This window comes from Vibrio sp. 1F263 (assembly GCF_041439035.1).
Lineage (GTDB): Bacteria > Pseudomonadota > Gammaproteobacteria > Enterobacterales > Vibrionaceae > Vibrio > Vibrio tasmaniensis_A.
In genome coordinates, this window is record NZ_JBGONI010000015.1 from 1 (window position 1) to 47,471 (window position 47,471).

A 47,471-nucleotide genomic window follows, 5' to 3' on the forward strand; every position below is an offset into this window, starting at 1 on the left:
ATTTGAAGTAGTCATAATTCGTCCTCAATGTGTAAACACATTTCAGGACGGGACAAAAATAAAAAAAAGGCCAACTCTTTCGAGTTGGCCCTTTCCAAACGTTTGGTGGAGCTGGCGGGAGTTGAACCCGCGTCCAAAAATCATTCATCATTGGTACTACATGCTTAGTCGATCTTTAATTTCACCAGCAACCTGCGAACCGACACGCTAGTTAAAGGCTAACCTGAATTGTTATTCGCGCTTTTCCTCTCAGGTGGGAGAATCCGCGCTAGCTAGTTTGGGTTTGATCTCTTATTGGTCCCCGTCTTACGAGCGGAAGCTAGGGTAAGAGAGCTCTGAGCAGGTTATTAAGCTGCTAGTGCGTAGTTTTCGTCGTTTGCGACTATTTTTTTGCGGCTTTTAACGTGGCCAACCGCCCCACGGCATGCACCTCAGACTTCAAAATTCCTGTCGAATCCTAAATCAGCCCCAAGTGTTATTTGCATAGTACCAGAAAAGCTTTGCCTGTCTAGCACTGTGCGTTTAAGTGCTTAAAATTAACGCAAATTACTCTTCATAATTCGTGCTTTATCTCTCGCCCAATCTTTTTCTTTCATATCAGTACGTTTATCGTGCAGCTTTTTACCTTTCGCTACGCCAACTTTAATCTTCGCCCAAGAGCGAGACCAGTAAAGCGCGGTTGCGACAAGTGTCATGCCTTCACGGTTAATACGACCGATAAGGTTATCGAGTTCTTTTCTCGACATTAGTAGTTTACGGATGCGTGTTGGGTTCGCCACGATATGAGTACTCGCTTGAGTTAGCGGAGTGATCGTCATACCACTGATGAATGCTTCGCCGTCTCGGATGTAGACGTAGCTTTCTGCGATATTGGTTTTGCCTTCACGTAGGGATTTTACTTCCCAGCCTTGTAGCTCAAGCCCCGCTTCTATCTCATCATCGATGAAATATTCGTGGCGAGCTTTCTTATTAAGCGCAATGGTATTACTACCGGCTTTTGATTTTGATTTATTCTTTGCCATAATGGCCTCATTATACGGATTGCACCCTAGTTGGGGAATCCTTTTTATTTGCGCTCTGGCCCAATACAATTAAAATTGCAGTTTGTGTTAATGTAACGCTGTCTTTAACAGGAGTCTATATGCCAAAGGTTACTCGTTCAGCATTAGTGTCGTTTAGTGCCGACCAGATGTTCAGCTTGGTCAATGATGTTGCTCGTTATCACGAGTTTTTGCCAGGGTGTTCTGGTTCACGTGTGATCGAATCTTCAGATTCAACTATGGTGGCTTCGGTTGATGTCTCTAAAGCGGGTATCAGTAAAACATTTACCACATCTAACCGCTTAGCGGATGGCACTGAGATCTTGATGGAGCTGGTGGACGGCCCGTTCAAAAAGCTGCAGGGTGGTTGGTATTTTACTCCGCTCGATGAGCAAGCGTGTAAGGTTGAGCTTAAGTTAGAGTTTGAATTCTCTAGCCGAATGATTGAAATGGCATTTGGTAAGGTTTTCAATGAGCTGACGAGTAATATGGTCAGTGCTTTTACTCAACGCGCGAAACAGGTCTACTAAGCCATGACTATTGAATCGGATATGATCCACGTAGAGGTTGTGTTTGCACTTCCGCATGAACAGCGTGTGTTTACTTTAGTAGTAAACAAGCACGCGACCGTTGAAGAGATCATTGCGCAGTCTGGCGTTTTGGAATTATACCCAGAGATCGACTTAGCAAAAAACAAGGTTGGTGTGTTCAGCCGCAACGTTAAGCTAGATGCGACGGTTCGCGATAAAGATCGTATCGAAATCTACCGAGCACTGTTAGCCGATCCAAAAGAGATTCGCCGTAAGCGTGCTGAACAAGCAAAAGCGGCCGCTGCTAAATCGTAATGCCAAACAAGTTTGACTAAGAAGAGAGCTCGCTATGTTGGCGAGCTTTTTTGTGCCTGTTGGTTAGACAATACAGCCAATTTGTTAGCAGATATTAAAAAGCCTGCTCATGTGAGCAGGCTTTTGCGATTCATACCTTGTCGACTGATAGCTTTATCGGCTGAGAGCTTTGTTGACTGGAAAGCTAGCGAAGGCTTTCGAAGAACTCATCACTGGCTTCAAAGTCACCATTGATCGTCACTAGAGTACCAGTGGCATCAAAGTTCACGACAAGGTTTTTCTGAATAGGGTCGTTATGGCCTTTTTGGTGGTGGTAAATGTAGTACCACGTATCTGGGTAGCCATTTTCGATAAGCATAGGTGAGCCCATAACGTAACGAACTTGTGTTTTTGTCATGCCAAACTTGAGCTGATCGACAGCTTCTTGTTCAACATAGTTACCCTGATTGATGTCAATTCGATAAACCAACTTCTCTAGTAGAGAGCAACCGGTCAACATTGTTAGTGCAAGTGGAACTGCAACTAACCACTTTTTAATTCGCATAGTTTGAGATCTTTCTTCGCTAAAATACTGCCTGATAATAAACAAGCTCCAGCAAGAAGTAAAAAGCTCCTTGCGCTTTGAGCTTGTTATGACTAGCAATTTTGAATTAAGTTGCAAAATTGCCAAGAATTTTCGGTAAATTATCAGAAAGTTGCCGAATATGTAACCTATGCTGCGATTAATAACTCTTTTGCGTTGGCTAGTGTCGATTCGGTAATCTGGCTGCCACCAAGCAGTCGAGCAAGCTCTGAAACGCGTTGTTGTTCATCAAGCGTGTGCATTTGAGTCTCGGTTTTACCTGATTTCGTGTTCTTCGCTACGAACAGCTGTTGGTGACCGCAACCGGCAACTTGAGGTAAGTGCGTCACACACATCACTTGCGTAGATTCGCCCAGTTTTCGAAGCATTTTTCCGACAACCGCAGCGGTTGGTCCACTGATACCCACATCGACTTCATCGAAAATCAGGCTTGGTGTATCCACTTTTTGCGCTGTGATCACCTGAATCGCTAGTGATATTCGTGATAACTCACCACCAGAGGCTACTTTAGCAATGGGCTGCATTGGTTGGCCAGGGTTGGTCGAAACAATGAAGGTCACGTTATCCATACCCAATGGAGAAGGGTGTGTGTTGGTGTTGTTCACTTCAATGGCAAACTGCGCTTTTTCCATACTCAGTTCGTGCATGCTTTGCGTGATCAGCTTGTTGAGCTCTTTTGCGTAACGAGTTCGAGATTTATGAAGCTTCTCTGATTTAGCCACGAACGACTGGTATTGGTTTTCTACTTCGTTTGCTAATTCTTCCAACTTTTCATCAGAGCAATCAAGCGCTTCAACTTGTTGTAATAAGTCTTGATGATGCTTATAGAGCTCTTCTGGCAACACGTGATGTTTACGAGACATCGACATTACTTTTGAGAAGCGCTCTTCAACGTAAGCCATACGACCTGGATCGACATCAATGCCATCTAGGTATGTTCTTAACTCGTTATTGGTTTCTTCTATCTGAATAATGGCTTCAGACAATAAGTTTGGTAACTCAGCCAATCTTTCATCTAGCTCAGCTAACTGAATCAGGGAGTTATTGGCCGATTGCAGAATACCAAGCGCATTAACTTCTTCGCCTTCATAAATAAGCTCGATAGCTTGTTGGCAGGTTGTGGCCAGTTCTCCGCTATTGGAGAGGCGCTTATGCTCTTGTTCGAGGTCTTCATATTCTTCCTCCCCAATAGACAGCTCATTTAACTCTTTGATTTGGTATTCAAGAAGTTGTTTTTGAGCTTGGTTTTGCTGGCTATTTTCACGTAACTCTTTTAAGTGGTTATCGGCTTGTCGCCAGGCTTGGTAAGCATTACGTGTCGATTTCAATAGGTTCAAGTGACCTGCGTATTGATCAAGCATGGCCATTTGGTAATCGCTTTTCATCAACTGATGGTGCGCGTGTTGACCATGAATGTTGATCAACAGCTGTCCAAGCGATTTTAATTGTGAAAGAGGCACGGGACTGCCGTTGATGAATGCGCGAGAACGACCTTCTTTAGAGATGGTTCTGCGTAGGATGCATTCACCGCCATCAAGCAGTTCATTGTCTTCTAACCAGCGGGTAGCATGCAGATTGTTCTCAAGTAAAAAAGCGGCACTGACTTCGGTTTTTTCTTCACCTTGTCGAACCATTCCTGCATCAGATCTTCCTCCAAGACACAAGCCTAAAGCGTCGATAGCGATAGATTTACCCGCACCAGTTTCTCCGGTGATTGTTGTCATGCCTTTAGAGAGTTCTAGCTGTAAAGACTTAACAATAGCGAAATTATTAACACTTAGATGAGCCAGCATTTTTATTTACCTGTATAACTGAACAACACTGTATATAAGCTCAGTATATACTGTTTCTTTATACAGTAAAGTCAGCAGGTGAAAATTTTTTGCGACAGATCTCAGAATTGAGGTTGTTCGTAGATCACTGAAACCGCTATAGATTCCCAATTCGATCGTTCCTCCCTCTTGATAATGACGGTATAAGCAAATTGACGAGAAGCGAGAGCCGACGGGCTTTCTATGGGCAATAAAAAAGGCTGACGAATGTCGTCAGCCTTTCAAATTTTCGGTTACCACTGGCGCTTTTATTCTTTTAGAACAACTTACTCGACCAGCCTAGTTTGTTACGCAGAACATGGTAGTAGTTGTAGTCTTTAGGGTGGATCAGCTTGAGCACATTCGGACTTTGGTAAATGTGGATCTCATCGCCAGGAGAAACTGGTAGCGAGATTTGGCCATCGCAGCTGACTTCCTGTGTACCGCGGTTATCTGGCGATACGATCAGCTTGATACGACGCTTTCCATCCACCACAAGTGGTCGGCTTGAAAGGGTGTGCGGGAACATCGGTACTAATGAAATTGCATTTAAGCTTGATGACAGGATAGGACCACCACCAGAAAGCGAATAGGCGGTTGAACCTGTCGGTGTTGATACGATCAAGCCATCAGAACGCTGTGAGAAGGCGAAGCTGTCATCGATATACACTTCGAACTCGATCATATGTGCGACTTGACCGGGGTGAAGTACTGCTTCGTTGAGTGCGGCGTTGTGGCTTTTTATTTGGCCATGACGATGAATTTCAGTTTCAAGTAAAAAGCGCTCTTCTTCCATGAATTCACCTTTGAGTACATCAGTAAGCGCACTCTGGAAGTTTTCAGGATTAAGATCGGTAAGGAAACCTAGGTTACCTCGGTTTACGCCAATCACTGAAATATCGAAACGTGACAAAATTCTAGCGGCACCGAGCATATTTCCGTCACCACCCACCACAATGGCGAGATCGGCGCGTTTACCTAATTCAATTAGGCTAGAAAAATGTTCTTGTGGGATATCGTCTAAAATTGTAGCGAGTCTGTCATCCACAAACACTTGATAACCCTCAGTACTTAACCACTGATAGAGCTCTCTATGAGTCTGAATTGCTTGCTGATCTCGAGGTTTACCAATAATGGCGATGACTTCAAATGGCTTTTTCATAACGTTTCCAAACGAATTAGGCTTGAATCAAAATTCTTCATCCCCATAATAAAGGCAAGTTGAACGTCTATGCGAGTGTTTTATATCAATTTGGGGTGCAAACACACCTGTCACTTGCATTGAAAACGAATTCTGGAGAGATCATGAGCAACGAAGAAAACAAAGTAACGGAAGAAGAGCTAGATCAAATCATTGCTGAAGCTGAGAAAGTTGAAGAAGCTGAGCTAAATGAAGAGTCTGTTGATGAGCAAGAAGCAAAAATCGCTCAACTAGAAGCTGCACTACTTTCTAGCGAATCTAAAGTGAAAGAGCAGCAAGATTCTGTTCTTCGCGCAAAAGCTGAAGTTGAAAACATGCGTCGCCGTAGCGAGCAAGAAATTGATAAGGCGCGTAAATTCGCTTTGAACAAGTTTGCTGAAGGTCTACTTCCTGTCATCGACAACCTAGAGCGTGCAATGCAAGCGGCAGATGCTGAAAACGAAGTGGTTAAGCCACTGTTTGAAGGTGTTGAGCTAACGCACAAAACGTTTGTAGACACAGTTGCTAAGTTTGGTCTTAAAGAGATCAACCCTGAAGGTGAAGTGTTCAACCCTGAATTCCACCAAGCGATGTCTATCCAAGAAAGTCCAGATCACGAATCAAACACGGTTATGTTCGTAATGCAAAAAGGTTACGAGTTAAACGGTCGTGTGGTTCGCCCTGCGATGGTTATGGTTGCTAAGTAATGACGTGTTACGCTGCCAAGTGATTCAGTCGCGCATTGACTGAGTAAGTCGCGGCGACAAAATAAATCACTGGTTTACGTTAAATGAAAAGAGAGGCATATGCCTCTCTTTTTTTGTGCCTATAACTTGAGAGCCCACGTAAATAGTCATCAAAACCGCATTAAGAATGTTGTTCTTTTTATATTACCCAGAACAATGATTTAGAGTTTTATATTATGAAACTGGTTGTTAATTAGGAAATGTTTTGATGTCACACTTGTAATGTTTTTGTAAATAAATGCTTTTAATTGTTATCTTTGTATGTAAAATTCACTGCGATATAGCGATTTCAGTCGCATATATAACTATAAAAGTACAAATTTCAAACACAACAAACTGGAGAAGAACGATGGACAAATCGCTCTCAAGTAAGATTTTTGTAGGCTTGTTTGCCGGCCTACTTATTGGTACTGCTATTCAGTACCTATTCAACGGTATTGCAGTATTTGATACTTACCTGCTAGGTCTAGCAGAAGGTGTCGGTGGTATGTTTGTCTCTTTGATCAAACTATTGGTTGTTCCACTGGTATACGTATCTATCGTTTGCGGAATTGTTGAATTGAAAGACATCCGTTCTTTCGGTCGCCTAGGTGGTAAAACTTTTGCTCTTTACATTATCAACACCATCATCGCGATTTCTGCAGCCCTAACTGTTGGCCTTATTTTCCAACCGGGTGCTGGTGCAGATTTAGCCGGAACGATCTCTGAGACAGTTCAACTAACAACAACTGAAACTCCAGATATCTTCTCTCTTGTTGTGAACATCGTTCCTAGCAACCCAGTTCAGGCGTTTGCAAGCGGCGACATGCTACAGATCATCTTCATGGCAATTTTGACTGGTCTTGCTATTCAGGCTCTTGATTCACGTGGCGGTCCAGCGATCAAAACGTTCAAGATGGCTAACGAAATCATGATGAAGCTTATCGGCCTAGTAATGAGCTTGGCGCCATTTGGTGTATTCGCTCTGATGATTCAACTAGGTGCGACACTGAACGCTGAGACACTTATGTCTGTAGCTGGCTATGTAGCGCTTGTTGTTGCGATGCTAGTGTTCTGGATTTTCTTCTTCTACCCAATGATGGTTGGTATCGCGACAGGTATTACGCCTAAGCAATTCCTACGTGCAACTCGTGAGCAAATCCTTTTCTCACTATCGACGGCAAGTTCGAATGCGACTATCCCAGTAACAATGCGCACTCTAACTGAAAAGCTTGGTGTATCAAGATCTGTGGCAGGCTTCGGTGTACCACTGGGTGCGACAATGAACATGTCTGGTGTTTCTATCTACATCGCACTAGCGACAATGTTCGTAGCAAACGCATTCGGTCAACCAATCAACACGGCTGACATCTTTACTCTGGGTCTAACTATCTTGCTACTGTCTATCGGTGCTGGTGGTGTTCCTGGTGGTGGTGTTGTAATGGTCGGTGTTCTATTGCACCAACTAGGTTTACCACCAGAAGGTCTAGCTATCATTGCTGCGGTAGACCGTATCAACGATATGTTCTGTACTTCTTCTAACGTAGTAGGTGATACAGCGGTTAACACTATCGTTGCTAAGTCTGAAGGCGAAATCGGCGTTGAAACAAACGAAGAAGCTGAGCTAAAGAAAGCAGAAGCGTAATCAGAGATTTTCCTCTATAGATGAAATCTAAGTGGAAAGCCTGAATAGACAAACGGAGCCTAAGTGGCTCCGTTTTTTATTGGGTGATAAACCCAGTTACTAGGCTTATGTGAAGGTAATGATATGTATTCGTGTCTAACCATTCCTTTTATCAAAATAAATGTGAAAAAATCCAGTATCCCCCTTGAAAAGGATTCGTGAGCCCTTATCTATGGTGCATACGAAAGCAAATTACATTTGCACTTAAATTTGTGTATTAGGGTTGAATCCCTGATTACTACCCCCCACATAGTGGGTATAGCAAAAAACTAAATAGAATTTATTCGGAGAAAGCCTGATGGGTCGAATCATTGGTATTGATTTAGGTACTACTAACTCTTGTGTTGCTGTTCTTGACGGTGACAAACCACGCGTATTAGAAAATGCTGAAGGCGAACGCACAACAGCATCGGTAATCGCATACACTGAAGGCGAGACGCTAGTTGGTCAACCTGCGAAACGTCAAGCTGTTACTAACCCTCAAAACACGCTATACGCGATTAAGCGTCTAATCGGCCGTCGTTTTGAAGATGAAGAAGTTCAACGCGATATCGAAATCATGCCTTTTAACATTGTTAAAGCTGATAACGGTGACGCATGGGTTGAAGCGCAAGGCCAAAAAATGGCTGCTCCTCAAGTATCTGCTGAAGTTCTTAAGAAAATGAAGAAAACAGCTGAAGACTTCCTAGGCGAAGAAGTAACTGGCGCAGTAGTAACTGTTCCTGCTTACTTCAACGACGCTCAACGTCAAGCAACGAAAGATGCTGGCCGTATCGCTGGTCTAGATGTTAAACGTATCATCAACGAACCTACTGCTGCTGCTCTGGCTTACGGCCTAGACAAGCAAGGTGGTGACCGCACTATCGCTGTATACGACCTTGGTGGTGGTACATTCGATATCTCTATCATCGAAATCGATGAAGTAGAAGGCGAGAAGACTTTCGAAGTTCTTTCAACTAACGGTGATACTCACCTTGGTGGTGAAGATTTCGATAACCGCATGATCAACTACCTAGTAGATGAGTTCAAGAAAGAGCAAGGTATCGATCTTAAAGCTGATCCACTAGCAATGCAGCGTGTTAAAGAAGCAGCAGAAAAAGCGAAAATCGAGCTTTCTTCTACTACTCAAACTGACGTAAACCTACCTTACGTTACTGCAGATGCGACTGGTCCTAAGCACATGAACATCAAAGTGACTCGCGCGAAGCTTGAGTCTCTAGTTGAAGACCTAGTTCAACGTTCTCTTGAGCCACTAAAAGTTGCTCTAGCAGATGCTGACCTATCTGTAGGCGAAATCACTGACGTTATCCTAGTTGGTGGTCAGACTCGTATGCCTATGGTTCAAGCTAAAGTAACTGAATTCTTCGGTAAAGAGCCACGTAAAGACGTGAACCCTGACGAAGCTGTTGCAATGGGTGCTGCTGTTCAAGGTGGTGTACTAGCTGGTGAAGTTAAAGACGTTCTTCTTCTAGACGTTACTCCTCTATCTTTCGGTATCGAAACGATGGGCGGCGTAATGACTAAGCTTATCGAGAAAAACACAACTATCCCTACTAAAGCGGATCAAGTGTTCTCTACAGCTGAAGACAACCAAAGCGCAGTAACTATCCACGTTCTTCAAGGTGAGCGTAAGCAAGCGACTTACAACAAGTCTCTTGGTCAGTTCAACCTAGAAGGTATCCAACCAGCACCACGTGGCATGCCACAAGTTGAAGTAACATTCGACCTAGATGCTGATGGTATCCTGAACGTATCTGCTAAAGATAAAGCGACAGGTAAAGAGCAGAAGATCACTATCCAAGCATCAGGCGGTTTGTCTGAGGAAGAGATCGAAGCAATGGTTCAAGAAGCAGAAGCTAACAAAGAAGCTGACAAGAAGTTCGAAGAGCTAGTAACTGCACGTAACCAAGCTGACCAAATGATTCACGGCACTAAGAAGCAAGTAGAAGAAGCTGGTGAAGCTCTACCTGCAGACGAGAAAGCTAAAATCGAAGCAGCTATCGAAGCTCTAGAATCAGTTAAGTCTGGTGACGACAAAGAAGCTATCGACGCTAAAGTTCAAGAACTTATGCAAGCAGCTCAAAAGCTAATGGAAATTGCTCAACAGAAAGCTCAAGCTGAACAAGCTGGTGCTGACGCTGGTGAACAACCTAAGCAAGACGACGATGTGGTAGACGCTGAGTTCGAAGAAGTAAAAGAAGACAAAAAATAATTTCGTCGCAGAGTAGCCTGATTTCGTTGTCGGAAGTGCTCACCTACTAGCGTAGGCTCCGCGCTTCCTCCTAGAACTCAAGCTACTTGCTTAGAAATTCATTGTCTCAAAGACTTATTATTGCGGGCGTCAGAGGTAACTCTCACGCCCGTAAATTTGTATTTAGACTTGTCGATCTAGATAATAGCTTTATTCGGCGTTTCAGCCGACAGAACTTTTATCTAGATTGATACACAGACTGCTGAAGTGATCATTCGGTAGTAGCAATTATTTTGGTGACCTAGAACATGTCAAAACGTGATTTTTACGAAGTATTAGGCGTAAGCCGCGATGCATCAGAGCGCGATATTAAAAAAGCGTACAAACGCTTAGCGATGAAATTCCACCCGGACCGTAATCAGGGTGATGAAAGCGCAGCAGACAAATTTAAAGAAGTAAAAGTAGCGTACGAGATCCTAACCGATGCTCAAAAGAAAGCAGCTTACGACCAATACGGCCACGCAGCTTTTGAACAAGGTGGCATGGGTGGCGGCGGTTACGGCGGCGGTGGCCAAGGTGACTTCGGCGATATCTTCGGTGACGTATTTGGCGATATCTTCGGCGGCGGTCGTCGTGGCGGCGGTCAAGCGCGTGCTCAACGTGGTTCTGATTTGCGTTACAACATGGAGCTTTCTCTAGAAGAAGCCGTTCGTGGTGTATCTAAAGAGATTGAAGTACCAACACTTGTTGAATGTGACATTTGTGATGGTAGCGGCGCGAAAGCGGGTTCTTCTGCACAAACGTGTGGTACTTGTCATGGCCACGGCCAGGTACAAATGCGCCAAGGTTTCTTTGCGGTTCAACAGACTTGTCCTACTTGTAACGGTAAAGGCAAGATCATCAAAGACCCATGTAACTCATGTCATGGTCAAGGTCGCAAACAGAAGACGAAAACGCTTAACGTTAAGATCCCAGCAGGTGTTGATACTGGTGATCGCATTCGTCTATCTGGCGAAGGCGAAGCAGGAGAGCACGGCGCTCCAGCTGGCGACTTGTACGTACAAGTACACGTAAAAGAGCACAACATCTTTGAGCGTGACGGCAACAACCTTTACTGTGAAGTGCCAGTTAGCTTCACAATGGCAGCGCTAGGCGGTGAAGTTGAAGTTCCTACATTAGATGGCCGTGTAAACCTTAAAGTACCTGAAGAGACACAAACGGGCCGTATGTTCCGTATGCGTGGCAAAGGTGTGAAAGGCGTTCGTGGCGGCGGTGTGGGTGACCTAATCGTTAAGCTAGTGGTTGAAACACCGGTTAAGCTAAGCTCTCGTCAAAAAGAACTACTGCGTGAATTTGAAGAAACATGTTGTGGTGAAGCTGCAAGCAAGCACAAGCCAAAATCTGAAGGTTTCTTCAGCGGCGTGAAAAACTTCTTTGATGACCTAACTAAGTAATCAACTGATTAGATAAATAGGTTATTGACACGTTAAGTTGTTGATCTTTAAATTATTGATACTTCAATTTAATGATAAAAGTAGAAAAGCCTGCTCATGTAGCAGGCTTTTTTGTGTCTATAGATTTGTGTTTTTTGATTGGTATAAAAGAAGCTCATAGCAAAAATAATCGAAATTTTTCAGATCACCCCCTAGAGGCTTTAGTGTCTCCTCTTGTTACTTCCAACACGCTTGAGGCTCTGAAACACCTGAGTGATGTAACTCCAGAATATCAGTCGGTGAGTCTAAGCAGTCATCATTTGTCTGTGGTGCGTGTGGTTCTGCTTGAATGGAGTATGAGGTACTGCTAGCCGAAATTGTTAGTGTGTACCTGCTTGTATCGGTATCGCAAAACGAGCAGGTTCCTCCAGAAACTATGTTTCCAGCAGCCGTGGCATAATTTCCGGCGTAAGCACTCTCAAGTTCAAGTTGAATTTTTGCCATATCTCCTATCGCTGTCATTCGATGCGATTTTAAAACATGGTTTGTGTAGCTTGGATAAGCTATTGCACTGAGTACTCCTACAATGGCAACAGCGATCAATACTTCGATCAGTGTCATTCCTTTCATACTTAAATTGTTGTTGTTACATCTTTTTATTCGAATCTTCACGAGTAGTTTCCTTTCATAACCCTGTCCATTTTTCTCGGGTGGTAGCATCGGTGCAAGATTAAATATGCTTACGCACCTGATTACATAGGAATTTGGGAAATGACTCGCGGGTTTACTTTATTAGAGCTGTTAATAACGGTGTCGATACTGTCGATATTGGTAGCGACGGCTGCTCCGAGTTTTAGTTCAGTCACCCAAACAGTCAAGATACAGCGCGTTGCTGGGGAGTTGAATGGTTTCTTAGTACAGGCAAAGTCTGAGTCTGTGAAAAGAAATCAAAAACTCTGGGTACATTTCTCGACGGCTAAAAATGAAGAGCAATCTACGGGGGAGTGGACAGTATGGTTGAAGCCTACGGAAGATCTGTCTGGTGATACATTGCTGATGTTGTCGGGAGAACCGTTTCGAGATTTATCGTTTTCTCATAACTATACAGGCTCAAAAATCAGCTTTGAAAGTGTAAGAGGAAGGCCTGCCAGAGGTACGATTTACTTGGCTCCTAAAAGTGCTTCAACCGACCGGCTTTTGATTAAACTATCTAGCCCTCCGGGGCGAATTAAAGTGTGCGGCGAATCAGGCGATCAGTATGGTTACTATGCTTGCTAAGGCCCGCAGTAGAAGCTTGCGAAAGCAAAAGGGCGCATCTCTCATTGAACTGATGGTCACCTCCGTTATTGGTGTATTCGCGATTGCTATTATCGGCAGCGTATTTATGACGGGGCACAGAATAGCCAAAGATAAAGGCATTGAGCTATTGCTGCTGCAAAACCTTACGAGCACGATGCAGGTAATGAAAGAAGATATTCAACGAGCAGGCTACGATGGTTCAAATGGTGAATCCCTGAAGCTATTAGATGCCGTTAATACGATTCATGTTAGCGGTGGTGTTGAGGTGGGGTTCGTCTATTTGAAAGAGGGATCAACTGACGGAAAAAATTACAGGAATATCGTGTATAAAAAGGAGGGGACTCGATTGAAAGTTTGTGAAAAGGGCGTTCTTACTCTAGGGAACATTTTAGCTCATGATCAAGTTACCTCATGCTACTCACTTTTCGACGATAGCATTATTTCCGTCGACGATTTATCAATATCCTCACAAGTGTTGAGCAAAAATGGGGTGAGCACTACGCTCACTGATTTGAATATTGTTGCGTCAATTCCGAGTGCTGGGATCTCTAAAGGCGTCGCTATAACCGTTAAGCAAAGGAATTGGCAATGACCTCGGTAAAGCAGCAAGCTGGAGTAGCTACGTTGTTAATCACATCTGTTTTAGTGTTGAGTGCTTTAATTGTTACTTTGGGCACCTATCGCAGTGTTTTTCATCAAATTAAGGTCGCGCAGAATGAAGTTCAAGTTCGCAAAGCTCATTGGAACGCCGAGGCTGGGTTGGAGTGTGGTTTTACCTATATAGCTGAAAATGATCTCACGGCTATTCCCAATGATTTAATGAATCACTGTCAGCAGTCGAAAGTCCTTACGTTGAAATCAGATAACCTAGCACCGAATATATTGGTGTCGAGTGCTCACTATTTATCTCTGAACAAAGAGATAAGTTTTGATAGTTCGTCGGGGCTAGGGGCGATGCAAACCAATTCGAGTTTGGAGTTTATTTCTGATCACAATATCGATATTACCCCAGACATTAGTCTTACTGCGGTCGGTGGTATTAACGAATGTGTGTCTGTTCGGTTCTTAGATAGTGTGATCTATAAAAACCAAGGCGGCGGGCGTTTAAAGACAATCACACCTACGGGCGGTCTCCCTCCTTTTCCTACCTTTGAGTCTTGCCAACCGACAACCGATATTAACCGCAATGCAACCATTGATTCAGTTGGGTCATTGCCTTCAAATGCTTTTCAATCAGATTTCAAATTTGACCCAGCCATCGATACTTTCTCTAATTACTTTGGGGTATCTAAAACGCCAGAAAATATTGACCAGATTAAGCGTGATTATCATGTGATTGACCTCATTGACAGGACTGTATCTCCCCCCAAGCACATTGATTTAGTCAATGGGAAGTATCAAGGTAATAAGTGTAGCCAAGCGATTAATCATGCCTTCACTAGTGGCAAAGATAAGGTGTGGGTGATCGGTGATTGCGTGGTCTATCACCCACCAATTAATGTGGTAGAACCTATCCCCGGTGTTATTACTCCACGTTCGTTAGTGATTCAAGATGGCATCATTGCGAACGGTAATGCAAGTGTGTTTGATGGTTCTTTTTATCACCTAAATGATATGAGCATATACGACGAGCCAGCCTCCCCTGATGTTGATACGGACCTATTGAGCGGCTTATGGGCCAAAGTTCCAAATACGATACCTATCGCCGGCTTAGTGCAGAGCAATTCGGTTTATATTGGATTTGCTTCTTTTTTCCCCAAGGGAGGGATGTTCTTTGATTCAGTTGGCGGGTTATCGACAATTCAAGGTTCGATTAACTTAGATTACACAGGCGAATACAACCCCCATAGTGTTCCTTTGAAAGCCAAATGGAAAAAGGGATCATGGAATGACTTATAAACATTCAGGTTTTAGCTTGATAGAGGTCCTGATCTCTTTTCTATTGATCGGTATCGCTTCGCTAGGGTTGGTTAAGCTACAGGTCTATGCAGAACAAAAATCGGATTACGCGCTGCACAGTGTAGAAGCGCTTCACTTTGCTGAAAGGCAGATGGAGTATTATCGAACTCGTGTATCGGATGTGGGGGGAGCTGTAGGGTTAATCCTTTTTACGGATCTCAATCAAGCGGACTACTGTCGCAATGCGACAAGTTCGGATCCTTTATCTGGTTTGTCGGGCTCTGGGTATACGATGAGCTGTGAGGTGACAAATGCCAGTGGTGCCTTGTCTCACGCTTTGAAAAACATTACGGTGACTGTTGCATGGCAAGATCGCATGAACCGTGCGCAAAGCATTCGCCTCGAAACTATGCTCTCCAAATACAGTGAATTTGATTGATCTATTAAGCAAACGTTTACTGCATGCCAAGCCCTACGCTTCTCCTTTACTGATAGTTTTCACTCCTCGGACATTGTTTACGTGCCAGTTAAAACTCTGTATATGGAATGGTGTTTTTTGTGTTTTTATATTGTTGCTGTTGTACAGTATTTTTGCAAAATATGTCTCCATTTATGGAAAATGATGTGGAACCTTGTGCTTTTTAACAGCGACTTTAATAGAATATGTGCTGTACCAATAGGCCATGGTCAAAACTTATATTAGGCCTAAACAAACAACATCACATATGGAGTTACCATGAGTAACCAAGCCGCAAAAAAAGCACCATCGACTGAGAAGATCAGTGGTATGGACCGCTTTCTAAACTTCATTGAACGCGCCGGCAACAAAATTCCAGATCCAGCAATTTTGTTCTTCTGGGCTCTAGTTATTGTATGGGTAGCATCTGCACTTTTGTCGAACCTTTCATTCGACCTAATCAACCCTCAAACGGGTGCTGCTCTAGAAGTAAACAACCTACTTACTGGTGAAGCGCTTGCTAGCTTCCTAGCGAATATGGTTACCACGTTCACAGGCTTTGCACCGCTAGGTATCGTACTTGTTGCTATGCTAGGTGTTGGCGTTGCTGACTCTTCAGGCTTCATTACGACTGGCCTTAAGAAGATGCTGAATTTCACGCCAGCTAAGTTGCTAACGCCAATGCTAATCCTTGTTGCTATCGTGTCTCACACAGCAGCAGATGCAGGTTACGTTCTAGTAATCCCTCTTGGCGGTATCATCTTCCACGCTGCGGGTCGTCACCCTCTAGCGGGTATTGCAGCAGCGTTTGCTGGTGTATCCGGTGGTTTCTCAGCGAACTTCATTCCTTCGGGTATTGATCCGCTACTAGCAGGTTTCACTCAAACAGCGGCAAACGTTCTTGACCCTGCATATGTGATCAACCCTCTAGCGAACATCTTCTTTACTGGTTTGTCTTCAATTCTAATTGTGGCAATTGGTTGGTACGTTACAGAGAAAATCATCGAGCCTCGTCTTGCTAATACGCCTGTCGATGAAGATGCAGAACAAGCACCTGATCTAGGTACATTTACAGCCATTGAATCTAAAGCATTCAAATTCGCTGGTTGGGCAATGGTTGCCGGTATTGGTCTGCTTATCGCGGCTCTAATGCCTGAAAACTCAGCACTTCGTTCACCAGAAGGCGAACTAACGGCGTTCTCAGCACCAGTAATGAAGTCTATCGTTCCTCTGATTTTCATCCTGTTTATTATTCCGGGTATCGTCTACGGCCGTGTAGCGGGTACATTCAAGAATAGTAATGATGTTATCAAAGCAATGTCTGAGACGATGGCAACGATGGGCGCATACATTGTAATGTCGTTCTTCTGTGCTCAGTTCCTATCAGCATTTGCTCAATCAAACATCGGTACTATGTTGGCGCTTTACGGTGCTGAAGGCTTGAAAGCAATGGATCTTCCTGGTGAAGCAACGGTTGTTGGTATGATTCTACTAACGGCTTCAGTTAACCTTCTTGTAGGTTCAGCTTCAGCTAAGTGGGCACTGATTGGTCCTATCTTAGTTCCTATGTTAATGGTTGTGGGTATCTCTCCTGAGCTATCTCAAGCGGCTTACCGTGTAGGCGATTCAGTGTCTAACATCATCTCTCCACTGATGGTGTTCTTCCCACTGGTTGTTGTTTACTGTCAACGTTACGTTAAGTCGACAGGTATCGGTACTCTAGCTTCTCTAATGATGCCATTCTCGATTGCTATGCTAATCGGTTGGTCTATCTTCTTGCTAGGTTACTGGGCTCTTGGTATCCCGCTAGGTATCCAAGCTCCTTACACTTACACAATGTAAGATTGAACTAAGCAAAATTAAGCTTTATTCATTGCTAAGCCCGCACCGAAATGTGCGGGCTTTTTTTTGCTATTTTTTTCTGTTTTTTTTATCCAAGATTTTTATAGCCAAGACTTTTTATATCCCAAACTTTCTATATCCAAAACTTTTTATATTCAAAATAAAGGCACTCAGCTTATACTCCGGATTACGGCTAATTGTTGGCCGGTAAATTTAGGAAATCCAAGCCACATGAAGATTCTGCTTTTAGTAGGGTTAATTGTTTTAAATGGTCTGTTTGCCATGTCAGAGATTGCACTGGTAGCAGCAAAGAATAGTCGGCTGAAACGCTTAGCCGAAAAACATCGCTCCGCTCAGGTTGCTCTTGAGCTCAAAGAAAATCCAACCCGCTTCCTTTCAACCATTCAAATCGGTATTACGGTAATCGGCCTACTCAGCGGTATTGTGGGTGAGGCGACGCTTTCTGCTCCACTGGCCGTTCAACTTGAACTGTGGGGACTCGATCCAACACAAGCGAATATCCTGTCTACCACGGTAGTCGTTGTGGGTATTACTTACTTCGCGATTGTTGTAGGTGAGCTAGTGCCAAAACGTTTTGCTCAATCTCAAGCTGAAAACATTGCTGTGCTAGTCGCGCTGCCTGTCTTCTGGTTATCTAAAATTGCGACGCCGTTTGTGTTTGCGTTGTCTGCTTCTACGGAAGGTATTCTCAAGTTAATGGGACGTGGTGGCGAAGAAGACAGTGTGACGGAAGATGATATTCATGCACTCGTGAAAGAAGGCTCGGAATCTGGTGTGATTGAACGTGGCGAGCAAGAGATGATTCGCAATATCTTACAGCTTGATGACCGTTTGGTGAGCTCGTTGATGACGCCACGTCGAGACGTCGACTTTCTGGATATTAGCCAACCGGTTGAGCAGATATTTAAAAAGCTGCGCAGTTCAAAGCATAGTGTGTTTCCATTGTGCCAAGACCACCTCAATAAAGTGGTCGGTACGGTGTCAGCCAAAGCCTTATTGAATCAGGCGGGCAATTTAAACATTCAAGTGATCATGGGGCTATCTCGCTCTCCGATCTATGTTCCTGAATCGATGAAGGCTTTACGTCTACTTGGCTATTTTAAAGAGTCGGGTACAGAGATGGCATTCATTGTTGATGAATATGGCGATGTTCAAGGCCTTGTGACTCATTACGATATCCTAGAGGCGATTGCTGGTGAGTTATCGAACAACCCTAAAGATCTTTGGACAGAGCAAGTGGAAGATGGATTGCTGGTGGATGGATTGATTCCTATCAGTGAACTGAAAAACCGCTTAGAGCTGTCGGATTTTGAGGGTGAAAGCGAGAGCTTCCAAACGTTGAATGGCCTAGTGACTTGGTTAATAGGGCGCTTACCTGATGCCGGTGAAGTTGTTCAATACCAGCAGTGGCAGTTTGAAGTTATCTCTGTTGAGAACAATCGAATTGTGAGTATCAAAGCGACGCAAATAGCCGATGACATAGAAGGCGCCAATAGCTAGCGATCCGCCTAATCAGTAAGCGGCGATTGTTCATTGCCTCTTATCTCTTTATTGTTCATTATCACGAAGATTAGGTATGCTTCACCGCATACCTATTTTCGTTTTTATCCTTTGTTTTCTGGAGCTCCCTTTGTCAGACCATCAATTCAGCCCTCAAGATGAAATCTTCATGCGACGCGCCATCGAGGTAGCTAAGCAAGCAGAAAAAGAGGGAGAGGTTCCCGTTGGTGCTGTTCTAGTGAAAGATGGGGAGGTTATCTCTGAAGGATGGAACCGCTCGATTGGCTGCCACGATGCAACCGCACATGCAGAAATCGAAACCTTGCGTAAAGCAGGTCAAGCCTTGGAAAACTATCGCTTACTTGATACCACCTTGTATGTCACCTTAGAACCGTGCCCAATGTGCGCGGGTGCCTTATTACACAGCCGAGTAAAGCGCATTGTGTTTGGTGCTCCAGACTTAAAAGCGGGTGCGGCGGGTACGGTATTGAATCTCTTTGAAAGCCAAGCCTCATACCACTATGCCGATGTTGAGCATGGTTTGTTAGAGGAAGAGTGTCGTGAACAATTACAGGCGTTTTTTAAGCGCCGTAGAAAAGAGATCAAAGAGAAGCGAAAGCTTGAGCGTTTGCAGGAAGAGCAGCGTTTAGAATCCGATAAGGCAAGTAACAATAATAAGGTCAGTAACAAGAACAAGGTCTGTAACAAAAAATAGCAGCGATCTTTCGGCACTCTCAATCATAAGAGTGCCAAGCAAACTTAGTTGGTCATTACTTTTACTCAGCAATCATCTGCATGAAAGCACGGTTGCGCCAAATGATCTTCTTCTTATTATTTGAAAGCATACGCTTACGACGGTTGGCAGCAACGGTCTTATCAAGGCGTTTCGATTTCAGTTTGTTCTTCATCATTTCAACGATTTCCTATTTGTCGTCTGGCTTTGTAAGTATGACTTCAGTTTTAATTATAGTGGTTATTTGTTTATAAGCTCCGCCACGAACTTAGCGCTAGCTTTCTGAACCACTATCGTGATGGCTAAGAGTTGAATGCAACAGAGCATTATGTCGCTTATGGTGTGACGTTATAAAGTTCGATTGTTACTGCAATATGACACACTGGATATCGCAGGCGTTTTGTTTGTTTTGGTCATTTATCGTGATGCAATAAAAAAGAGCAATGCTAAATGGCATTGCTCTTTTTATTTTATTTGGAAGACTCAGCGTCGTTCACTGCGGATTCAGTTTCACTGATTGTTGATTCAGCATCTGATACCTCTAGAGGTGGGATAACGACCAAACCTTCAAGGCTCGCTTCTTCCTCTTTATTACGCTTATTTACATGGCCAATAATGCTCTGATAATAACGGCGAATGTTCTCAACGTAATTCCTTGCTTCATCACCACGCGCATACCCGTAACGAGTTTTGCTGTAGTACTTCTTCTGTCTTAGCAGAGGAAGCCTGTCTTTCACATCACCCCAAGCATCAGGATCACCGCCTTGTGCTTTGGTTAAGCGACGAGCATCCATCATGTGCCCGTAACCTACGTTATATGAGGCAAGCGCAAACCAGATCTTTTCATGCTGAGTGATTGAGTCGGGCACTCGATTCACGATACGACGTAAATATTCAACACCGCCTTGTACCGACTGTTTCGGGTCGAGACGATTGGTTACACCAACGCTCTTCGCAGTAGGCAGTGTCAGCATCATCATGCCTCGAACACCGGTTGGAGAGCGTGCAACAGGATTCCAGTGTGACTCTTGGTATGCTAAAGCGGCAATCAAGCGCCAGTCAAATTCTTGAGAATATTTCTGAAATAGTGGCGACCATTTTGGCAGCTTGCTATCCAATGCACGGATAAATGCACGAGTATCAACGTAATCAAAAGTGCCGATATGGCCGATGTATTTTTCTTCTAGTGAAGCCAGTTCACCAGACTGTTTTAGGTTACCAAAGAACTCAATCAGTAATGCATAAAGGCTTTCATCTTCAGATTTCTGTAAATACCAAGAGATAGGTTGATCTTCTGTCAGTTCAAAAGCTAAGGCTACGTCTGGGTATAAACGTTGTGCGAGTGACAGCTCAATAGAGTCCGCAACAGTAAACAAGCGTTCACCAGTCGACACTTCTTTTAGCAGGTCATTGATGTCAGCATTACCTATTGCATCGTAGATAAAGTCATCGTGCTTGTTCTGGATCTGTTTTAGCGTTGGCTCAAAATGTGAGTCCTTCACTACCACCAAAGATGGCGTCAATGTTTCGGTAGATGCCGTTTCTTCTGATTCAGTTTGTGCTTTTACGAAATCAGCTTGACGCTTATTCTCGAACTTGATCAGTTGTTGAAGGTTTCTTGGGCGCCACTGTCCTTTTTTATACACCACTTGCTGGCTTACATAGTAATAGGCGGGCGCAGCGCGATAAGCGCGTGTCAGGTTATTGTTTTGCGTTAACCCTGTCGCGATAAGATCGATCTCGCCTTTCTTTAAGGCTGGAAAGAGGCCGGATAAACGGTAAGCGGGTTTAATCTCAAGCTGTACACCAAGCTCCTGCGCAAATTCACGAGCTAACTCGTAATCCAAACCAGCAGGGCCATCGGGACCAATGTAATAAGAGAGTTGGTTATTTAGGGTGCCGACGCGAAGAACGCCTCGCTCTCGTATCTGCTCAAGGACACTTTTAGGTTCTGACTCAATCTGGCATCCAGCCAACCCAACTAGGGCAATGGCAAGCAGAAGGAACTTAGACGAAAAGATGAGCGTAAATTTAGGCATCAAAATGAAATCTCGAAAAGTGGAAGCCCCTTTATACCAAACCCCGCAAGGCTGGCAAAGCAGGTTTATTTAAACAGTTGTAAAAGTGCTGATAAATGCAGCAAAAGTACCATTTACGCATAAAGATAAAAAAAATCACGCAAACGGTTGCTTTTGGTGTTACGTCACAAAAAGAAATGCTTTATAATGCGCTCGCATTGAAGAGGTGGAATCGGCATAGGTTTGGCAACCTTCGGGAATAGCTTCGAAGAAAACAGTTAGGTTGTTCCTATAACCCACTGAATTTATTCCAATACTACCTTAATCAACTGCATAAGAGACCTAAGCACATGAGAATTTTGCGTGGCTCCCCAGCTCTATCTGAGTTTCGTGTTAACAAGCTTTTAGAGCTTTGTCGTGAATTAAGCTTACCTGTAACAGGTATTTACGCTGAGTTTGCCCACTTTGCTGATCTAACGGCAGACCTAGATGAGTCTGAAGTTGAGAAGCTAGAAAAGCTACTGACTTACGGTCCAACGATTGAAGAGCATGAACCTGAAGGTTTACTGCTGCTTGCAACGCCACGCCCGGGCACTATCTCGCCTTGGTCTTCAAAATCAACAGATATCGCACACAACTGTGGACTGGCTAAAGTGTCACGTCTAGAGCGCGGTACTGCTTTCTACATTGAAACCTCTGCTGAACTTTCTGAGCTTCAACTTGTTGAGCTAAAAGCAATCCTGCACGACCGTATGATGGAAGTGGTTTTCACTGACTTCGAATCGGCAGCGGCACTATTTACCGTGGCTGAGCCTGCTCCTTATGCGGAAGTTGACCTATTAACTGGCGGACGTAAAGCGCTTGAAAAAGCAAACGTCACCCTAGGTCTTGCACTTGCAGAAGATGAGATCGATTACCTTCTTGAAAGCTTCACCGAGAAGTTAGGTCGTAACCCGACCGACATCGAACTAATGATGTTTGCACAAGCGAACTCAGAGCACTGTCGTCACAAGATCTTTAACGCTGATTGGACTATCGATGGCGTTAAGCAAGAAAAATCATTGTTCAAGATGATTAAGAACACCTTTGAAACGACACCAGAGCACGTTCTGTCTGCTTATAAAGATAACGCAGCGGTAATGACAGGTTCTGAAGTGGGTCGTTTCTTCCCAGATCCAGAAACTCGCCAGTACAACTACCACCAAGAAAAAACACACATCTTGATGAAAGTTGAAACGCACAACCACCCTACAGCAATCTCTCCATGGCCGGGTGCATCAACAGGTTCAGGCGGTGAAATCCGCGATGAAGGCGCAACTGGTATTGGCGGTAAGCCAAAAGCGGGTCTGGTTGCTTTCTCTGTATCTAACTTGAAAATTCCGAACTTCGTTCAACCTTGGGAAACTGACTTTGGTAAGCCGAGCCGTATCGTTACTGCTTTGGATATCATGCTTGAAGGCCCTCTTGGTGGCGCAGCATTCAACAACGAATTTGGTCGTCCAAACCTATTAGGTTACTTCCGTACTTACGAAGAGAAAGTAAACTCTCACGCAGGTGAAGAAGTACGTGGTTACCACAAGCCAATCATGCTGGCTGGTGGTCTAGGTAACATTCGTGATGATCATGTTCAGAAGAAAGAGATCCCAGTAGGTGCAAGCCTAATCGTTCTTGGCGGTCCAGCAATGAATATCGGCCTTGGTGGCGGTGCTGCATCTTCAATGGATTCTGGTTCTTCTTCTGAAGACTTAGATTTTGCTTCTGTACAACGTGAAAACCCAGAGATGGAGCGTCGTTGTCAGGAAGTTATCGACCGTTGTTGGCAGCTTGGTGATGCGAACCCAATCGCATTTATCCACGATGTGGGCGCGGGCGGTATCTCGAATGCACTTCCTGAGCTAGTAGACGACGGCGAGCGTGGCGGTATCTTTAACCTACGTGACGTGCCAAACGATGAGCCGGGCATGAGCCCACTTGAGATCTGGTGTAACGAATCTCAAGAGCGTTATGTAATGGCGGTTGCTGATAAAGACATGGCAACATTCGATGCGATTTGTAAGCGTGAACGTGCACCTTACGCCGTGGTTGGTAAAGCAACGGAAGAGCGTGATCTTAAATTAGAAGATTCACACTTCGACAACACGCCAATCGATATGCCTATGGACATCCTATTAGGTAAAACGCCTAAGATGCACCGTGACGCGAAAACGCTAAAAGCGAACAACCCCGCGATTGATCGTTCTGGTATCGAACTAAACGAAGCGGTTGACCGTATTCTTCGCCTACCAACAGTGGCAGAGAAAACATTCCTTATCACCATCGGTGACCGCTCGGTAACAGGCCTTGTAGCTCGTGACCAAATGGTTGGTCCATGGCAGGTTCCAGTAGCAAACTGCGCAGTAACAGCGGCAAGCTACGACTCTTACCACGGTGAGGCTATGTCTCTTGGTGAGCGTACGCCAGTGGCACTGCTAGACTTCGGCGCATCGGCTCGTCTAGCGGTTGGTGAAGCAATCACTAACATCGCAGCGACTAATATCGGCGATATTAAACACATTAAACTGTCGGCTAACTGGATGTCTCCAGCGGGTCACCCTGGTGAAGATGCAGGTCTTTACGAAGCGGTTAAAGCCGTGGGTGAAGAGCTATGTCCGGCACTGGGTCTTACTATCCCTGTGGGTAAAGACTCAATGTCGATGAAGACTAAGTGGGAAGAGAACGGCGAACAGAAAGAAGTCACATCTCCGCTATCTCTTGTTATCACTGCGTTTGCACGTGTTGAAGACGTTCGTAAGACGATTACGCCTCAGCTTCGTACTGACAAGGGTAATACAAGCCTAGTTCTTATTGACCTAGGTAACGGCCAAAACCGCATGGGTGCAACGGCACTAGCGCAAGTTTACAAGCAGCTTGGTGATAAACCAGCAGACGTAGACAACGCAGCGCAGCTAAAAGGCTTCTACGAAGGCGTTCAAACGCTTGTAGCGAACGACCAAGTTGTCGCTTACCACGATAAAGGCGATGGCGGTCTATTCGTAACACTTGCTGAAATGGCGTTCGCAGGTCACTGTGGTGTTAATGCAAACATTGAAGCTTTAGGTGAAGACACACTAGCTGCACTATTTAACGAAGAGCTAGGTGCGGTAATCCAAGTTCGTAACGATGACCTAGACGCAGTACTTTCTACACTTGCTGCAAACGGCCTAGAAGCGTGTTCACACGTGATTGGTTCTGTTGAAGCATCAGACGAAGTAGTGATTAAGTCAGGCGCAGACGTTGTAATCCAACGTAACCGTACTGAACTACGTACTATCTGGGCTGAAACGACGCACAAGATGCAAGGTCTACGTGATAACCCAATCTGTGCAGACCAAGAGCACGAAGCGAAGAAAGACAACTCAGACCCAGGTCTGAACGTGAAACTAAGCTTCGACGTAAATGAAGACATTGCTGCTCCTTACATCAACACGGGTGCTAAGCCTAAAATGGCGATTCTACGTGAGCAGGGTGTTAACTCTCACGTTGAAATGGCAGCAGCATTTGACCGTGCAGGCTTCGAAGCAACTGATATTCACATGAGCGACATCCTAACGGGTCAAGCGGTACTAGAAGAGTACAACGGCCTTGTGGCTTGTGGTGGTTTCTCTTACGGTGACGTACTAGGCGCTGGTGAAGGTTGGGCTAAGTCGGTTCTGTTTAACGACTCTACACGTGACCAGTTTGAAAACTTCTTCAAGCGTGAAGATACCTTCTCTCTAGGTGTGTGTAACGGTTGTCAGATGCTGTCTAACCTGCGCGAGCTAATCCCTGGTGCTGAGTACTGGCCACGTTTCGTTCGCAACGAATCTGAGCGTTTTGAAGCACGTTTCAGCCTAGTTGAAGTTCAGAAGTCTGATTCTGTATTCTTCAATGGCATGGAAGGCTCTCGTATGCCAATCGCTGTTTCTCACGGTGAAGGTCGCGTAGAAGTGCGTGACAACGACCACCTAAACGCGATTGAAAACTCAGGTACAGTTGCCCTACGTTACGTTGACAACAACGGTAACCAAACGCAGCAATACCCGAACAACCCGAATGGTTCGCCAAATGCTATCACTGGTTTAACAACGACGGATGGCCGTGTGACTATCATGATGCCTCACCCAGAGCGTGTATTCCGTACTGTTGCTAACTCTTGGTCTCCAGAAGGCTGGGGCGAGAATGGCGCTTGGATGCGTATGTTCCAAAACGCACGTAAGAATGTGGGTTAATCTGGTTCACTAAACCTAATTGTTTTAAAAGCTAATAAAAGCGCAGACCTAAAGGTCTGCGCTTTTTTGTTAGGTTTGATGTTTATAGAGCTAGGATCAAAAAAGCCGCAGAATTTGCCCCCTGCGGCTTTAGACTTTCTATTTATATAGAACTCTAGAATCTAACGATTAGTTGTTGCTGTGTAGCTCGCTGTTCAGTTCAACAGCAGACTTGTTCGCTAGACATTCAATTTGGCCAGTAATCGAGTTACGACGGAACAGAAGGTCAGAAACGCCAGCAAGGTCACGAGCTTTAATGATTTCTACTTCGTTGCCTTCTTTATCTAACATGCGAACCTTAGTACCCGCAGTCACGTAAAGACCAGACTCAACCGTACAACGGTCGCCCATAGGGAAGCCAAGACCAGCGTTTGCGCCTAGTAGGCAGTTTTCGCCGATAGAGATAACCATAGTACCGCCACCAGACAGAGTACCCATGATAGAAGCGCCGCCGCCGATATCAGAACCGTTACCTACAACCACACCTGCAGAGATACGACCTTCAACCATGCTCACACCGGTAGTACCCGCATTGAAGTTGATGAAACCTTCGTGCATTACTGTTGTGCCTTCGCCTACGTGTGCACCAAGACGAACACGAGAAGTGTCAGCAATACGAATACCTGTTGGTACCACGTAATCCACCATCTTAGGGAACTTGTCTACGCAATCTACAGACAGAGCGCGACCCGCTAGGCGAGCTTCGATTTGACGCTCAGCCAGCTCAGGAAGATCGATAGGGCCTTCGTTAGTCCATGCGATGTTGTGCAGTAGACCGAAGATACCGTCTAATACCGTACCGTGTGGTTGAACTAGGCGGTTAGAGATCAGTTGCAGCTTAAGGAAGCCTTCAGCAACTGATGCTGGCTTCTCGTCAGTCGCAAGAACAACAAGAACAAGAGGTTGCTCAGATGCTGCTGCTTTTTCTGCGAAAGATGCGTTTGCTGCATCGTCGTTTGCTGCGAATGCTTTCGCTAGTTCTGCGCTTTGTGCAGCAGAGATTTCGATAGCTTGGTTGCCTTCAGTGTAACCTGCAACTTCACCAACAGCCGCAACAAGAGCGTCGCTTGGGTTTAGAAGTGGGTTAGGGAAGAACGCTTCAATGATTTTATTGTCGCGGTTTTTGGTTGCCGTACCGAAGGCTAGTGAAAAGTAAGCCATGTTGAATCTCCATGTGTTGAGTCTTGATTTTGCTATTTCATAACAGCGGCTCGAATAACAAGCGCTGCCGTTAGCAAAGTTAATTTAATTGCGTTCATCATAAAGAGAGCGCCCTCGTTATGAAAGGGCGCATCGGGATAAAGTCTGTAAAATGATATTGCTTGTCTTTCTGGAGATAGTTTTCTGCAATGAGAAAATGATGCAATTCAACAAAATTTGATATCAAAGTTAGATAACCAACGTTCTTTAAATGAACAACACTCTTTAGATAAATAGCGCTTTATAAGCCTGCTCAATCCCTTCAATCAACATCTGCATACCGATAACGGCGAGTATTAAACCCATCATTCGGGTTATCACGTTCAATGCACTTGGTCCGACAGCTTTAACAAATCGCTCGCCGAATACAAATAAGACATAGGTTAGGGTACACAGTAGGCCGAAAGCGACGATGGTTATGATGGTTTCATAGACCCCCTCGGTACTGGCAAAGTTCATCGCAGTGGCAATGGTGCCGGGGCCAGCGAGAATTGGCATTGCAAGTGGTGAGACGGCGATACTTAGAGCTGCGTCTTTCTGGGCGTCTGAGTTCACTTTCTCTTTTGCTTTTGAATGTGTTGAGTCACCTTGCAGCATGTGAAAGCCAATCAAAAAGACCAGAATGCCGCCTGTGATGCGCAGTGCGTACAGCGTGATACCAAAGAGATCAAAGATCAGTTTGCCAGAAATCGCAAAAGTACTGACGATAACGAAGGCGATAAGTACCGATCGGAATGCGATAGATTTAACCGTTTCCCTGTCATTATCACCGGTTAACCCAAGAAAGATTGGCGTATTAGCGATAGGGTTCATAATGGCAAAAAAGCCCATGAACACGGTAATGGTATGAATGATGAGCTCTTTCATATTATTCCTTTGAAAAGATGCAGTTAAATACAAATAATTATTAGAAATAGATAGTAGAGCAAGTGTGAATAAAAAACAGCCAGCATAAGGCTGGCTGTTTGGTTTTAGTGATAGGTGTAGAGTTTTGGTCGTCTGTTGTTGCTTGTTTCTCAGTTTACGGACTCTACTCTATGGATAGAGCATGGCGCTCAACGTTGTCGTTATGCGTTTTGAGATTAGCTTACTGCTACAGCCAATGCAACTGTCGCACCGACCATTGGGTTGTTACCCATACCGATGAAGCCCATCATTGCCACGTGAGCCGGAACAGAAGAGCTACCTGCGAACTGAGCATCAGCATGCATTCTGCCCATGGTATCTGTCATGCCGTAAGACGCTGGGCCTGCTGCCACGTTATCTGGGTGCAATGTTCTACCTGTACCGCCGCCTGAAGCAACTGAGAAGTAAGGTAAACCTTGGCGAGTACGTTCTGCTTTGTAGATACCTGCAACAGGGTGTTGGAAGCGCGTTGGGTTAGTTGAGTTACCCGTAATACTCACATCCACTTCTTCTCTGTGCATGATTGCCACGCCTTCACGTACATCATCAGCGCCGTAACACAAGATCTCTCCGCGAGGGCCTTGTGAGAAGCGGCGGCGTTCTGTTTCAACAAGCTCACCTGTTTGGTAATCGTATTGAGTGCGAACATAGGTAAAACCATTGATGCGAGAAATTAAGTAAGCCGCATCTTTACCTAGACCATTGAGTATTACCTTCAATGGGTTGTGACGTGATTTGTTGACGTTGAGTGCGATTTTAATCGCACCTTCTGCAGCAGCAAAAGATTCATGGCCCGCAAGGAAAGCAAAGCAGTGACTCTCTTCATTGAGAAGACGTGCAGCCAATGCACCGTGGCCAATACCGACCTGGCGTTGCTCAGCAACACTGCCGGGTTTGGTGAATGCTTGAAGGCCTTCACCAATGATATTCGCTGCTTGTTCTGCGCTGGTGGCTTTGCGAAATAGCGCCAGTGCTGAACCAAGGATATAAGCATCGGCAGCGCTTTCAAAAGCGATAGGCTGGGTGTCCATCACCAAGGCTTTTGGATCAACGTTGTGGGCTTTGCAGTATTGGTTCGCTTGCTCTAAAGAGTCGAAGTTCATTTCTGCCAATACGCGAGTTACCGATTCATTAAATTGAGTGTTCATCATATCTTTCCTCTAAATTGGCAAAATTAGTGTTGGCGTGGGTTAATGGTGGTAACGGCTTCATCGAAGCGACCATAAGTCCCCGTCGCAAGGTCAGCAGCTTCATTAGCTGGCATGCCTTGGTTAATCGCCTTCATCATTTTGCCGAGGTTGAGATATTCGTAGCCAATCACTTCGCTGTGATCATCAAGTGCAAGCTTGGTCACGTAGCCTTCTGCAAGCTCTAGGTAACGAACGCCTTTCGCTGAGGTTGAATAGCTGGTGCCTACTTGGCTACGTTGTGTTTGACCTAAGTCTTCCAATGCTGCGCCAATTTCTAGGCCGCCTTCAGAGAATGCGGATTGAGTTCGACCGTAAACGAATTGCAGAAAGGTTTCACGCATGGCTACGTTAATAGCGTCACACACCAAGTCAGTATTCAGAGCTTCAAGAATGGTTCTTCCTGTGAGGATTTCGGCTGCCATCGCGGCTGATTGAGTCATGCCTGAACAACCAATCGTTTCGATTAGCGCTTCTTCGATGATGCCGTTTTTTACGTTCAGCGTTAGTTTTGCTGCACCTTGTTGTGGTGCACAAGTGCCGACGCCATGGCTTAAACCAGAAATAGCGATGACATCTTTTGGACTAACCATAGCACCTTCAACTGGAATTGGAGCTGAAGTGTGAAGATCACCCCTTTGAATAGGGCACATTGATTGAATTTCTGAAGAGTAGTGCATAATGTTTTCTCACTGATAGAGCCATTTAAGACCTAGGGCGTTGAGAAAACAGGACGTGTTGGAAGAGGTGTGGCTAATTCACTACAGATCTTGAGTATCGATCATCCAAAGGTGTCATGAAGCTCGGTCTTAATAGACTAAGTCCATTCCAAAATGGAGGAGTAGCGATACATCCAACAGTATTACCTGTTTTCGATTCTGTAGGAGTCATTAGCACGGTTCAAAAGAACGGGCGGTTGAAGCAAAAGCTTAGGTGGAACCCCATCACCTGATGGCTATAGATTAGATCTTAATCACACTTTTGTGCAAGCGAATGTTTAGAGCGATTTCGACTATAAACAGAGTTCATTATATTTCGATAAGTATAAAAAAACGCCAATAACGAGCTCTGATTAGAGACATTATTGACGTTTTTTAGAAAACTTCAGCTAATTAAGCGGCATCTTCTTCTGCGTCTTCAACAGCTTCAAGCTTCTTTTCTTTTTTCGGAGCTGGTTTACGCTTAGCACCTAATGCGTAAAGAACTTCTTCTTTGTTCTTCGCTAGGTACATAGCAAGCTCTTCTTGCTTGCCTTCATCTTCAACTAAATCGCTTTTGCTTAATAGTTCAAAAAGCTCATCAGCCATATCCAGCATTTTGTCGTATGCGTCAGCTTCGGCTTTAGAGGTAAAAGTCATTTTCTCTTCTCCGTTGCGTTCGACCACGTACTTGACGATAACAGCCATGGTTAATCCTCTAAGTTTGATAAAATTTCACTGGCTTTTTATACAGTTTCTGATGTTAAAAGTCCAGTTGGAGCCCTAACAATGCGGCCTCAATCTTGATGTGTAGCCCAGTCTTCACAATAACTCATGAAAGATTTCAGCAGTGGGCTCTGGTATTTGTCTTTGTGAACCAGCATCCAGAATCGACGTTTCATGTCGAGTGGGACATCGAGTGCTTTCACTCGGCCTGAGTCAATTGCTCGTTGCGCAGCCAGCCGTGATAAACACGCGAATCCAAGATTGGCAGAAACTGAATTGATGATCGCCTCGGTGGTGTTGAGCTCAAAGGATTCATACCAGTGTTCGATACGCGGTGCGACGGCACGAAGGAAAAACTCGCGAGTCCCTGAGCCTGATTCACGTAGAATCCAGTGACTATCTTCTAAATCGCTTAAAGTCACTTTTTCTTTTGAAACGAGAGGATGTTGATTACTAACAATAATACACATTTCATCGCAGCTAAACTGACTCGAAATGAGTTCAGGGTGTAATGTTTTTCCTTCAATTAGCGCGATATCAAGTTCATAATCCACCAACTTTTGGCAGATCAGCGCACTGTTTGAAATGAACAAGCTTTGATCCTGATGCTGAGTTAGCTCGCGAAAGCCAGACAGAATAAACGGTGCAACCTGATTACCAATTGTGTCACTCGCACCGACCTTTAGATTGCCACTTAAAGGCTGGTCGTCACGGAACAAAACATCAATACCAGCAGTACGATGTAATATCTCATCCGCCAAAGGAAGAAGCTTTTGTCCTTCTTGATTGAGAATTAATCGGTTGTTGACCCGGTCAAATAGAGAGTGGCCCAATTGTTTCTCCATCTCGCCCAGCGCCATGCTGACAGCAGCCTTAGACAAAAACAGTGCTTCCGATGCGGCGGTAAGCGTCGAATGTTGGGTAATGGTGACAAACACTTTGAGTTGTTTGATTGAAATATTAGCCATCAGGTTCCTAGTTTTACGCTGCTGGAGGAAAGGTATCGTTCAGTATTAATGAACACTTGTTATATATAATTGGATATTGTTTAACGAAGCGCAAGCGTATTATGGCTTCAACAAGCTGATGAGTTCACAAGTTTAGTGAATTAAGTTTAAGAGAGGCTGACATGATTCAACGTATTAAATATAGATTAACAGGAGCTCCAACACCCATGGCAGGGTTAGCACTCGCAATTGCAAGTTTAGGCTGGTGTTGGGATGGTGTTTTAGTCGCACAAGGTATTTTGCACACACCGGGTTTGGTGCAGTGGGTCAGTGCTGGTATTGCGGCTGTATTGCTTCTTGTTTTAGCTGTGAAATTTTTGATTCACGGCCACTTATTACGTGAAGACCTTGCTCACCCTGTTGTCGGCAGTGTTGTACCCACATTCGCAATGGGTTGTATGGTGGTGTCTGCTTCGTTGGCTCCGATCTCTCAATTCTTACAAGAAGCTGTGTGGCTCGCTTCGGTAGCGTTACATGTCGTGTTCTTGGTGAGCTTCTTATACCACAGAGCTAAAAACTTTGAGATTCACCACATGGTGCCAAGCTGGTTTGTGCCACCAATCGGTATTATCGTGGCAGACGTTTCTTTTTCAGGTAACCCGATCTTAGAACCCGTTGCTCACGCGACTTTAGTCTTTGGTTTATTGGTTTATGCCGTAATGCTACCTCTTATGATCTACCGTTTGATCTTCTCTCATGAAGTGCCTGACGCAGCAAAACCAACCATTGCGATTATGGCGGCACCAGCAAGTCTATCTTTAGCTGGCTACCTAACGGTGACGGCAAATCCTTCGCCAGTGATCATTGGGTTACTCTTTGGCATTGCAGTGTTGATGACGTTTATTATCTACATCGCGTTTTTCAAACTACTTCGTCTGCCATTCAGCCCTGGCTATGCGGCGTTTACATTCCCAATCGTGATTGGTGCAACGGCGCTATTCAAATTGGCGGCTTGGATGCAAGCACAAGGTATTGAAGCGCATTACATAAATCAAGTATTCGGTCTAGCGTATCTAGAATTGATTGTGGCAACGTTTGTGGTGGGTTATGTGGCGGTTCGTTATTACATGAATTACAAACCTCACCGTGTTCTAAGCGCGGTAGGCAGTAAACTGTAAGAAGCAATAGTTCAAAAGATAAACGGACCTTAAGTTTTCAGTATTTCATAAGCTTATATTCCTAATCCAAACACGGCACTTATGCTAATCTGGCTTTATATTGTGGCAAGATTAGCGTGAGTGCACTTTGTTTACTGTTTACCATTCCAATAAAGTTGATACTTTAAAAATCCTTCTCGTTCACTTAATCAAAAGTGATCCTTTAGCCAATCCTTTCGAAAAAGAGCAGATCTTGGTTCAGAGCCCAGGTATGTCTCAATGGCTTAAGATGGAACTCGCCAAAGAGTTTGGCGTAGCAGCAAATATCGATTTCCCACTTCCTGCAACCTTCATTTGGGATATGTTTACCCAAGTGCTTCCTGATGTACCAAAACGCAGTGCTTTTAATAAAGAAGCGATGACGTGGAAGTTGATGAGTTTGCTACCCGCTAAGCTTGACCACCCTAATTTTTTACCTCTACAACGCTACCTTGAAAACGACGAAGATGATTCGAAGTTGTATCAATTGGCAGAAAAAATTGCCGATATCTTCGATGGTTACTTGGTGTATCGACCGGAGTGGATGGCGATGTGGGAAGCGGGAGAGCCCGTTGCAGAACTTATCGATGATGAGGGACAACAAGAGCACCCTTGGCAACCGATTTTGTGGCAAGCACTCTATGAGAAAACTTTGTCTCAAGGCCAATCTAAATATCACCGTGGCAACTTGTATCACGACTTCATTGAAGCGCTAGCCAAGCAACAAGGTCAACTGCAACATCTGCCTAAACGCTTATTTGTGTTTGGTATCTCTTCGTTGCCTCCTCGTTACATGGATGCGTTGAAAGCACTCGGTGAGCAGATTGATGTGCACTTGATGTTTACCAACCCTTGCCAACATTACTGGGGCGATATTCGCGACCGTAAATATTTGGCAAGAGTTGAAGCCCAGCGTCGTAAGCAGTTTGCGTTGGTTGATGGTTTACCTAAATTGGAGGGTGAAACTTCACCATTGAAAGATGGCATAGAAGCTAATATTGAAGACGAACTGCATACCAGCCAAGCCGTGGGTAATAGTTTACTTGCGTCTATGGGGAAACTGGGCAGAGATAACCTGTTTTTACTATCTCAATCAGACTGCGAAGAGCATGAGTTCTTTATTGATGTTGAGAGAGATAACCTATTGCATCAACTGCAAGCCGATATTCTCCAGTTAGAAGAACATCAAGACGACCACATATTAGATTCCAGTAACCATAAACAGGTTGTTGAACTTGGCGATCGCTCTCTAACCGTACATGCGTGTCATAGCCCAATGCGTGAGGTTGAAGTCCTTCATGATCAGTTGTTGGCGATGTTTGATACCAACCCGACTCTGAAACCACGCGATATCATCGTGATGGTGTCTGACATTAATGCTTATAGCCCAGCGATTCAGGCGGTATTTGGTAATGCACCGGGTGAGCGTTATATCCCTTACTCGATCTCTGATAGAACCGCAGACCAAGAAAGCCCAATTCTGACCGCCTTCATGCAGTTAGTCGCGCTACCAAACACGCGCTGTCTAGCTTCTGAGTTGCTAGAGCTGTTAGAAATTCCTGCGATGATGGCACGCTTTGGTATTGACGAGTTTCAATTCGAGCAAGCCAAGCAATGGGTTGAAGAAGCGGGTATCCGTTGGGGTGTCGATGCTTCAACGGCGACAGAATTTGATTTACCTGCGACCGAGCAAAATACTTGGCTATTCGGCATTCAGCGCATGCTATTGGGTTATGCGATGTCAGACTCTGCAGGTTTGTTTGAAACTGAACACTCTCCGATTGCCGCTTATAACGAAGTTCAGGGTATTAACGCCGAACTTGCGGGTAAGTTAGCGCACTTTATTGACCGTATCGCTCATTACCGCCAACGACTAACTGAAACCCAATCAATCGATATGTGGCGTGAAACCTTGCTGCAAATGATTGATGATTTCTTCGCCGTTGAGCTAGAAGGCGAGGTGGTGCTTAAGTCGATTCGTGATGCACTTTCTCAACTGAATGAACAGCTTGATGATGCCTTGTACGAACAAGAGCTATCGCCAAGCATTATCTATCAGTACTTGAATAATAAGCTGTCGGGCGCGCGTATTAGCCAGCGTTTCTTAGCGGGGCAAGTTAACTTCTGTACTCTGATGCCGATGCGTTCCATTCCGTTTAAGACAGTCTGTTTATTGGGTATGAATGATGGGGTTTACCCTCGCTCAATGCCACCAGAAGGTTTTGACTTGATGAACGGACGCACACGACCTGGCGATCGTTCTCGTCGTGATGATGACCGCTACCTATTCTTAGAGGCGATGCTGTCGGCGCAAGAGTGTTTGTACATAAGTTATGTCGGCCGCTCGATTCAAGATAATACTGAGCGAGTGCCGTCGGTATTGGTTTCAGAGTTGATTGAATATTGTCAGCAAAACTACTGCTTAGGTAAAGACCAAGCACTACCAAGTGATGATTCTGGTATCAAGCTGACTCAAGCGATCAGTTTTGAACACACCATGACGCCGTTCAGCCCTGCAGCCTTTACACAAGGTGATGAAAGTTATGTATTGAGTTACGCCAAAGAGTGGCTTCCTGCGGCTAACCGTTCCGGTGAACGCAGTGGTGAATTCAATCGTGCCTTGGATGACTATTTGCTTGGTGCGACTTATCCATTGGAGCTCGATCTGGTTGAGCTACAGCGTTTCTGGCGCTTGCCGGTGCAATACTTCTTTAATCGCCGTTTAAAAGTCGTGTTTGAGCCACCGCTGCCGGTAATGGAAGACGATGAGCCATTCGTGCTTAATGGCTTAGAGAGCTTCCAGCTTAAAGATGCTTTGCTCCAAGTACTACTCGATCACCCAGAAGGGGCAGATGAAGCGGTTCGCTTGTTTGTCTCTGAGCAAAAAGCCCAAGGTCGACTACCTGTTGGCGCCTTCGGTGACATCGAATTTGAAACCAATCGTGTTCAAGCGGAAGACTTAGCCAAAGAGATTCGATTTGTGAGCGGATCACCGCAGCAAGATCTCGAAGTGAATATCGAGTTTGACGTGTTAGGCGAAGGTAAGCCTGTTCGCTTGATGGGGTGGTTAACTCAGAACTACCAATCAGGTCTAGTGCGTTTCCGTAGCGGCAAAATACGCTCTCAAGATTACTTGGCTGCGTGGATTGATCATCTATCCTGCGCTGTTATGGGGCACGGAAAAACGACCCATATTATTGGCTATGACAGAAAAGAGGGCGTGGTTCACCAAACGCTACAGCCTATTGGTGATGCACAGCAGGCGAGAGGTTTGCTGGCGGAATTAGTGCGACTGTTTTATCAAGGCATGACTGCACCACTGCCTTACTTCCCGAAAACCGCATTGGCTGGCGTTGAGGCGGGCTTTAGTCGTGGTAAGTGGGTTGATGACGAAGAGAAGTCACTCAAGAAAATGGACGATACCTTTAATGACAGCTTTGCCTTTACGGGCGAGGGCAGAGATACCTACATCTCACGAATCTGGCCTAAGTGGGATGATGAACTGGCCGTTCAATCACGTATGTACTCGACACTTGTGCTACAGGCGGCAAGGTTGGCTGCAGCCGATCTGGAAGATCAGGAGTAATTGGCTGTGATCGACAAGATCAATAGCGTATGCGCTGAATTAATAAAAGACCAAAGAGAGTCGCTGCTAAGCATTTGGGATGCTTACTTTCCAGGTGAAGGGAATCAAGGTGAGGGTAAGCAAGGTACAGGAAATAAAGTGGCCGCCAGTAAATCATTATTAGTGTAGGGCGTTCGCTGTACGGCCACAGGTCAGAGGGACCATTATTCTGTGGTTCAAAGTAACGCCGTAAAGTACAAAACTCATAGGCGCTCCTGAACTCGTGGGCGCATAGTAGCGAGGCGATCTGAATTGATCCGTGAGAGAGATCGCACTAACTATTAACAAATCAGCGTAGGACGTAAATTGAATGACGTTTTCCACGCTAGGTCACATTTATAGCAATAGTCACATTTTTAACAGACTCATCTATCAAAAGGCAGTAAGGCATGACGACCACAAGCAGTGTTCAGGTAATCGCTCCAAAAACACTCGATACCATGACGTTTCCACTTCATGGCGCGCGTTTAATTGAAGCATCGGCGGGTACGGGTAAAACATTTACTATTGCTGGCTTGTATTTGCGCTTACTGCTGGGGCACGGCACTGCTGCGCCGCAAGGTGATCTGACGGAAGCTACACGACACCATGAGCCACTAACTGTAGACCAAATTCTAGTGGTGACCTTTACCGAAGCGGCAACGGCAGAGCTACGTGATCGTATTCGTGCTCGAATCCATGATGCACGGATTGCGTTTGCTCGTGGGCAAAGTGATGATCCAGTGATTGCTCCTCTGTTACAAGCCATCGAAGATCATGTTGGCGCGGCGAAAACCCTGCTCAATGCCGAAAGACAAATGGATGAGGCCGCGGTCTACACCATTCATGGTTTCTGTCAGCGAATGTTGACCCAAAATGCTTTTGAGTCTGGAAGCCGTTTTGATAATGAATTTGTGACTGATGAAAGCCACCTAAAAGCACAAGTGGTTGCTGACTATTGGCGTAAACAGTTCTACCCGCTGCCAATTCAACTCGCGGGCGAAGTGCGAAATATTTGGGGTTCTCCCGCTTCATTATTGGCTGACGTAAATCGCTACCTGACGGGTTCTCCACTAAAGCTAACGGTAGATGCGATGTCGGGTGACCTGCAAACACTGCACAATCAAAACCTAGATAAAGTGAAGCAACTTAAGGCGTTGTGGTGTGAATCTGAAGCGGACTTTCTGGCTTTGATTTCAGGTTCAGATGTGAACAAGCGTAGCTACACCAAGAAGTCTTTACCGACTTGGTTAGAAGCCGTCACAGCATGGGCACAGAGCGACACTCATGATTACCAGTTCCCAGATAAATTAGAGAAGTTCTCACAAGCAACATTAATCGAGAAAACACCAAAAGGCACTGCACCTCAGCACGCCGTTTTCGAAGCGATTGAGGACTTCTTAAATTATCCAGCAGATCTAAAAGCTCCATTGCTGGCGCATGCCATTACCCATTGTCGGACTATGCTAGCTAAGGCTAAACAGCAAAAGCAGTGGTTATCGTTTGATGATTTGTTGACTCAGTTATCTGCGTCAATTGATGTGGATGAGCAATCATTGCTAGTGGAGAGAATCCGCACCTTATACCCAGTGGCGATGATCGATGAATTCCAAGATACCGATCCGCTGCAATACAGTATTTTTAGCCGAATCTATCTCGATAACCCGCAATGCGGTCTGTTTATGATCGGCGACCCGAAGCAGGCTATCTATGGCTTCCGTGGTGCGGATATCTTTACCTACATTAAGGCAAGAAACCAAGTTAGTGCTCACTATACGTTAGGCACTAACTGGCGTTCGAGTGCTGATATGGTCAGCGCGGTAAACCAAGTGTTTATGAATTCGGATAGCCCGTTTATCTACGACCAAGACATTCCATTTTTGCCCGTAGCAGCGAGCCCATCGGCTGACAAACGCCAATGGGTGATGGATGGTCAAACTCAACACGCGCTCACTTTTTGGCTGCAAGAGACTGAAGACAAGCCCTTACCAAAAGGCGAATATCACAAAGCAATGGCTGAGGCGACGGCGAGTCAAATTCAAACCATTCTGACCGCTTCTCAAAACGAGCAAGCTTATTTTGATAACGGTAAAAAGCAACATGCCGTGAATGCAGGTGATATTGCTGTCTTGGTTCGAACCGGTAGTGAAGGTCGCCTGATTAAGAATGCGTTGTCGGAACAAGGCATCGCTAGTGTGTATTTGTCTAACCGAGACAGTGTATTTACCAGCTTGGTCGCGCAAGATATTCAACGCCTATTGCAAGCGGTGTTGACACCTGAAAACGATCGTGCATTGCGCGCGAGTTTAGCGTCGGAATTGTTTTCTTTGGATGCCGCATCATTGGATGAACTCAACAACGATGAAGTGGTTTGGGAAAACGTCGTTAACGAATTTCGAGAATATCGTAAGTTGTGGCTACAGCGTGGCGTATTACCAATGCTTCGCAGCGTGATCAGTAAAAGGCATCTCGCGGAACGCTTACTGGAAGAAGAAAATGGTGAGCGCTCACTCACTGATTTAATGCACATTGGCGAATTGCTGCAACAAGCTAGGCAAGAACTCGACAGTGACTATGGCTTGTTACGTTGGCTAGCAGAAGCGATATCAGATGCGCAAAATGGTTTAGGTGGCAGTGAAGACGACATTCAACGCCTTGAATCAGAGAGAAACTTAGTTCAAATCGTCACTATTCATAAATCGAAAGGTTTGGAATATGACCTAGTATTCCTGCCGTTCGTGGCGAGTTATCGTGAAGCGAGTGAAGGTAAGTTCTACGACCATGAATCAGATACCACAGTGCTTGATATTACGGGTAGCGACAGTGCCTTAGCGCAAGCCGACAAAGAGCGATTGGCGGAAGACTTACGTTTGATTTACGTGGCGCTTACTCGTGCCGTTTACGGTTGTTTCATTGGTATGGCTCCTTTACGTAAAGGGCGTTCAACCAAAGAGCCGACCGGCGTTCACTTAAGTGCCATGGGCTACTTGGTTCAAAATGGACAAGAGCAAGGCATCGCCGAGTTACATCAAGCTCTGTCAGCGATTGAGGGGAAGAATTCAAGCGTATTGCTGTCTGAAACACCAACCGCTCACGAGCAAGTTTTTGTACAAGCAGAACAAGTGAGTGACGACTTACAGGCCAGTGAACTTAAGGCGTCAATCGACCGAGCTTGGCGTATCACCAGTTACTCAGGACTAGTCAAACAGGGCAGCCACGGAGCAAGCCATGATGCGACCATTGAGGTGTCTGGCTTTGATATTGATTCGGCGGATGAACAAGACGAGTCTGAGTTGATAGAACCTGAACGTTCTATATTCACCTTCCCTCGTGGCGCTCGTCCAGGTACCTTCTTGCACACCTTGTTTGAGGATGTTGAATTTACCGAGCCAGCAACCAGCGAACATAACACGCAAGTAATCACTCACTTATTAGAGTCAGAGCAATACGAATTCGAGTGGCTACCCGTGCTTCAACAACTTGTCGATACGGTGCTGAACACCGCGTTGGATGGTAAAAATCTAAAACTTAGCGAGAAAGACTCAACGCAACGTTTAGTCGAGATGGAATTCTTGTTGCCGATCGAAGTATTAGCCGCATCTGAATTGAATCAAACCATTCAGTATCACGATCCGCTATCAGCAAAAGCGGGTGACCTTGGCTTTCAAACCGTGCAAGGCATGTTGAAAGGCTTCATCGATTTAGTGTTTGAGCACCAAGGTAAATACTATGTCCTCGACTGGAAATCGAATCATTTAGGTGATGACGTTGCCGTCTACCATGGTGAGGCATTGAAATCGGCAATGGCTGACCACCGTTACGATCTTCAATATCAAATCTATGCGTTGGCATTGCACCGCTTCTTACGCAGTCGCGTTGCAGATTACAGTTATGAACAACATTTCGGTGGGGTTTATTACTTGTTTCTAAGAGGAATGGACGGCCAATCTCAACAAGGTATTTTCTCGGCTAAACCAACACTGGCTTTGCTCGATGAAATGGATCAATTGATTGACGGTAAAGTGATAGACAGACGTTCAGCGCAATTGAATGACGATGAAACTGGACAGATGGGGCTTCTATAATGATAACAACGACCAATAATACCGGCATGGAAACTGCGAACTCTGTAAAGCCAGTTTCACTTATCCCTGAACAGCTCATGGATGTACTCAAGTTCCTTGCGGATAAGGGCTCAATTCGTCAATTGGATTATCAGTTTGCCCGTTTTATTGCGCAGCAAGCGACGAGTCATTCTCAAGAGATCGGCTTTCTTGCTGGCGTTGTAAGCCATGAATTAGGCAAGGGGCACATTTGTACTCAGCTTATACAACTGCATACGGCAGCCCCTGAACTAACGGCAGATCTAGCCCAGTTACTCGGTTTGTACGGTGAAACGGCACTGCAATTGAACCAAAAACTGTTGGGTATTGATTGGGTGATTGTCCTGCAATCATCTAACCTAGTTGGAACAACGAATGACTGCGTTAAACCGCTGATGTTTGATGGACAGCGTGTCTACTTACAGCGTTATTGGAACTACGAAGTTGTGTTGGCTGAAACTCTAAACCGTTTAAGTAAGCCAGTAGAGTTCAATATTGAGCAGAAAAAAGCACTGACTGAGACGCTCAATCAGCTTTTTGCACGCAGTTATCACTTCCTGTTTAATGCCTTAACCAAGGCTGAAGCAAACCAACAAACCTCTCAGGTATTACGTCAGAAGTTAGTGTGTGACCATCTAGATATCGTCGATGAACAGGCTTTGGATTGGGGTTCTATCGATCAAGCGATTGTTCAAGCCAAACAAGTGACCGATTTAGATGTGCTGGATAGTCTAGTGCCGTTATCTGTCTGTTTGAACTGGCAAAAAGTAGCGGCAGCGGTGGCGTTAAGTCGACGTTTTGCGGTTATTTCTGGCGGACCGGGCACCGGTAAAACGACCACGGTAACTAAGTTACTTTCGGCGATGGTCGAGCAATCACTAAGCCAAGGTAAAACACCGACGATCAAGCTAGTGGCACCAACAGGTAAAGCGGCAGCACGTTTAACTGAGTCGATTGGTAAAGCGATTGAGCAGCTGCCATTAGCTCCTGAAGTAAAGGCCAACATACCGACTGAATCCAGTACTTTACATAGGTTACTCGGCGCGATTCCTAATCGAGCGGAATTTAGACATAACCGACGCAATCCACTTCACCTTGATATCTTGGTGGTGGATGAAGCTTCTATGGTTGATCTGTCGATGATGTATAAGCTGGTGGATGCACTTCCTGAGCACGCAAGGCTTATCTTGTTGGGTGATAAAGACCAACTGGCTTCAGTAGAGGCAGGTGCTGTGCTCGGTGATATCTGTTCATTCAACTCTGCGGGTTACAGCAGTGCGCAAGGCAACTTGATTGCGGAGATGACAGGCTTTGATGCGATAGCCAATACACAGCAAGCAAAAGCGGGAGCCGTTAATCCTCCGGCGATTGCAGACAGCTTGTGTATGCTGCAGAAGAGTTACCGTTTCGATGCGCGTTCTGGTATTGGTCAGCTGGCAAAAGCAATCAATAACGGTTCTGCGAATCAAGTAGACCAAGTGTTTGCCAAAGGTTTTGGCGATATCGAAAATCATCCTCTATCGAGCGACAGCTATAACTTGATGCTGCGTACCTTGGTTAATGAGTATGGCGCGTATCTCAATCGAATGAATGTGCCATTGGAAGAGTTAGAAACTCAAGAAGCGAGAGCCAAATCGGTACTCGATTTGTTCAGCCAATGCCGACTGTTGTGTTCTATTCGTGAAGGGGACTTTGGTGTTAAAGGTCTCAACCATAGAATTGAAAGGGCGCTTGCCGCAAGACGTTTGGTGAGCCCTCATAATGATGAACTGTGGTATCACGGGCGTCCTGTAATGGTGACGCGAAATGATCATGGCTTGGGTTTGTACAATGGTGATATTGGTATCTGTATGCTTGAGGTGGATTCAAGCCAACCTGATTCAGCACCTCGCTTGAAGGTCTATTTTGAGTTGCCGGATGGTAGCGTGAAAGCTGTGTTACCAAGCAGAGTGCCCGATCATGAAACGGCTTATGCAATGACGATACATAAATCTCAGGGTAGTGAGTTTGATCTGACCTTAATGATCTTGCCGCCGGATTTCAGCCCTATTTTAACGCGAGAGCTTATCTATACCGGTATTACACGAGCCAAGAAACGACTGATGATGTTCAGCGACACAAATGTGTTGAAGCGTGGGATTAAGGTGAAAACAGAGCGAGTGAGTGGTTTAGGCAGTCGCTTAACTAATTAGTCGTTATGGACGCTAGAGAAGGGCTTGAACTTAATCTAGATAAACACAAAGCAACCATCCCTGGTTGCTTTGAACGTTATTAAGACTCTTTGCTTAAAAACGCTCGAGTAAACGATATGTGGTTTATCTTGTATTTTGCTTGGCAATTCAAAATAAACTCTTTTAGATTCTCGCTAACAGGGAACACGCAGTGTACGTCTAGCCCTTCTAAGAATTGGTTATCAGCCATATCCCAAAAACTTTGCAGCGAGTTACAAACAATGGTTCTCATATCAATGTTGCTCTTTTGCTGTTTATATTAACGAGCAGACTGACTACTAGCATGCTGATCGTTAACGGGTATAGCAATCCGTGCAGTGACCTCCTAAATGTCATAGATTAAACATTCGGCGGCATTCCAATAAAAACGCTTGTCGATATTCATAAAGCGTGCAAATTCTATACAATTACAACTGTGAATGAAAGTGCATATTTAATAAATCTCACATGAAAAACGATTACATTTGCAATAGATTCCTTATTAAAGTGAGGTTTTACTCCAAATTTAATTTACACGTTTAACGCTAAGATCTTGGAATTCCTTTGATAGTTGTACAGACCTTGTTTTTCCATTGGTAATTCATCAACAGCAATCTCATAAAAACCCTGTTCACGGAACCAATGAAGGCTGTGTGTGGTAAGAACAAAGATCTGGTCGATATCACGAGATTTGGACTGATGACGCATGTAATCCAGCAGTATCTGCCCACGGTTGCCATCTCGGTAGTCTGGGTGAATGGCGACACAGGCCATCTCTGCCATGTGATCTTCTGGATAGGCGTATAGCGCAGCGCAACCAATGATCAGACCGTCTTTTTCGATGATGGTAAAACGATGGACTTCTTGCTCTAACTGCTCTCTTGAGCGACGAACAAGAATGCCTTGTTCTTCAAGAGGACGAATGAGGTCAAAGATACCACCGATGTCATCAATCTGAGCTTGTCTGACTTGTTCGGCACTCGCCATGACCACTTGGGTTCCAATACCATCAAAAGAGAATAGCTCTTGGATCAATGCACCATCGACTTTGTAGCTGATCAAGTGACAACGAGGCACGCCTGCTCGGCAAGCGGAGATCGCTCCTTTCAAGAAGCGCAGTGTTCCGGTGCTCATGTCTTCGGCGGGGTTCTGGGATTCCGTTAAGCGTTCAAGAATTTGCTTGGCGTCTTTAGGGAAGAGTTCGGCGAGTACATTACCGCTTTCGTCAGTCACCCCTTGCTCAGAACAAAAGCCAATCAGTTTGTCGGCTTTCAAACGGATAGCAACTTGTGTCGCGACCTCTTCCGAAAGCAGGTTAAAGCTTTCGCCAGTGACTGAACTGGCAATCGGCCCAAGAAGGACGATGGAACCTTGGTCAAGGGTGCGATTGATCCCTTCGATGTCTATTCGACGAATGCGTCCGCTGTGGCAGTAATCTGTACCATCATCGACGCCTAAGGGTTGAGCGGTAATGAAGTTACCACTCATAACATTCAGTTGAGTTCCTGCCATTGGGGTGTTGTTCAAACTCATTGAAAGGCGAGCGGTGATCGCAAGTTGCAGTTGTCCAGCCGCCTGCATTGCAACACCTAAAGAATATTCATCTGTGACTCTAATATTTTTATGGTAAGGCGTATGGCAGTCTTGCTTCTCTAACAGTTGGTTGATCTGTGGTCTTGCCCCATGAACGAGAACAATCTTAACCCCAAGGCTATGAAGCAGGGCTATATCACTAATAATATTGCCAAAGTTTCTATCGGCAACGGCTTCACCTCCCAACATAATCACCATGGTTTTACCACGGTGAGCATTTACATAAGGGGTCGATTGCCTAAAGCCTTTGACTAGCGCTGTACTTCTTAATTTCACAGAATAAGTCTTCCTTGTTTATTTATTCGATAATTTAGCATTTAAATTCAAATCTGAACAACAACTTTTTGGAATGAAGCGCAAACTATTCTCATCTAGGCTTCGTTTTATAAACTGTCTCAGTGTACAATGCGTACAGCATCCTTATGAGTCGTAAACGAATGCAAAAAAATCCAGTAAGAAAGAGTAAGATTGATGAGCTCGCAAAAGGTCTTTACAGTGGAGCAGAGCAGCGCAACAAACCTAAATTGAGACGTAAGCTCATTGAACGCAGTTTAATGGTTTTAGCTTTGGTGGGTTCGTTTGCCGTCGCTTCCTTGTTCGCCGATGTGTTTTCTCGAGTACAAGATGCGGTGACACCAGAGACACTGCTATATGGCACTTGGGTAGAGCAAGATGTCGCTCGTTATGCTGCGGACGAGTTTGTATTGAATGATAATGGTGTGTCAGTACGTGGCTCGGTTGTATCGACTCATTTTGACTTTGATGGTAAGTACTTCGAATATAAGGCAGGCAATAAAACGTATCGCTTTCGCCTAACGAATTCTGATAAGACAGAAATGATGCTTGTATCGGACAATCACTATAATCCAGTCTTTCGCCTTAAAGGTTATATCGATAACTCAGTTCGATAGGTTATCTTACTGTAAACATTTACAATCTAAGATTGTGTTATCTGATCGTTTTTGTCATCCTCGATGCATAGAATATTTAGGATGACTCTTGTGATTAAAAAATGGCTTCCCCTTGTTGCTGCCTCTTTCTTATTTGGCTGTGCTCAACCCACTGATCTTGCCCAACAACACCTTGATGGTGAATTTCCCCGAACCTTAAATAAGGTCGATTTGGTTGAATCTAATAAACCAAGAGACTTCACCGCATTTGCAGAGCAAGCTGAGATGGTGGTTTCTAAATCCCCTTCGATGGCTAAAATCTATGAGCCGCTTTATCAGCAACTCAATGAATGGGCGGTGCTGAGTGGAGAGCCGAGTGAACTCGCTAATTTTGGCGTTCAAACTGCTCAATTAGGTGGTGGTGATAAACAAGGTAATGTTTTATTCACGGGTTACTTTTCTCCTGTAATGGAACTGCGACATGAAGCAAACGAAGAATACCGATTCCCTGTTTATGGGCTTCCAGAGTGTGATAAAGAGTGTCCAACACGCGAAGAGATCTACAACGGTGCATTAGAAGGCCAAGGTCTTGAGTTAGGTTATTCAGCAAACCGTATCGACCCATTTATGATGGAAGTACAGGGCAGCGGCTTTGTGCATTTCGGAGATGATGACACGCTGCAGTATTTTGCATACGCGGGTAAGAACAATAAAGCTTACGTGAGTATTGGCCGTGTTTTGATCGAGCGAGGTTTAGTGCCACGCGAAAAAATGTCATTGAAAGCTATCAAAGAGTGGGTCTTGGTAAACGATCCTGAAGTGGTAAAAGAACTGCTAGAGCAAAACCCATCGTTTGTCTTCTTTAGCGCGAGAGATGATCTATCCGTAATGGGTAGCGCTGGCATTCCTCTATTACCGATGGCGGCGGTAGCGGGCGATCGCTCTATCTTACCAATGGGAACACCTATCCTGGCTGAGGTTCCGTTACTGAATGCTGATGGTACTTGGAGCGGCGCGCACCAACTAAGACTACTATTGGTTTTAGATACCGGTGGTGCGGTTAAGCAAAACCATTTGGACCTCTACCATGGTATGGGCCCACGAGCAGGAACTGAAGCGGGTCATTACAAGCATTTTGGTCGGGTGTGGAAGCTGGGTCTAGATGGCAGCGCAACCGAAGCGCCTTGGGCTTTGCCTCCTGAAAAGGTCGAGTAAACAACAATAAAATGGGGCATTGAAAGCGAATCGCTAATCCCCTAGACTTTTAATTCAAGAGTGCGTATAAAACGCACTCTTTTCTTTTTCTCAGAAATAAATTGGCGGCAACAATGCGTGAATTGACCACTCCAGCTTCAGAAAACTATGACCAACGATTTGGTGGCACTCGTCGCCTATATGGCAATAGTGAAGTAGATATACTTAGAGCAGCACACGTGTGTGTGATCGGTATTGGCGGTGTCGGTTCATGGGCGGTTGAAGCGCTTGCTCGTACAGGTTTAGGTGAGCTGACATTGATCGATATGGATGATGTGTGCGTGACGAACATTAACCGTCAAATCCACGCAATGTCGGGCACGGTTGGTAAGAGTAAAATCGAAGTGATGGCAGAGCGCGTTAAGCTGATTAACCCTGAGTGTAAAGTGAACCTGATCGACGACTTTATTGGTCCTGATAATCAGGCTGAATACCTATCGAAAGAGTTCGACTTTGTGCTCGATGCGATTGATAGCATGAAAGCTAAGGCTTCGTTGTTGGCGTATTGCCGTAGCAACAAAATCAAAGTGATCACTACGGGTGGCGCGGGTGGGCAAGTTGACCCGACTCAAATTAAAGTGGCTGATCTGACTAAAACGATTCAAGATCCGTTAGCGAAGAAATTGAAAGACACATTGCGTCGTCATCATAATTTCCCTAAGAACCCTGCGCGTAAGTTTGGTATCGATTGTGTGTTCTCGACTGAGCAACTTAAATACCCTCAAGCTGACGGCAGTGTATGTGCTGCGAAAGCGACCGCAGAAGGTCCAAAACGTATGGATTGCGCGACGGGTTTTGGTGCCGCGACAGTGGTAACCGCGACTTTTGGTTTTGTGGCTGTTTCACGTATCGTAGAAAAGATCGTTCAAAAGCACGCTAAGTAACGTCTTCTTCTCAATTAACAATCGACTGGATATTAAAATGACCACATTCCCAAGCTTTCCATTTGGCAAAGAAATTACCAGTGATGATATTGTCGCAAAAATGCAGACTTTCAGCGGCTGGGAAGATCGTTATCGCCAGGTGATTCAGTGGGGTAAGAAACTGCCTAGCATGCCTGATGAACTGAAAAGTGAACAGGTTGTCGTATCTGGTTGTGAAAGCCAAGTGTGGTTGGTTTCTCAAAATATCGACGGTGTTTGGCGCTTTTGTGCTGATTCTGATGCGCGTATCGTTCGCGGTCTGATTGCATTAGTGATGGCTGCGTATGATGGAAAAACATCAGAGCAGATTCAAGCGTTCGATATCGATGGATACTTTGAACAAATCGGTTTAATTACCCATCTAAGCCCATCTCGCGGCAATGGATTAAAAGCGATTGTTGCTCAAATCCAAGAGCTAAGTGCTTAACATTTCTTAGATACACAGAAACAAAAAGGGTTGACGCTAAACGCCAACCCTACATAATTT

At 45.0% G+C, this 47,471-nt stretch carries 38 protein-coding genes, 1 other RNA gene and 1 riboswitch; of the genes, 23 read left to right on the forward strand and 16 right to left on the reverse strand.

The genetic code is table 11. From position 1 onward, the window contains the following. Window positions 1-103 precede the first annotated feature (103 nt). Window positions 104-470, reverse strand: a transfer-messenger RNA (tmRNA) gene (gene ssrA, locus ACED25_RS11510). Between the two features lie 66 nt (window positions 471-536). Continuing rightward, a complete protein-coding gene (gene smpB / locus ACED25_RS11515) occupies window positions 537-1,022 on the reverse strand; it encodes an SsrA-binding protein SmpB (RefSeq protein ID WP_004735156.1) in 486 nt (161 codons plus the stop codon). 119 nt (window positions 1,023-1,141) lie between these two features. On the opposite strand from smpB, the gene ACED25_RS11520 reads away from it, so the two are divergent. Together ACED25_RS11520 and ACED25_RS11525 are read left to right on the forward strand one after the other, a co-directional pair. Then, window positions 1,142-1,570: an SRPBCC family protein gene (locus tag ACED25_RS11520; RefSeq protein ID WP_286295910.1), complete on the forward strand. Its 429-nt coding sequence runs from the start codon at window positions 1,142-1,144 to the stop codon at window positions 1,568-1,570. Between the two features lie 3 nt (window positions 1,571-1,573). Then, window positions 1,574-1,885, forward strand: a complete 312-nt coding sequence (locus tag ACED25_RS11525) for an RnfH family protein (protein WP_009848325.1) — start codon at window positions 1,574-1,576, stop codon at window positions 1,883-1,885. Window positions 1,886-2,069: 184 nt separating this feature from the next. Here the strand turns inward: ACED25_RS11525 and bamE are convergent, their stop codons facing one another. The 3 genes from bamE to nadK all read right to left on the reverse strand — a co-directional run bounded on the left by bamE (window position 2,070) and on the right by nadK (window position 5,441). Beyond that, a complete protein-coding gene (gene bamE, locus ACED25_RS11530) occupies window positions 2,070-2,429 on the reverse strand; it encodes an outer membrane protein assembly factor BamE (RefSeq protein ID WP_009848326.1) in 360 nt (119 codons plus the stop codon). Between the two features lie 167 nt (window positions 2,430-2,596). Next, complete coding sequence (recN, locus tag ACED25_RS11535; RefSeq protein WP_102258213.1) at window positions 2,597-4,261, reverse strand: DNA repair protein RecN; 1,665 nt, start codon at window positions 4,259-4,261, stop codon at window positions 2,597-2,599. A gap of 295 nt (window positions 4,262-4,556) precedes the next feature. Continuing rightward, a complete protein-coding gene (gene nadK, locus ACED25_RS11540) occupies window positions 4,557-5,441 on the reverse strand; it encodes an NAD(+) kinase (protein WP_009848328.1) in 885 nt (294 codons plus the stop codon). Between the two features lie 143 nt (window positions 5,442-5,584). Here nadK and grpE point away from each other — a divergent pair, with 143 nt between their 5' ends. The 4 genes from grpE to dnaJ all read left to right on the forward strand — a co-directional run bounded on the left by grpE (window position 5,585) and on the right by dnaJ (window position 11,513). Then, window positions 5,585-6,166: a nucleotide exchange factor GrpE gene (gene grpE / locus ACED25_RS11545; RefSeq protein WP_009848329.1), complete on the forward strand. Its 582-nt coding sequence runs from the start codon at window positions 5,585-5,587 to the stop codon at window positions 6,164-6,166. A 388-nt stretch (window positions 6,167-6,554) separates the two neighbouring features. Then, window positions 6,555-7,829 (forward strand): dicarboxylate/amino acid:cation symporter, encoded by a 1,275-nt coding sequence (locus tag ACED25_RS11550; protein ID WP_009848330.1) that lies wholly within the window; start codon window positions 6,555-6,557, stop codon window positions 7,827-7,829. Window positions 7,830-8,166: 337 nt separating this feature from the next. Further along, complete coding sequence (gene dnaK / locus ACED25_RS11555) at window positions 8,167-10,080, forward strand: molecular chaperone DnaK (protein ID WP_009848331.1); 1,914 nt, start codon at window positions 8,167-8,169, stop codon at window positions 10,078-10,080. A 287-nt stretch (window positions 10,081-10,367) separates the two neighbouring features. Then, window positions 10,368-11,513: a molecular chaperone DnaJ gene (dnaJ, locus tag ACED25_RS11560; protein WP_017103930.1), complete on the forward strand. Its 1,146-nt coding sequence runs from the start codon at window positions 10,368-10,370 to the stop codon at window positions 11,511-11,513. Between the two features lie 216 nt (window positions 11,514-11,729). On the opposite strand, the gene ACED25_RS11565 is transcribed toward dnaJ, so the two are convergent. Then, complete coding sequence (locus ACED25_RS11565) at window positions 11,730-12,212, reverse strand: type IV pilin protein (RefSeq protein WP_017103931.1); 483 nt, start codon at window positions 12,210-12,212, stop codon at window positions 11,730-11,732. A gap of 51 nt (window positions 12,213-12,263) precedes the next feature. On the opposite strand from ACED25_RS11565, the gene ACED25_RS11570 reads away from it, so the two are divergent. The 7 genes from ACED25_RS11570 (at window position 12,264) to tadA (ending at window position 19,225) form a co-directional block, all read left to right on the forward strand. After that, window positions 12,264-12,770 (forward strand): GspH/FimT family pseudopilin, encoded by a 507-nt coding sequence (locus ACED25_RS11570; protein WP_017103932.1) that lies wholly within the window; start codon window positions 12,264-12,266, stop codon window positions 12,768-12,770. Beyond that, window positions 12,751-13,383 carry a PilW family protein gene (locus ACED25_RS11575; RefSeq protein WP_371695304.1) on the forward strand — a complete coding sequence of 211 codons (633 nt, stop codon included), beginning with the start codon at window positions 12,751-12,753 and terminating at the stop codon, window positions 13,381-13,383. The genes ACED25_RS11570 and ACED25_RS11575 overlap by 20 nt, the downstream gene beginning before the upstream one ends. Continuing rightward, window positions 13,380-14,690, forward strand: coding sequence for a hypothetical protein (locus ACED25_RS11580; protein ID WP_371695305.1), 1,311 nt, complete (start codon window positions 13,380-13,382; stop codon window positions 14,688-14,690). Before ACED25_RS11575 ends, ACED25_RS11580 begins: the two co-directional genes overlap by 4 nt. Then, window positions 14,680-15,129, forward strand: coding sequence for a prepilin-type N-terminal cleavage/methylation domain-containing protein (locus ACED25_RS11585; protein WP_017098039.1), 450 nt, complete (start codon window positions 14,680-14,682; stop codon window positions 15,127-15,129). The genes ACED25_RS11580 and ACED25_RS11585 overlap by 11 nt, the downstream gene beginning before the upstream one ends. Window positions 15,130-15,426: 297 nt before the next feature. Next, window positions 15,427-16,989 (forward strand): AbgT family transporter, encoded by a 1,563-nt coding sequence (locus tag ACED25_RS11590; RefSeq protein ID WP_371695306.1) that lies wholly within the window; start codon window positions 15,427-15,429, stop codon window positions 16,987-16,989. Between the two features lie 231 nt (window positions 16,990-17,220). Then, entirely contained in the window at window positions 17,221-18,510 is a 1,290-nt protein-coding gene (locus ACED25_RS11595; protein ID WP_017098038.1) for a hemolysin family protein, read from the forward strand. Between the two features lie 76 nt (window positions 18,511-18,586). Further along, window positions 18,587-19,225 carry a tRNA adenosine(34) deaminase TadA gene (gene tadA / locus ACED25_RS11600; protein WP_065678527.1) on the forward strand — a complete coding sequence of 213 codons (639 nt, stop codon included), beginning with the start codon at window positions 18,587-18,589 and terminating at the stop codon, window positions 19,223-19,225. 61 nt (window positions 19,226-19,286) lie between these two features. Here the strand turns inward: tadA and ACED25_RS11605 are convergent, their stop codons facing one another. Together ACED25_RS11605 and mltF are read right to left on the reverse strand one after the other, a co-directional pair. Continuing rightward, window positions 19,287-19,421, reverse strand: coding sequence for a hypothetical protein (locus ACED25_RS11605; protein ID WP_010438952.1), 135 nt, complete (start codon window positions 19,419-19,421; stop codon window positions 19,287-19,289). Window positions 19,422-19,713: 292 nt separating this feature from the next. After that, entirely contained in the window at window positions 19,714-21,282 is a 1,569-nt protein-coding gene (gene mltF, locus ACED25_RS11610; protein WP_032499857.1) for a membrane-bound lytic murein transglycosylase MltF, read from the reverse strand. Window positions 21,283-21,611: 329 nt separating this feature from the next. Between mltF and purL the strand changes: the two genes are divergently transcribed. Then, entirely contained in the window at window positions 21,612-25,508 is a 3,897-nt protein-coding gene (purL, locus tag ACED25_RS11615) for a phosphoribosylformylglycinamidine synthase (RefSeq protein WP_371695308.1), read from the forward strand. 168 nt (window positions 25,509-25,676) lie between these two features. Here purL and dapD read toward each other — a convergent pair whose 3' ends face one another. The 6 genes from dapD to ACED25_RS11645 form a co-directional block, all read right to left on the reverse strand. Further along, a complete protein-coding gene (gene dapD, locus ACED25_RS11620; RefSeq protein ID WP_009848346.1) occupies window positions 25,677-26,708 on the reverse strand; it encodes a 2,3,4,5-tetrahydropyridine-2,6-dicarboxylate N-succinyltransferase in 1,032 nt (343 codons plus the stop codon). 264 nt (window positions 26,709-26,972) lie between these two features. Continuing rightward, window positions 26,973-27,614: a MarC family protein gene (locus ACED25_RS11625; protein ID WP_371695309.1), complete on the reverse strand. Its 642-nt coding sequence runs from the start codon at window positions 27,612-27,614 to the stop codon at window positions 26,973-26,975. Between the two features lie 215 nt (window positions 27,615-27,829). Beyond that, window positions 27,830-28,804, reverse strand: coding sequence for a GGGtGRT protein (locus ACED25_RS11630; RefSeq protein ID WP_371695310.1), 975 nt, complete (start codon window positions 28,802-28,804; stop codon window positions 27,830-27,832). 23 nt (window positions 28,805-28,827) lie between these two features. After that, the gene (locus tag ACED25_RS11635; RefSeq protein ID WP_371695311.1) at window positions 28,828-29,520 is read right to left on the reverse strand and encodes an iron-sulfur cluster assembly scaffold protein; all 693 of its coding nucleotides are present in this window, start codon (window positions 29,518-29,520) and stop codon (window positions 28,828-28,830) included. A 194-nt stretch (window positions 29,521-29,714) separates the two neighbouring features. Next, window positions 29,715-29,798, reverse strand: a riboswitch (Fluoride riboswitch). A gap of 154 nt (window positions 29,799-29,952) precedes the next feature. Beyond that, window positions 29,953-30,246 (reverse strand): YebG family protein, encoded by a 294-nt coding sequence (locus tag ACED25_RS11640; RefSeq protein WP_004735185.1) that lies wholly within the window; start codon window positions 30,244-30,246, stop codon window positions 29,953-29,955. Between the two features lie 89 nt (window positions 30,247-30,335). Continuing rightward, entirely contained in the window at window positions 30,336-31,232 is an 897-nt protein-coding gene (locus ACED25_RS11645) for a LysR family transcriptional regulator (protein WP_371695312.1), read from the reverse strand. Window positions 31,233-31,438: 206 nt separating this feature from the next. Between ACED25_RS11645 and ACED25_RS11650 the strand changes: the two genes are divergently transcribed. The 5 genes from ACED25_RS11650 to recD all read left to right on the forward strand — a co-directional run bounded on the left by ACED25_RS11650 (window position 31,439) and on the right by recD (window position 42,306). Next, window positions 31,439-32,389, forward strand: coding sequence for a TDT family transporter (locus ACED25_RS11650; RefSeq protein ID WP_102580015.1), 951 nt, complete (start codon window positions 31,439-31,441; stop codon window positions 32,387-32,389). A 127-nt stretch (window positions 32,390-32,516) separates the two neighbouring features. Next, window positions 32,517-35,993 (forward strand): exodeoxyribonuclease V subunit gamma, encoded by a 3,477-nt coding sequence (recC, locus tag ACED25_RS11655; protein WP_371695313.1) that lies wholly within the window; start codon window positions 32,517-32,519, stop codon window positions 35,991-35,993. Window positions 35,994-35,999: 6 nt separating this feature from the next. After that, on the forward strand, window positions 36,000-36,161 hold the full coding sequence (locus tag ACED25_RS11660) for a hypothetical protein (protein ID WP_197088169.1): 162 nt from the start codon (window positions 36,000-36,002) through the stop codon (window positions 36,159-36,161). Window positions 36,162-36,421: 260 nt separating this feature from the next. Then, window positions 36,422-40,096: an exodeoxyribonuclease V subunit beta gene (gene recB / locus ACED25_RS11665; RefSeq protein WP_371695314.1), complete on the forward strand. Its 3,675-nt coding sequence runs from the start codon at window positions 36,422-36,424 to the stop codon at window positions 40,094-40,096. Beyond that, window positions 40,096-42,306, forward strand: coding sequence for an exodeoxyribonuclease V subunit alpha (gene recD, locus ACED25_RS11670; RefSeq protein WP_371695315.1), 2,211 nt, complete (start codon window positions 40,096-40,098; stop codon window positions 42,304-42,306). Before recB ends, recD begins: the two co-directional genes overlap by 1 nt. Before the next feature lie 79 nt (window positions 42,307-42,385). On the opposite strand, the gene ACED25_RS11675 is transcribed toward recD, so the two are convergent. Both ACED25_RS11675 and argA read right to left on the reverse strand, forming a co-directional pair. Then, window positions 42,386-42,577 carry a hypothetical protein gene (locus ACED25_RS11675; protein ID WP_004735192.1) on the reverse strand — a complete coding sequence of 64 codons (192 nt, stop codon included), beginning with the start codon at window positions 42,575-42,577 and terminating at the stop codon, window positions 42,386-42,388. Between the two features lie 278 nt (window positions 42,578-42,855). Continuing rightward, a complete protein-coding gene (gene argA, locus ACED25_RS11680; protein ID WP_012603356.1) occupies window positions 42,856-44,193 on the reverse strand; it encodes an amino-acid N-acetyltransferase in 1,338 nt (445 codons plus the stop codon). A 161-nt stretch (window positions 44,194-44,354) separates the two neighbouring features. Here argA and ACED25_RS11685 point away from each other — a divergent pair, with 161 nt between their 5' ends. From ACED25_RS11685 to csdE, 4 genes are all read left to right on the forward strand, one after another. Beyond that, entirely contained in the window at window positions 44,355-44,828 is a 474-nt protein-coding gene (locus tag ACED25_RS11685; protein ID WP_029225603.1) for a DUF2850 domain-containing protein, read from the forward strand. Window positions 44,829-44,909: 81 nt separating this feature from the next. After that, window positions 44,910-46,022, forward strand: coding sequence for a murein transglycosylase A (gene mltA, locus ACED25_RS11690; protein WP_017101899.1), 1,113 nt, complete (start codon window positions 44,910-44,912; stop codon window positions 46,020-46,022). A gap of 113 nt (window positions 46,023-46,135) precedes the next feature. Continuing rightward, window positions 46,136-46,945, forward strand: a complete 810-nt coding sequence (gene tcdA, locus ACED25_RS11695) for a tRNA cyclic N6-threonylcarbamoyladenosine(37) synthase TcdA (protein WP_102250040.1) — start codon at window positions 46,136-46,138, stop codon at window positions 46,943-46,945. A 37-nt stretch (window positions 46,946-46,982) separates the two neighbouring features. Continuing rightward, window positions 46,983-47,411: a cysteine desulfurase sulfur acceptor subunit CsdE gene (gene csdE, locus ACED25_RS11700; protein WP_009848361.1), complete on the forward strand. Its 429-nt coding sequence runs from the start codon at window positions 46,983-46,985 to the stop codon at window positions 47,409-47,411. Window positions 47,412-47,471: the final 60 nt, after the last annotated feature.

Excerpts from the sequence above, each read along its gene's own strand:
- smpB (WP_004735156.1), bottom strand. The coding sequence starts at position 1,022 with ATGGCAAAGAATAAATCAAAATCAAAAGCCGGTAGTAATACCATTGCG.
- ACED25_RS11520 (WP_286295910.1), top strand. The coding sequence starts at position 1,142 with ATGCCAAAGGTTACTCGTTCAGCATTAGTGTCGTTTAGTGCCGACCAG.
- ACED25_RS11525 (WP_009848325.1), top strand. The coding sequence starts at position 1,574 with ATGACTATTGAATCGGATATGATCCACGTAGAGGTTGTGTTTGCACTT.
- bamE (WP_009848326.1), bottom strand. The coding sequence starts at position 2,429 with ATGCGAATTAAAAAGTGGTTAGTTGCAGTTCCACTTGCACTAACAATG.
- recN (WP_102258213.1), bottom strand. The coding sequence starts at position 4,261 with ATGCTGGCTCATCTAAGTGTTAATAATTTCGCTATTGTTAAGTCTTTA.
- nadK (WP_009848328.1), bottom strand. The coding sequence starts at position 5,441 with ATGAAAAAGCCATTTGAAGTCATCGCCATTATTGGTAAACCTCGAGAT.
- grpE (WP_009848329.1), top strand. The coding sequence starts at position 5,585 with ATGAGCAACGAAGAAAACAAAGTAACGGAAGAAGAGCTAGATCAAATC.
- ACED25_RS11550 (WP_009848330.1), top strand. The coding sequence starts at position 6,555 with ATGGACAAATCGCTCTCAAGTAAGATTTTTGTAGGCTTGTTTGCCGGC.
- dnaK (WP_009848331.1), top strand. The coding sequence starts at position 8,167 with ATGGGTCGAATCATTGGTATTGATTTAGGTACTACTAACTCTTGTGTT.
- dnaJ (WP_017103930.1), top strand. The coding sequence starts at position 10,368 with ATGTCAAAACGTGATTTTTACGAAGTATTAGGCGTAAGCCGCGATGCA.
- ACED25_RS11565 (WP_017103931.1), bottom strand. The coding sequence starts at position 12,212 with ATGCTACCACCCGAGAAAAATGGACAGGGTTATGAAAGGAAACTACTC.
- ACED25_RS11570 (WP_017103932.1), top strand. The coding sequence starts at position 12,264 with ATGACTCGCGGGTTTACTTTATTAGAGCTGTTAATAACGGTGTCGATA.
- ACED25_RS11575 (WP_371695304.1), top strand. The coding sequence starts at position 12,751 with ATGGTTACTATGCTTGCTAAGGCCCGCAGTAGAAGCTTGCGAAAGCAA.
- ACED25_RS11580 (WP_371695305.1), top strand. The coding sequence starts at position 13,380 with ATGACCTCGGTAAAGCAGCAAGCTGGAGTAGCTACGTTGTTAATCACA.
- ACED25_RS11585 (WP_017098039.1), top strand. The coding sequence starts at position 14,680 with ATGACTTATAAACATTCAGGTTTTAGCTTGATAGAGGTCCTGATCTCT.
- ACED25_RS11590 (WP_371695306.1), top strand. The coding sequence starts at position 15,427 with ATGAGTAACCAAGCCGCAAAAAAAGCACCATCGACTGAGAAGATCAGT.
- ACED25_RS11595 (WP_017098038.1), top strand. The coding sequence starts at position 17,221 with ATGAAGATTCTGCTTTTAGTAGGGTTAATTGTTTTAAATGGTCTGTTT.
- tadA (WP_065678527.1), top strand. The coding sequence starts at position 18,587 with ATGCTTCACCGCATACCTATTTTCGTTTTTATCCTTTGTTTTCTGGAG.
- ACED25_RS11605 (WP_010438952.1), bottom strand. The coding sequence starts at position 19,421 with ATGATGAAGAACAAACTGAAATCGAAACGCCTTGATAAGACCGTTGCT.
- mltF (WP_032499857.1), bottom strand. The coding sequence starts at position 21,282 with ATGCCTAAATTTACGCTCATCTTTTCGTCTAAGTTCCTTCTGCTTGCC.
- purL (WP_371695308.1), top strand. The coding sequence starts at position 21,612 with ATGAGAATTTTGCGTGGCTCCCCAGCTCTATCTGAGTTTCGTGTTAAC.
- dapD (WP_009848346.1), bottom strand. The coding sequence starts at position 26,708 with ATGGCTTACTTTTCACTAGCCTTCGGTACGGCAACCAAAAACCGCGAC.
- ACED25_RS11625 (WP_371695309.1), bottom strand. The coding sequence starts at position 27,614 with ATGAAAGAGCTCATCATTCATACCATTACCGTGTTCATGGGCTTTTTT.
- ACED25_RS11630 (WP_371695310.1), bottom strand. The coding sequence starts at position 28,804 with ATGATGAACACTCAATTTAATGAATCGGTAACTCGCGTATTGGCAGAA.
- ACED25_RS11635 (WP_371695311.1), bottom strand. The coding sequence starts at position 29,520 with ATGCACTACTCTTCAGAAATTCAATCAATGTGCCCTATTCAAAGGGGT.
- ACED25_RS11640 (WP_004735185.1), bottom strand. The coding sequence starts at position 30,246 with ATGGCTGTTATCGTCAAGTACGTGGTCGAACGCAACGGAGAAGAGAAA.
- ACED25_RS11645 (WP_371695312.1), bottom strand. The coding sequence starts at position 31,232 with ATGGCTAATATTTCAATCAAACAACTCAAAGTGTTTGTCACCATTACC.
- ACED25_RS11650 (WP_102580015.1), top strand. The coding sequence starts at position 31,439 with ATGGCAGGGTTAGCACTCGCAATTGCAAGTTTAGGCTGGTGTTGGGAT.
- recB (WP_371695314.1), top strand. The coding sequence starts at position 36,422 with ATGACGACCACAAGCAGTGTTCAGGTAATCGCTCCAAAAACACTCGAT.
- recD (WP_371695315.1), top strand. The coding sequence starts at position 40,096 with ATGATAACAACGACCAATAATACCGGCATGGAAACTGCGAACTCTGTA.
- ACED25_RS11675 (WP_004735192.1), bottom strand. The coding sequence starts at position 42,577 with ATGAGAACCATTGTTTGTAACTCGCTGCAAAGTTTTTGGGATATGGCT.
- ACED25_RS11685 (WP_029225603.1), top strand. The coding sequence starts at position 44,355 with ATGCAAAAAAATCCAGTAAGAAAGAGTAAGATTGATGAGCTCGCAAAA.
- mltA (WP_017101899.1), top strand. The coding sequence starts at position 44,910 with ATGACTCTTGTGATTAAAAAATGGCTTCCCCTTGTTGCTGCCTCTTTC.
- tcdA (WP_102250040.1), top strand. The coding sequence starts at position 46,136 with ATGCGTGAATTGACCACTCCAGCTTCAGAAAACTATGACCAACGATTT.
- csdE (WP_009848361.1), top strand. The coding sequence starts at position 46,983 with ATGACCACATTCCCAAGCTTTCCATTTGGCAAAGAAATTACCAGTGAT.